General features: G+C 34.6%; 62 protein-coding genes, 3 pseudogenes and 2 riboswitches (1 of these 67 only partly in view). Of the genes and pseudogenes, 42 read left to right on the top strand and 23 right to left on the bottom strand.

Translation table 11 applies throughout. The features are described from left to right. Positions 1-904, bottom strand: partial view of a carbon-nitrogen hydrolase family protein gene (locus tag ACOQFO_RS06580; RefSeq protein ID WP_421688898.1) — the 5' portion only. 20 nt of this gene lie to the left of the window's left edge; 904 of the gene's 924 nt are visible here — the first part of the coding sequence; its start codon is at positions 902-904; its stop codon lies beyond the left edge, outside the window. A gap of 137 nt (positions 905-1,041) precedes the next feature. On the opposite strand from ACOQFO_RS06580, the gene ACOQFO_RS06575 reads away from it, so the two are divergent. Further along, positions 1,042-1,923, top strand: coding sequence for a LysR family transcriptional regulator (locus ACOQFO_RS06575; RefSeq protein WP_421688897.1), 882 nt, complete (start codon positions 1,042-1,044; stop codon positions 1,921-1,923). Positions 1,924-1,959: 36 nt separating this feature from the next. Here ACOQFO_RS06575 and ACOQFO_RS06570 read toward each other — a convergent pair whose 3' ends face one another. Then, positions 1,960-2,922, bottom strand: coding sequence for a rhodanese-related sulfurtransferase (locus ACOQFO_RS06570; protein WP_421688896.1), 963 nt, complete (start codon positions 2,920-2,922; stop codon positions 1,960-1,962). 417 nt (positions 2,923-3,339) lie between these two features. On the opposite strand from ACOQFO_RS06570, the gene ACOQFO_RS06565 reads away from it, so the two are divergent. Further along, positions 3,340-5,463, top strand: coding sequence for a sensor domain-containing protein (locus tag ACOQFO_RS06565; protein ID WP_421688895.1), 2,124 nt, complete (start codon positions 3,340-3,342; stop codon positions 5,461-5,463). A gap of 66 nt (positions 5,464-5,529) precedes the next feature. Here the strand turns inward: ACOQFO_RS06565 and ACOQFO_RS06560 are convergent, their stop codons facing one another. The 5 genes from ACOQFO_RS06560 to ACOQFO_RS06540 are packed head-to-tail and all read right to left on the bottom strand — an operon-like array spanning position 5,530 to position 9,101. Further along, positions 5,530-6,300 carry a TatD family hydrolase gene (locus ACOQFO_RS06560; protein ID WP_421688894.1) on the bottom strand — a complete coding sequence of 257 codons (771 nt, stop codon included), beginning with the start codon at positions 6,298-6,300 and terminating at the stop codon, positions 5,530-5,532. Then, positions 6,297-7,034 carry an ABC transporter ATP-binding protein gene (locus tag ACOQFO_RS06555; RefSeq protein ID WP_421688893.1) on the bottom strand — a complete coding sequence of 246 codons (738 nt, stop codon included), beginning with the start codon at positions 7,032-7,034 and terminating at the stop codon, positions 6,297-6,299. Before ACOQFO_RS06555 ends, ACOQFO_RS06560 begins: the two co-directional genes overlap by 4 nt. Position 7,035: 1 nt before the next feature. Then, positions 7,036-7,794 (bottom strand): ABC transporter permease, encoded by a 759-nt coding sequence (locus tag ACOQFO_RS06550; protein WP_421688892.1) that lies wholly within the window; start codon positions 7,792-7,794, stop codon positions 7,036-7,038. 1 nt (position 7,795) lies between these two features. Beyond that, positions 7,796-8,086 (bottom strand): thiamine-binding protein, encoded by a 291-nt coding sequence (locus tag ACOQFO_RS06545; protein ID WP_421688891.1) that lies wholly within the window; start codon positions 8,084-8,086, stop codon positions 7,796-7,798. Positions 8,087-8,099: 13 nt separating this feature from the next. Beyond that, complete coding sequence (locus tag ACOQFO_RS06540; RefSeq protein ID WP_421688890.1) at positions 8,100-9,101, bottom strand: ABC transporter substrate-binding protein; 1,002 nt, start codon at positions 9,099-9,101, stop codon at positions 8,100-8,102. A 109-nt stretch (positions 9,102-9,210) separates the two neighbouring features. Then, a riboswitch (TPP riboswitch) is annotated at positions 9,211-9,320 on the bottom strand. A 179-nt stretch (positions 9,321-9,499) separates the two neighbouring features. Between ACOQFO_RS06540 and ACOQFO_RS06535 the strand changes: the two genes are divergently transcribed. From ACOQFO_RS06535 to ACOQFO_RS06520, 4 genes are all read left to right on the top strand, one after another. Further along, positions 9,500-9,988: a copper resistance CopC family protein gene (locus tag ACOQFO_RS06535; protein ID WP_421688889.1), complete on the top strand. Its 489-nt coding sequence runs from the start codon at positions 9,500-9,502 to the stop codon at positions 9,986-9,988. Positions 9,989-10,403: 415 nt separating this feature from the next. Continuing rightward, positions 10,404-10,610 carry a zinc ribbon domain-containing protein gene (locus ACOQFO_RS06530; protein ID WP_421688888.1) on the top strand — a complete coding sequence of 69 codons (207 nt, stop codon included), beginning with the start codon at positions 10,404-10,406 and terminating at the stop codon, positions 10,608-10,610. A 145-nt stretch (positions 10,611-10,755) separates the two neighbouring features. After that, complete coding sequence (locus ACOQFO_RS06525; protein ID WP_421688887.1) at positions 10,756-11,079, top strand: YnfA family protein; 324 nt, start codon at positions 10,756-10,758, stop codon at positions 11,077-11,079. A 64-nt stretch (positions 11,080-11,143) separates the two neighbouring features. After that, positions 11,144-11,518, top strand: coding sequence for a DUF423 domain-containing protein (locus tag ACOQFO_RS06520; protein WP_421688886.1), 375 nt, complete (start codon positions 11,144-11,146; stop codon positions 11,516-11,518). Between the two features lie 88 nt (positions 11,519-11,606). Here the strand turns inward: ACOQFO_RS06520 and ACOQFO_RS06515 are convergent, their stop codons facing one another. Further along, positions 11,607-11,786, bottom strand: coding sequence for a small acid-soluble spore protein H (locus ACOQFO_RS06515; protein ID WP_421688885.1), 180 nt, complete (start codon positions 11,784-11,786; stop codon positions 11,607-11,609). A 166-nt stretch (positions 11,787-11,952) separates the two neighbouring features. Between ACOQFO_RS06515 and ACOQFO_RS06510 the strand changes: the two genes are divergently transcribed. The 4 genes from ACOQFO_RS06510 (at position 11,953) to ACOQFO_RS06495 (ending at position 14,639) form a co-directional block, all read left to right on the top strand. Continuing rightward, the gene (locus tag ACOQFO_RS06510) at positions 11,953-12,705 is read left to right on the top strand and encodes a YqjF family protein (protein ID WP_421688884.1); all 753 of its coding nucleotides are present in this window, start codon (positions 11,953-11,955) and stop codon (positions 12,703-12,705) included. 149 nt (positions 12,706-12,854) lie between these two features. Beyond that, the gene (locus ACOQFO_RS06505; protein ID WP_421688883.1) at positions 12,855-13,127 is read left to right on the top strand and encodes a hypothetical protein; all 273 of its coding nucleotides are present in this window, start codon (positions 12,855-12,857) and stop codon (positions 13,125-13,127) included. Positions 13,128-13,268: 141 nt separating this feature from the next. Next, positions 13,269-14,273, top strand: a complete 1,005-nt coding sequence (locus ACOQFO_RS06500; protein ID WP_421688882.1) for a spore germination protein — start codon at positions 13,269-13,271, stop codon at positions 14,271-14,273. 120 nt (positions 14,274-14,393) lie between these two features. After that, positions 14,394-14,639 (top strand): hypothetical protein, encoded by a 246-nt coding sequence (locus ACOQFO_RS06495; protein WP_421688881.1) that lies wholly within the window; start codon positions 14,394-14,396, stop codon positions 14,637-14,639. A 71-nt stretch (positions 14,640-14,710) separates the two neighbouring features. On the opposite strand, the gene ACOQFO_RS06490 is transcribed toward ACOQFO_RS06495, so the two are convergent. After that, positions 14,711-14,866: a hypothetical protein gene (locus ACOQFO_RS06490; RefSeq protein ID WP_421688880.1), complete on the bottom strand. Its 156-nt coding sequence runs from the start codon at positions 14,864-14,866 to the stop codon at positions 14,711-14,713. A gap of 145 nt (positions 14,867-15,011) precedes the next feature. Beyond that, positions 15,012-15,167 (bottom strand): hypothetical protein, encoded by a 156-nt coding sequence (locus tag ACOQFO_RS06485; protein ID WP_421688879.1) that lies wholly within the window; start codon positions 15,165-15,167, stop codon positions 15,012-15,014. Between the two features lie 133 nt (positions 15,168-15,300). On the opposite strand from ACOQFO_RS06485, the gene ACOQFO_RS06480 reads away from it, so the two are divergent. The 4 genes from ACOQFO_RS06480 to ACOQFO_RS06465 all read left to right on the top strand — a co-directional run bounded on the left by ACOQFO_RS06480 (position 15,301) and on the right by ACOQFO_RS06465 (position 19,070). Beyond that, positions 15,301-16,539 (top strand): serpin family protein, encoded by a 1,239-nt coding sequence (locus ACOQFO_RS06480; RefSeq protein ID WP_421688878.1) that lies wholly within the window; start codon positions 15,301-15,303, stop codon positions 16,537-16,539. 108 nt (positions 16,540-16,647) lie between these two features. Next, positions 16,648-16,914 carry a DUF1292 domain-containing protein gene (locus ACOQFO_RS06475; RefSeq protein ID WP_421688877.1) on the top strand — a complete coding sequence of 89 codons (267 nt, stop codon included), beginning with the start codon at positions 16,648-16,650 and terminating at the stop codon, positions 16,912-16,914. A 163-nt stretch (positions 16,915-17,077) separates the two neighbouring features. Next, positions 17,078-17,620, top strand: a complete 543-nt coding sequence (locus ACOQFO_RS06470) for a D-glycero-alpha-D-manno-heptose-1,7-bisphosphate 7-phosphatase (protein WP_421688876.1) — start codon at positions 17,078-17,080, stop codon at positions 17,618-17,620. Beyond that, on the top strand, positions 17,613-19,070 hold the full coding sequence (locus ACOQFO_RS06465; RefSeq protein WP_421688875.1) for a protein adenylyltransferase SelO: 1,458 nt from the start codon (positions 17,613-17,615) through the stop codon (positions 19,068-19,070). The genes ACOQFO_RS06470 and ACOQFO_RS06465 overlap by 8 nt, the downstream gene beginning before the upstream one ends. On the opposite strand, the pseudogene ACOQFO_RS06460 reads toward ACOQFO_RS06465, so the two are convergent. Continuing rightward, positions 19,055-19,240, bottom strand: a pseudogene (locus ACOQFO_RS06460) (Rrf2 family transcriptional regulator); the annotation flags it as partial. The gene ACOQFO_RS06465 and the pseudogene ACOQFO_RS06460 sit on opposite strands and share 16 nt — an antisense overlap. An 11-nt stretch (positions 19,241-19,251) precedes the next feature. Between ACOQFO_RS06460 and ACOQFO_RS06455 the strand changes: the two are divergent. From ACOQFO_RS06455 to dut, 8 genes and pseudogenes are all read left to right on the top strand, one after another. Further along, positions 19,252-19,389: pseudogene (locus tag ACOQFO_RS06455) on the top strand (NAD(P)-dependent oxidoreductase); the annotation flags it as partial. Positions 19,390-19,486: 97 nt separating this feature from the next. Further along, positions 19,487-20,419, top strand: a complete 933-nt coding sequence (locus tag ACOQFO_RS06450; RefSeq protein WP_421688874.1) for a cupin domain-containing protein — start codon at positions 19,487-19,489, stop codon at positions 20,417-20,419. 239 nt (positions 20,420-20,658) lie between these two features. Further along, on the top strand, positions 20,659-22,626 hold the full coding sequence (locus tag ACOQFO_RS06445; RefSeq protein ID WP_421688873.1) for a methyl-accepting chemotaxis protein: 1,968 nt from the start codon (positions 20,659-20,661) through the stop codon (positions 22,624-22,626). A 209-nt stretch (positions 22,627-22,835) separates the two neighbouring features. Continuing rightward, a riboswitch (cobalamin riboswitch) is annotated at positions 22,836-23,017 on the top strand. 271 nt (positions 23,018-23,288) lie between these two features. After that, entirely contained in the window at positions 23,289-23,513 is a 225-nt protein-coding gene (locus tag ACOQFO_RS06440; RefSeq protein WP_421688872.1) for a glutaredoxin family protein, read from the top strand. Further along, positions 23,510-23,890, top strand: coding sequence for a class Ib ribonucleoside-diphosphate reductase assembly flavoprotein NrdI (nrdI, locus tag ACOQFO_RS06435; RefSeq protein WP_421688871.1), 381 nt, complete (start codon positions 23,510-23,512; stop codon positions 23,888-23,890). The genes ACOQFO_RS06440 and nrdI overlap by 4 nt, the downstream gene beginning before the upstream one ends. Further along, a complete protein-coding gene (gene nrdE, locus ACOQFO_RS06430) occupies positions 23,865-25,958 on the top strand; it encodes a class 1b ribonucleoside-diphosphate reductase subunit alpha (protein ID WP_421688870.1) in 2,094 nt (697 codons plus the stop codon). Before nrdI ends, nrdE begins: the two co-directional genes overlap by 26 nt. Beyond that, positions 25,946-26,914, top strand: coding sequence for a class 1b ribonucleoside-diphosphate reductase subunit beta (gene nrdF / locus ACOQFO_RS06425; RefSeq protein ID WP_421688869.1), 969 nt, complete (start codon positions 25,946-25,948; stop codon positions 26,912-26,914). The genes nrdE and nrdF overlap by 13 nt, the downstream gene beginning before the upstream one ends. A gap of 11 nt (positions 26,915-26,925) precedes the next feature. Further along, positions 26,926-27,363 carry a dUTP diphosphatase gene (dut, locus tag ACOQFO_RS06420; RefSeq protein WP_421688868.1) on the top strand — a complete coding sequence of 146 codons (438 nt, stop codon included), beginning with the start codon at positions 26,926-26,928 and terminating at the stop codon, positions 27,361-27,363. A gap of 50 nt (positions 27,364-27,413) precedes the next feature. Here the strand turns inward: dut and ACOQFO_RS06415 are convergent, their stop codons facing one another. Further along, on the bottom strand, positions 27,414-27,599 hold the full coding sequence (locus ACOQFO_RS06415; RefSeq protein ID WP_421688867.1) for a hypothetical protein: 186 nt from the start codon (positions 27,597-27,599) through the stop codon (positions 27,414-27,416). Between the two features lie 82 nt (positions 27,600-27,681). Between ACOQFO_RS06415 and ACOQFO_RS06410 the strand changes: the two genes are divergently transcribed. Both ACOQFO_RS06410 and ACOQFO_RS06405 read left to right on the top strand, forming a co-directional pair. Next, positions 27,682-28,422, top strand: coding sequence for an AAA family ATPase (locus ACOQFO_RS06410; protein WP_421688866.1), 741 nt, complete (start codon positions 27,682-27,684; stop codon positions 28,420-28,422). 77 nt (positions 28,423-28,499) lie between these two features. Beyond that, the gene (locus ACOQFO_RS06405) at positions 28,500-29,306 is read left to right on the top strand and encodes an alpha/beta hydrolase family protein (protein WP_421688865.1); all 807 of its coding nucleotides are present in this window, start codon (positions 28,500-28,502) and stop codon (positions 29,304-29,306) included. Between the two features lie 54 nt (positions 29,307-29,360). On the opposite strand, the gene ACOQFO_RS06400 is transcribed toward ACOQFO_RS06405, so the two are convergent. Then, complete coding sequence (locus ACOQFO_RS06400) at positions 29,361-29,576, bottom strand: hypothetical protein (RefSeq protein WP_421688864.1); 216 nt, start codon at positions 29,574-29,576, stop codon at positions 29,361-29,363. A 266-nt stretch (positions 29,577-29,842) separates the two neighbouring features. On the opposite strand from ACOQFO_RS06400, the gene ACOQFO_RS06395 reads away from it, so the two are divergent. From ACOQFO_RS06395 to cyoE, 3 genes are all read left to right on the top strand, one after another. Beyond that, positions 29,843-30,001, top strand: a complete 159-nt coding sequence (locus ACOQFO_RS06395) for an AbrB family transcriptional regulator (RefSeq protein WP_421688902.1) — start codon at positions 29,843-29,845, stop codon at positions 29,999-30,001. A 147-nt stretch (positions 30,002-30,148) separates the two neighbouring features. Beyond that, the gene (locus ACOQFO_RS06390; RefSeq protein WP_421688863.1) at positions 30,149-30,367 is read left to right on the top strand and encodes a hypothetical protein; all 219 of its coding nucleotides are present in this window, start codon (positions 30,149-30,151) and stop codon (positions 30,365-30,367) included. A 165-nt stretch (positions 30,368-30,532) separates the two neighbouring features. After that, the gene (cyoE, locus tag ACOQFO_RS06385; protein WP_421688862.1) at positions 30,533-31,417 is read left to right on the top strand and encodes a heme o synthase; all 885 of its coding nucleotides are present in this window, start codon (positions 30,533-30,535) and stop codon (positions 31,415-31,417) included. 528 nt (positions 31,418-31,945) lie between these two features. On the opposite strand, the gene ACOQFO_RS06380 is transcribed toward cyoE, so the two are convergent. Then, on the bottom strand, positions 31,946-33,328 hold the full coding sequence (locus ACOQFO_RS06380; protein WP_421688861.1) for a dipeptidase: 1,383 nt from the start codon (positions 33,326-33,328) through the stop codon (positions 31,946-31,948). A gap of 265 nt (positions 33,329-33,593) precedes the next feature. Between ACOQFO_RS06380 and ACOQFO_RS06375 the strand changes: the two genes are divergently transcribed. Further along, the gene (locus tag ACOQFO_RS06375) at positions 33,594-34,142 is read left to right on the top strand and encodes an RNA polymerase sigma factor (RefSeq protein WP_421688860.1); all 549 of its coding nucleotides are present in this window, start codon (positions 33,594-33,596) and stop codon (positions 34,140-34,142) included. 108 nt (positions 34,143-34,250) lie between these two features. Here the strand turns inward: ACOQFO_RS06375 and ACOQFO_RS06370 are convergent, their stop codons facing one another. The 5 genes from ACOQFO_RS06370 to ACOQFO_RS06350 all read right to left on the bottom strand — a co-directional run bounded on the left by ACOQFO_RS06370 (position 34,251) and on the right by ACOQFO_RS06350 (position 38,571). Beyond that, entirely contained in the window at positions 34,251-34,676 is a 426-nt protein-coding gene (locus ACOQFO_RS06370) for a MarR family winged helix-turn-helix transcriptional regulator (protein WP_421688859.1), read from the bottom strand. A 75-nt stretch (positions 34,677-34,751) separates the two neighbouring features. After that, positions 34,752-35,156, bottom strand: coding sequence for a transcriptional regulator SpxA (spxA, locus tag ACOQFO_RS06365; protein ID WP_421688858.1), 405 nt, complete (start codon positions 35,154-35,156; stop codon positions 34,752-34,754). Positions 35,157-35,459: 303 nt separating this feature from the next. Next, entirely contained in the window at positions 35,460-37,031 is a 1,572-nt protein-coding gene (locus tag ACOQFO_RS06360) for an ABC-F family ATP-binding cassette domain-containing protein (protein ID WP_421688857.1), read from the bottom strand. 74 nt (positions 37,032-37,105) lie between these two features. Further along, positions 37,106-37,294, bottom strand: coding sequence for an SE1832 family protein (locus ACOQFO_RS06355; RefSeq protein WP_421688856.1), 189 nt, complete (start codon positions 37,292-37,294; stop codon positions 37,106-37,108). A 227-nt stretch (positions 37,295-37,521) separates the two neighbouring features. Continuing rightward, complete coding sequence (locus ACOQFO_RS06350; protein WP_421688855.1) at positions 37,522-38,571, bottom strand: PseG/SpsG family protein; 1,050 nt, start codon at positions 38,569-38,571, stop codon at positions 37,522-37,524. Between the two features lie 303 nt (positions 38,572-38,874). On the opposite strand from ACOQFO_RS06350, the gene ACOQFO_RS06345 reads away from it, so the two are divergent. The 3 genes from ACOQFO_RS06345 to ACOQFO_RS06335 all read left to right on the top strand — a co-directional run bounded on the left by ACOQFO_RS06345 (position 38,875) and on the right by ACOQFO_RS06335 (position 40,723). Beyond that, positions 38,875-39,114 (top strand): hypothetical protein, encoded by a 240-nt coding sequence (locus tag ACOQFO_RS06345; protein ID WP_421688854.1) that lies wholly within the window; start codon positions 38,875-38,877, stop codon positions 39,112-39,114. Between the two features lie 95 nt (positions 39,115-39,209). Beyond that, positions 39,210-39,764 carry an NADPH-dependent FMN reductase gene (locus ACOQFO_RS06340; RefSeq protein ID WP_421688853.1) on the top strand — a complete coding sequence of 185 codons (555 nt, stop codon included), beginning with the start codon at positions 39,210-39,212 and terminating at the stop codon, positions 39,762-39,764. A 122-nt stretch (positions 39,765-39,886) separates the two neighbouring features. Continuing rightward, positions 39,887-40,723, top strand: a complete 837-nt coding sequence (locus ACOQFO_RS06335; RefSeq protein WP_421688852.1) for a hypothetical protein — start codon at positions 39,887-39,889, stop codon at positions 40,721-40,723. Positions 40,724-41,348: 625 nt separating this feature from the next. Here the strand turns inward: ACOQFO_RS06335 and ACOQFO_RS06330 are convergent. Beyond that, the gene (locus ACOQFO_RS06330) at positions 41,349-42,725 is read right to left on the bottom strand and encodes an MATE family efflux transporter (RefSeq protein WP_421688851.1); all 1,377 of its coding nucleotides are present in this window, start codon (positions 42,723-42,725) and stop codon (positions 41,349-41,351) included. A 243-nt stretch (positions 42,726-42,968) separates the two neighbouring features. On the opposite strand from ACOQFO_RS06330, the gene ACOQFO_RS06325 reads away from it, so the two are divergent. After that, a complete protein-coding gene (locus ACOQFO_RS06325; protein WP_421688850.1) occupies positions 42,969-44,444 on the top strand; it encodes a UDP-N-acetylmuramoyl-L-alanyl-D-glutamate--2,6-diaminopimelate ligase in 1,476 nt (491 codons plus the stop codon). A 55-nt stretch (positions 44,445-44,499) separates the two neighbouring features. Here ACOQFO_RS06325 and ACOQFO_RS06320 read toward each other — a convergent pair whose 3' ends face one another. Further along, positions 44,500-45,315, bottom strand: a complete 816-nt coding sequence (locus tag ACOQFO_RS06320) for a ZIP family metal transporter (RefSeq protein WP_421688849.1) — start codon at positions 45,313-45,315, stop codon at positions 44,500-44,502. A gap of 304 nt (positions 45,316-45,619) precedes the next feature. Between ACOQFO_RS06320 and ACOQFO_RS06315 the strand changes: the two genes are divergently transcribed. Beyond that, entirely contained in the window at positions 45,620-46,159 is a 540-nt protein-coding gene (locus ACOQFO_RS06315; protein WP_421688848.1) for an NADPH-dependent FMN reductase, read from the top strand. A 241-nt stretch (positions 46,160-46,400) separates the two neighbouring features. After that, a complete protein-coding gene (locus ACOQFO_RS06310; protein WP_421688847.1) occupies positions 46,401-46,937 on the top strand; it encodes a CueP family metal-binding protein in 537 nt (178 codons plus the stop codon). A gap of 60 nt (positions 46,938-46,997) precedes the next feature. On the opposite strand, the gene hpaB is transcribed toward ACOQFO_RS06310, so the two are convergent. Continuing rightward, on the bottom strand, positions 46,998-48,437 hold the full coding sequence (gene hpaB, locus ACOQFO_RS06305) for a 4-hydroxyphenylacetate 3-monooxygenase, oxygenase component (RefSeq protein WP_421688846.1): 1,440 nt from the start codon (positions 48,435-48,437) through the stop codon (positions 46,998-47,000). A 183-nt stretch (positions 48,438-48,620) separates the two neighbouring features. Here hpaB and ACOQFO_RS06300 point away from each other — a divergent pair, with 183 nt between their 5' ends. The 7 genes from ACOQFO_RS06300 (at position 48,621) to ACOQFO_RS06270 (ending at position 55,171) form a co-directional block, all read left to right on the top strand. Beyond that, on the top strand, positions 48,621-49,376 hold the full coding sequence (locus ACOQFO_RS06300) for a GTP cyclohydrolase II (RefSeq protein WP_421688845.1): 756 nt from the start codon (positions 48,621-48,623) through the stop codon (positions 49,374-49,376). Between the two features lie 145 nt (positions 49,377-49,521). Further along, positions 49,522-49,845, top strand: a complete 324-nt coding sequence (locus tag ACOQFO_RS06295; protein WP_421688901.1) for a metal-sensitive transcriptional regulator — start codon at positions 49,522-49,524, stop codon at positions 49,843-49,845. A gap of 12 nt (positions 49,846-49,857) precedes the next feature. Continuing rightward, the gene (locus ACOQFO_RS06290; RefSeq protein ID WP_421688844.1) at positions 49,858-50,070 is read left to right on the top strand and encodes a copper ion binding protein; all 213 of its coding nucleotides are present in this window, start codon (positions 49,858-49,860) and stop codon (positions 50,068-50,070) included. Positions 50,071-50,141: 71 nt separating this feature from the next. Continuing rightward, positions 50,142-50,348 carry a copper chaperone CopZ gene (copZ, locus tag ACOQFO_RS06285; RefSeq protein WP_421688843.1) on the top strand — a complete coding sequence of 69 codons (207 nt, stop codon included), beginning with the start codon at positions 50,142-50,144 and terminating at the stop codon, positions 50,346-50,348. 135 nt (positions 50,349-50,483) lie between these two features. After that, positions 50,484-52,919, top strand: a complete 2,436-nt coding sequence (locus tag ACOQFO_RS06280; protein WP_421688842.1) for a heavy metal translocating P-type ATPase — start codon at positions 50,484-50,486, stop codon at positions 52,917-52,919. A 170-nt stretch (positions 52,920-53,089) separates the two neighbouring features. After that, complete coding sequence (locus ACOQFO_RS06275; protein WP_421688841.1) at positions 53,090-53,695, top strand: DUF1541 domain-containing protein; 606 nt, start codon at positions 53,090-53,092, stop codon at positions 53,693-53,695. Positions 53,696-53,977: 282 nt separating this feature from the next. Next, positions 53,978-55,171 carry a PLP-dependent aminotransferase family protein gene (locus ACOQFO_RS06270; RefSeq protein ID WP_421688840.1) on the top strand — a complete coding sequence of 398 codons (1,194 nt, stop codon included), beginning with the start codon at positions 53,978-53,980 and terminating at the stop codon, positions 55,169-55,171. Positions 55,172-55,252: 81 nt separating this feature from the next. On the opposite strand, the gene ACOQFO_RS06265 is transcribed toward ACOQFO_RS06270, so the two are convergent. Continuing rightward, on the bottom strand, positions 55,253-55,522 hold the full coding sequence (locus ACOQFO_RS06265) for a hypothetical protein (RefSeq protein WP_421688839.1): 270 nt from the start codon (positions 55,520-55,522) through the stop codon (positions 55,253-55,255). 287 nt (positions 55,523-55,809) lie between these two features. Here ACOQFO_RS06265 and ACOQFO_RS06260 point away from each other — a divergent pair. Then, positions 55,810-56,907: pseudogene (locus tag ACOQFO_RS06260) on the top strand (DNA topoisomerase); the annotation flags it as partial. Between the last annotated feature and the right edge of the window lie 129 nt (positions 56,908-57,036).

Below are 57,036 nucleotides of genomic sequence, written 5' to 3'. Positions count from 1 at the left end.
CAATTAGCTTGAAAATGTCTCTACGATTATAATGACCTACAACATCAAAATCAAAATGACCGCGTGTAATATCATTTAGATCTAAGTCCGCATATAATATTTCTTCTTTTCCAAAGACTGGTTCCACTAAAAATTCTCCCAGTGGGTTAATGATACAGCTACCACCACGCGTCAGTTCAAATGGCGCTTTTTGCATATCTTCTGATTCCAACAAATCATTTTCGTGCATATCCTTTGTACTATATTGGTTACATGATAATACAAAGCATCTGCCTTCTAAAGCAATATGGCGCATCGTTGCAAACCATGAATCTCGATGATCAGCAGTTGGAGCAATATAAATTTGGATGCCTTTCTCATACATAGCGGTACGTAGAAGGGGCATGTAGTTTTCCCAACAAATGACTGCACCAATTTTTCCATACGGTGTATCAAATACAGGAAGTGTACTGCCATCTCCTTCACCCCAAATGAGACGTTCACTTCCAGTTGGTTTCAACTTTCGATGTTTCCCTAGCAAAGTTCCATCAGGACCGATGAAAATAGCTGTGCAATAAAGTGTCCCACCGCTAAATTCTGAATCACGTTCGATTACTCCCATAACTACATAAGCCCCAACTTTTTTTGCAATTTCACCTAATCGATCTGTTTCTGGTCCCGGAACGGTAATAGCGTTAGTTGAATAGCGTAAAAACTCATTACGTCCTTCTGCTGTTCGACTACCAACAACCGCACCAAAACTCATCCCACGAGGGTATGCTGGAATGTAAGCTTCAGGAAATACAATAATGTTTGCCCCTTGATCTCCAGCCTCTTGAATTAAGTTAATTGCTTTATCGATACATTTCTCTTTATTCATGACAATCGAACCAGCTTGTACAACAGCTACTTTACAAGACGTCATACTATATCCCCTTTGTTTGAAATGAATTTAATCTAATCCTAACCCCTTTACAGAAAGTGTAAAATTGATTGATTATAATGTAAAATACATAAATAACATAATCAGTATGCGAAATTAGAATAATGGGAGGGTTCTTGGTGAATTTACGAGATTTAGAGGCGTTTAAAACCGTTGTAGAATGCGGAAGTTTTTCGAAGGCTAGTGAAGAACTATACATAGCACAACCATCCCTTTCAAAGACAATACAAAAGTTAGAAAAAATGCTTGGTTATACATTAATAGACCGTACAAATCGAATTCTTCGTTTAACAGACGAGGGAAAATTGCTTTACGAAAAATCGTTAGTAATTCTTCAGGAAATGAAAGATTTAGAGCTAGAACTGGGAGAATCACGTAATCAAATAAAAGGACATTTAAAAATTGGATTACCTCAAATTATCGGTACTTTTTTCTTTCCAAAGGTAGCAAAGCAGTTCAAGAGTAAATTTCCAGATGTAACGCTGGAAATAGTAGAAGACGGTGGGTTAGAAGTAACGAAGCTTGTAGAAAAAGGGGAATTAGATGTTGCATTTGTTGTACTTCCAACGAAAAGCAATGAAATAGAGGAAAGTTTAATATATGAAGGACACTTTGTTGCATGTTTGCCGGAAAATCATAGATTAAAAGATGCCAATGAAATAAGGCTTGAACAATTAAAAGATGAAGAATGGATCTTGTATGATTTAACATTTGCGCTTCGCCAGATCGTTCTTGATAGTTGTAGGCAAGAGGGATTTGTCCCGAATATTGTTTATAGTACTGCTCAATGGGATTTATTAATGTCTTTAGTACATGAAGGCTTAGGAGTTGCACTCGTACCAAACCCTTTAATAAAAATGTTTGGTAAAAGCATTAGTACTAAAGAAATTAGTAGTCAATATATCCCTTGGAAAATAGGCGTTGTTGTAAAAAAAGAACGCTACAAAACTAATGCCTTACATGCTCTTTTGGATACTGTAAAGGAAGTATATAAAATATAAAAAGGGAGCTCCTTAATCGGAGTTCCCTTTAACTTCTTATTTTACAAGTTGTTGTTCTGCTTCTAATTTCGCAACAACTTCAGCAACAAATTCTTCTGATAAGTTATGTTTTGCAACATAACGGTTACGTGGATCTTTTGTACATTCGATTGTACAACCACCAAGGTGTTTTGCTTCGTTCTCCTCTGATGCAAGAATTTGCTTATTGCATTCAGGGCTTGCACAATTAACATAACGTTCACATGGTGTACCATCGTAATGATCACGACCAACTACAACGTGTTCTACTTGGTTAATTGGAACAGTTAAACGCTCGTCAAACACGTACATTTGTCCATCCCAAAGTTGCCCTTTAACGACAGGATCTTTACCGTAAGTAGCGATACCACCGTGTAATTGACCTACTTCTTCACCAATACCTTCACGTTTTAACCAGCCAGAGAATTTTTCACAACGAATACCACCTGTGCAATATGTTAATACGCGTTTACCTTCGAATAATTCTTTGTTATCGCGTACCCATTGTGGTGTATCACGGAATGTTTCTACCTCTGGGCGAATTGCACCACGGAAGTGACCTACATCATATTCATAAGTGTTACGCACATCTAATACAACCGTGTCTTCACGTTGCATTTCCTCAAAGAACTCTTGAGGTGTTAGGTAACGACCTGTAATCTCATGCGGATTAACATCGTCTTCTAAGCTTAAGTTAACAAGCTCTGGACGTGGACGACAATGCATTTTTTTAAATGCATGACCTTCCGCTTCATCGATTTTGAAGACAATGCCTTCAAATAATGGATGATTTTTCATATGCTCCATGTAAGCATTTGTATCTTCAACTGTACCTGAAACAGTACCATTGATACCTTCTTGTGCTACAAGAATTCGGCCTTTTAAATTGATTGATTTACAAAATGCTAAATGCTCTGCGGCAAAAGCAGCAGGGTCCTCAATTTGAGTATAATGATAATATAGTAAAACTCGATAATCCAATTTATTTCCACCTCTCAATATATTTGCAGGATATACCTGATCGGGGAACTTCTAACAAAATGTAAGAAATTCTTATTACTATTTTAATAAAATTAAAACAGCAACCTGACAATGATATCACAAATTTATTAGTTTGGGTATCGGTCATAGGTCTGAGACATCATTCTAATTTTCCTTAGATTTAAAATCTAAGAATATTAATGTACAAAAATTAAATGCTGAACGAGATTTTTATTCCTTTTCAAGGGACATGTAAATACTCACAAAGGAAAAGTAAATAATGAATGTATATATTAAGTTTCAAGTCAAGAAAAATTGTATACAAAATTGAAATGCGATATTATTAAGAAATAAATAAAAATACAGATTGGGTATTTCAATTTAGCATTCGTCCTACAAAAAAGGAGTATTTTTCACATGGAATATAATGATGTAAATAATGAAGTAATGGATATGACAATCTTACCTGAAGTTGTAAAACAGGAATTATATAGACTTCGCAAATTAGAATATGCATTAAATCAAACATCAATTTTGGCTGTTTCAAATTTGAAAGGTGAAATTGAGTATGTAAATGACTTATTATGCGAAGTGAGTCAGTACGATAGGGAAGAAATTATTGGTCAATATCATGCAATACTTTTTTCAGATACGTTTAAAGCAAATGAATTAAATGAAATGGTTTCAACATTAAGAGAAGGGCATGTTTGGAAGGGGCAAATATTAAACAAACGGAAAGATGGATCGAAATATTGGGTCTATACTATTATTGTTCCTATTAAAAATGAACATGGTGAAATTACGCAGTATTATTCCATTAGTTCTGAGATCACGAAAGCAAAACAATTTGAAGAAGAAGCAATGAGAAACAATGAAAATTACAGATTAATTGCTGAAAACACCATTAATTTGTTAGCTCTTATTGAACCAAATGGAGAATTTAAATATGTTTCGCCAACATTTAATAGTCTCTTGAAATATGATTTGAATAAATTAAAGACTAGAAACTTTTTTGACTTAATTCACCATGAGGATCTTGAAGGTGTAAAACACGATGCACAAACTTACTGTAGAAAACGTAAAGAACCACTATTGATGGAATTTCGCATTCTAAATAATTTAGGGGAATACGTCGATGTTGAAGCAACAATTCGGGCTGTTAGTACACCTACTTATTCTGAAAATGATTTATTGTTAGTTGTGATGAGAGATATTCGTGGTCGTAAAGAGGTAGAGAAGAAAATATACCATATGGCGTACCATGACTCTTTAACGAATTTTCCAAACCGACGCTCTTTTTTGAGTCAGCTTCGTGAAGAAATGTCTTATAGAATAAAGAATAAGGCAAAATTAGCCATTCTATTTATAGATTTAGATAACTTTAAAAATATCAATGATCAATGGGGCCATGATACGGGAGATCTTGTCTTACAAGAAACAGCTAAATTAATTAAATCAACAATTCATCCAAAAGATGTTGCAGCTAGACTAGGTGGCGACGAATTTATGGTGATGTTAAAAGATGTTAAGGGTGAAGATGATGCCATTACTATTGTGAAAAGGCTTCTGGAAAAGTTTAATACTCCAATTAACTTAAATGGTATTGAACATACAATTACATGTAGTGTTGGAGTATCTATTTATCCAGATCACGGAACAAATCCAGATGAGTTAATTAAAAATGCAGATGATGCACTTTACACTGTGAAGGGGAAAGGGAAAAATGGTTTCAGAGTGTTTAATGAAGCTATTGAGCACCAATCCTTTGAACGTAGAATACTTGAAAATGCTTTGAGAAATGGTATTAAAGAAAAACAATTTTACTTAGAATATCAACCAAAACTGAACATTTCTACAAATGAGCTTATAGGAATGGAAGCATTGGTTAGATGGAAACATCCTGATTTAGGAGTAATCCCACCGATGAAATTCATCTCCCTGGCTGAATCAACAGGGCTAATTATGCCATTAGGTGAATGGATATTAAGAGAAAGCTGTAAACAAACGAAAGAATGGCAAGATACTGGATTAGGGAATCTTTCTGTTTCTGTTAACATATCCGTTCGCCAATTAGAAGACCCCTACTTTTTAGATAAAGTCCAACAAATATTAAAGGATACAGGATTGGATCCAAAATGGCTAGAGTTTGAAGTGACAGAAAGCATTTTTGCCGATCTAAAAAATACGGTAGACATCTTACAAGAAATCCGAAAGCTTGGTATTCAGATTTCTGTTGATGATTTTGGTACAGGATATAGTTCATTGAGCTATATTAAACATCTCCCGATTGACACATTAAAAGTCGATCAATCCTTTGTAAAAGACATTCATGTCAATCAAGAAAGCCAAGCGATTGTCCTAGCTGTATTAAATTTAGCGAAATCTATTGGACTCAATGTCATTGCAGAGGGAATTGAATTAAAAGAACATGTTGATCAGTTATGTGAAGACGGCTTAATATTTGGACAAGGTTATTATTATAGTAAACCTTTAAATAAGGAAGCGTTTGAGGAATTTGTTAACAATAGTGCAACAGTTTAGTTTGCGAAATATGAAAAGCATGAGTTCAAATTATGGACTCATGCTTTCTTTGTTAGGTGGTGGTAATTAAATCTCGTAAAACTTTTTAGTATTTTCATAGAGAACACGTTCTGTTTCTACAACATCTAACCCTTTTAGCTCGGCAATTTTTTCGATTGAGTAGTGAATCATTTTCGGGTCAGTCATTTGACCTGAAAATGGTCCTTCAAATGGCCAAGGACCGTCAGTTTCAACCATCATTAACTCAATCGGATACTCTTGAACAAGCTTTTGAATTTCATCCTCGTATAATACATCCGGTGTAATGGAGATGAAATAACCATTTTGAATCATACGCCTTACAACATCTTCATCACCTTTAAACCAGTGAAAATGCGCTTTTCTTACACTATGTTTTTCAAGTAAATTACACGCTAATGCAGCGTCTTCATATACCGCATGAAGTACAATGGGCTTATCCCACTTTGATGAAAATTCTATAAATCTTTCAAGTAATTCCATGTAAGGTGCATAATCAAAAGGGATCTCGCTTTCTATCTTTTTATAGTAAGGTAGACCGACTTCACCGACAGCTACCATCTCATCGACATGCTGTTCCATCCACGAAAAAAGTTGATTTAAAGTATCCTGCGAAGAGATTTCTTGCTCTGGATGAAAACCGAAAGCTGGCTTCACACGTGAATCACCTAACGACAATTGATAATTCCTCAAGCAAGATTCCATATCAAAAGAAACTGCAATTAAAGCCTGTACATCATTTTTCTCTAATGAAGACAAAATCATGTTTTGTTCTTTTTCTTCATAATGATCCAAATGAATATGTGCATCGATAATCATTCAATTTCCTCCTTAATGTATTGGAAGATTTCTTGCTTTAGTGTGAAAAATTCATTTGTTTCAAGTAATCTTTCGTCCCGAGGTCGTGAGAAGGGGACTTTGATCTCAGCTTTAATCTGCGCAGGTCTTTTCGATAAAATATAAATACGGTCTGATAGAAATAGAGCTTCCTCAATACTATGGGTAATGAATAATACCGATTTTCGATTTTCTTCCCAAACTGAAAGAAGCCATTTTTGCATTTTCAATCTTGTAAATTCATCTAAAGCTGAAAAGGGCTCATCTAAACAAAGTAGGTTTTGTTTACTTAATAAAGCGCGGATAAAAGATACTCGTTGCTTCATCCCACCGGATAATTCAATTGGATAGGAATTTTCAAACTCTGCGAGTCCAACCTTACGAAGCCACTGTTTTGCACTTTCATAGTCCGGTTTTCCTTGTAACTCAGAGGCGAGCACCATATTTTCTAAAACCGTACGCCAAGGAAATAGGGAAGGTTGCTGTGGCATGTAACTGATAAAACCTTTCTTTCCATTAATCAGTTCATCATTCAAAAGAATTTCACCTTGATCGGGAAATTGATTTCCACCTATTAATTGGAAAAGAGTACTTTTTCCGCTTCCGGATGGGCCGAGGATCGCAACGAATTCTCCTTCTGCAACATGTAAATGAATATCTTTTAAGACGTGAAGGTCCCCGAATGTTTTATTCAATTGTTTAATCTTTAATAACAAATTAAGAACCTTCCTTTCTTCCCTTTACAACAAGTTTTTCGATTGAGCGAATCACTCCAAACAAAATGACACTCAAGAACATAATGAAGAAAATCGCTAAGAAAACTCGGTCAATTCTAAATGATGATTGGGCAAGGGTCATATATACACCAATACCTGTTTTTGCGCCAAGCCACTCTGAAATTACAGCCCCCATGACACTGTAAGTTGCAGCTATTTTCAGCCCTGAAAAGATCGAAGGAAGTGAGTGTGGAAACTCAAGCTTCCAAAAGATTTGATTTCGCGTTGCACCAACCATTTGCATGTAATGCTTTAATTCTGGTGCTGTTTGTCTAAATCCGTCCATACTAGATACTACGATTGGGAAGAAACATACAAGGCTAATAACTATTAGCTTTGGCAACATTCCAAACCCGAACCAAATAATTAGTAGGGGAGCAAGGACAATCGTCGGTATATTTTGTGACAGTATTAAAAGTGGGTATAACAATTCGTTTACTTTAGGTAAACGATAAAGAATAATAGCAATCAAAAGACCAACGCTACAACCAATTAATAAACCGAGCAATGTTAAATATATCGTTGAAAAAATATGACCATAGAAAGTGTTAAATCCAACAATCGCTTCATGAATAATATCGGATGGTGCTGGTAATAACCATTTTGGTGTTTCAGTTACCCGAACTAGTACTTCCCAAAGGATGAATAAAAAAAGGAGGAAGAGAAAAGACCTTCCTCCACGGATCCATAATTTTTTCATATTAACGATATTTCTCCGTTAATTGGTCCATAGAAACACCATTTGGGTTGTAAGATATTTTGATTTGGGAGAGCACACCTGGACAACCTAGTTCAATCATTTTATGATTCATTTTCTCAACGATAGAAAGTAATTCAGAAAGTTCACCTTCCATTGTAGTTTCAAGTGGATTCACTTGATATTTTACACCTGAAGCATCGATTACTGAGATTGCCTCATCAACGTATGGAATTACACTTTCGCCATTATTTGTTTTCGGAATGATTTGTATACTTAATAATGCGTTTGCCATAAATACCATCTCCTTATTCCGGTAAGAACTCGTTTGTAAATGCTTTTTCTGGATCAAATTCGTCTTCTAATACACCGTGTTCTGTCATCCAATCAGCGTAGTTTTTCCATACTTCTAGTTTTTGTTCACCCCAACGTGGAGCGTCGTCCTGGTATTTAGAGCTTAGCCATTTTTGACTTTCTAAAACTAGTTCTGAATCTAGTTCTGGTACTGCTACTGATAAGATGTTTGCAGCTTCTTCAGGGTTTTCTATTGCGAATTGGTATCCTTGTGCTGCAGCAGTTACAAATGCTTTTACAGTATCCGGATTGTTAGAAATCATATCTTCATTTGTTGCAAGAACCGGTGTGTAGTAATCTAGTTTTTCAGTATAATCCGTTAAGTAAATCATATTAATCTTTTCGCCGCGTAATTCAGCTTCAATACCTGTCCAAGCATAATAAATCCACGCAAAATCTATTCCTTGATTTTTCATAGTGAAGAAGTCTGCATTACCTGCGTTAACAATATCTAATTTATTGATATCTGCTTGATCTACTGTCATAAGAGTTTGCAATACGGCTTGCTCAATAGGGGAGCCCCAGCCACCATATGTTTTCCCCTCAAAATCTTTAGGAGAAGTAATATTTAAATCTGCAGGTGAGGCGAACCCAGATGTATTGTGTTGAATGATAGCAGCGAGCGATACAATCGGTACACCTTGAGTACGTGCTAAGGTAATTCCTTCTTGATAACTAACACCAAAGTCTGCGTTGCCAGATGCAACAAGTTGGTCAGCACCTGCATCTCCAGGCATGATAATTTCAACATCTAACCCTTGTTCTTCAAAAAATCCTTTTTCTTTTGCTACATATAATCCTGTGTGGTTTGTATTCGGAGTCCAATCTAAGACTACTGATACTTTTTTCAATTCTTTGTTTGTATCATTTGCTGAAGTGTCTGAATCATTTGACTTTGATTGGCAGCCTACAAGTGCGAAAACAGTCAGCATCAACAACGATAATAATTTTTTCATGTTAAATCCTCCATCCATATGAATTGTCAATCCATATTCTTCGAAGAAATAAAAAACGCCTAGGAATATTCCCAGACGTCATAAAAACATATTCATTCAAATGATAAAAAAATTTGAAGTCAATGTTCCCTACGCTGGTATTAACCAAATCAGGTTCAAAGGGTTAGTGTCTAAAGGACACAATCTCAGCTGGCAACACCAGCTCCCCTACATTCTTCTCGATATGAACTTGCACTATTCATTTTAGCAATAATTGGTGCTGATTTACAATAGCCTAACATTAATTCTTTTTTTGAACTATATGACAATAAAATGTAACCGACATCATTCGATTAAATAAGTCTAATTTTGGGACTACAACAATATAATACTACCAATCAATATTGAAGGAGTATGATATGAAAAAAATCATTTTTGGTACGTTGATTCTTTTATTTACATTTGCACAGGCAACATTTGCACATACCTATTTAAAAGCATCAAATCCAACTGATGGACAAATTATTGATAGTTCTTTAAGTGAAATTACTTTGCAATTTGAAACAGCTATTAACGAAAATAGTTTAGTCACATTAACAAACGAGGAGGGTAAGGAAATCCCTGTCTCAAACTCTGTAGATAATGATAAATTAAAAGCAAAATTCACATCTCCATTAGAAGATGGTACATACACAGTTACTTATAATATTATTGGAGAAGATGGACATCCAATGAGTGGTAGTTATTTATTTATGGTTAGTAGCGAGGAATCTGCAGAAGGGGACACACAAGCGGAAAGTGGGGAAGGATCCCCATTTAACTGGGTTATGTTAATCGTTGGTGTGGTAGTCATTATTATCATATTATCGTTATTTACAAAACCAAATAAAAGAAGACGTAGATATTAACCAATAGGGATAGAAGACGCGAAAATGAAAAAGCATGGATATATTTCATCCTTGCTTTTTCTTATTCTTATTACGGTTATTGATTGTTTGGAAAATTAGAGTAATAGCAATAATTAAACAAATGAAAGATAAAATTCCATTTAATATAACTTCAAACATAGACCCTGTGAAAAAATTTGAAATCGTCCCACTAGCAAATAAAAGAGATAGAATAATCCAAAATGGCAACTTGTACCGTTGATATAGAATCCCCATTCGTTACACCACACTAATCGAAAGTTTATTAATTAAAGAAAAATTACATACTAAATATTTTATTTGGTTTATTGCTGTATGTAAATTATCGATTGAATACTCTGAAATTTGAAACTTACCTTGCCTTTATTCGTAAAAATATTAAGGGGAGGGATTATAGATGGATAATAAAGGTTGTATAAAATGTGGAAGCACAAATGCTGAGAAGAAAGAGGTAGCGATGACAGGGACGGGTTTATCTAGAATGTTTGATATTCAGCATAATCAATTCATCGTTGTATATTGTAAAAACTGTGGTTATTCAGAATTCTATAATAAAAATTCGTCAACTGGAATGAATATTTTGGATTTATTTTTCGGGGGTTAAACATTCAATTATGGAACTAGTAAAAAACGCTATTCATATTGAATGGCGTTTTTCTGCATTAAAAACTGATGTTTAAATTTCACCTTTTCAATAATAAATGGAATAATGAAGAAAGTTGAAAGCGAAGTAAGAGGTGAAAGTATTAGTGAAAGCAATTGTTCTTTTTGTATTAGCGGGTATTGCTGAAATCGGTGGGGGCTATTTAATTTGGCAATGGTTACGAGAAGATAAATCCGCGTTATTAGGTTTACTCGGAGGAATAGCTTTAGTATTATATGGTATTATCGCCACATGGCAAGTGTTTCCTTCATTTGGACGAGTGTACGCTGCTTACGGAGGAGTCTTTATTGTACTATCCGTACTTTGGGGATGGGGGATCGATAAGAAGACACCTGATATCTACGATTGGATAGGGGCCACTATTTGTCTAGTTGGTGTTTCGGTAATGTTGTTAGCGCCTAGATCATAACAATAGAAACTGTTTTCGACTTGCAAGAAAATGAATTCATACATAGTTGGAGGAGTATTACATTATGAACATAAGTTTATTTTTAGGAGCTGCTTTAGCATTTTTAGGAGTCATGCTTGGTGCTTTTGGTGCACATGCGTTAAAGAATAAATTCCCAGAACCAAAACATGAGCAATATTGGAATACAGCTGTCCAATACCATATGTATCATGCATTAGGTTTATTAGTAATTGGAATTTTGTCTATGGATTCATTAATAGGTGACTCTACTTTACTATCGTGGGCTAGTTATTTAATGTTTGCGGGTGTCATCTTCTTTAGTGGAAGTTTATACATTTTAGCGATAACTGGTGTGAAAAGACTAGGGGCTATTACTCCAATTGGAGGATTATTATTTCTAGTGGCTTGGGCTTTAGTAGCCGTACAGGTATTAAGTTAACTTTTGGTTAGGTTTTCATAAATATAACTAATAAAAAGTGAGAGCGATTACAAATGTAGTCGTTCTCACTTTATTTTTTACGAAAAGTTTAATTTTCCTTCAAACTTGATAAAGGTACCTCTTGTTCTTTTTGTGGGTCATCTAAAGGATAAATTCTTGCTGTTTCTTTTTGTTCATCCACATGTTGGATAAAAATACGCTCTCCATTATAAAAAACTTTTGCTAAATGGCCAGATTCAGCTATTTCTTGGGCTCTCTGAATATTCAACTCCAAATCCTCCTCTGTTCAGTAAAATAAATACCACTCAATTTCATTATTAGCATATTAACATTCAAAATATTCTACCAAATTGTAATCTGTATACTGTCTAAATTTGGGCTATGTAGCTAAAAATGAGGGTAAATAAATCCTTCATATACTAGGGGTGAGGAACTTGAAAGAGAAATGGAGTCTAAATTCTTATGAACATAAGCGCTTAAACCATCCTCTATACGTACCATGGATCATGAAACAGACGTGGTTAGATACATTATTTATACATTATCCGGTGAAGAAGGAGAAATTGTCTAAACTGGTACCTCCTGTGCTACCTATTGATACATATGACAATTACGGTTGGGTTTCAATCGTACCTTATTTAACGACTCAAGTGAGAGTACGTGGCATGCTACCGATTCCTGGTATGAATCAATTTGCAGGCTTCAATGTCCGTACATATGTCAACTTAAATGGAAAGCCAGGTATTTACTTCTTTAGGTTAGCTGCATCCAACTGGTTGAATGTAAAGCTGGCAAAAGTATTTTTTAAATTACCATATATTTGTTTAGATATGAACTTTGATAAGAAAGGTAACGATATCTATTTTGAAAGTGAATCCATTACAAAAAATGACGAGGAAATTAAGTGGATTTTTCGACCGAAAACAGAAAAGAGGTTAGCGGTAAAGGGGTCTCTAGAGGAATGGTTAGTAGAACGATATTGCCTTTACACAGTCAATAAAAATGGCGAACCATTTAGAAGCGATATAATACATCGATCTTGGCTATTACAAGATGTAGATGTGGAATTCCAACACAATTCCATTTTGACAGCACTTAACATCGTGCCTGAAAGTAAGGAAGCAATTTTCCAATATGCAAAAAAAGTCAAAGTTAAGATATGGCCAATTAATGATTTTTTTAGTTAGTGCACTATACAATGGAAAGAAAATGAAGTGCTTTTTGTTTTTACTAGTAGAGGTAAGTATTAAGTATCTATATTACTTTTACCTTTGTAGTATATATATACAAATTTATCGCACAATAAATAACAAATCCTATAATGGGAGTTATTAGCATGGATTATGTATTTACTGGTAAAAATAAACAACCTAAAAATAGCAATTCAAACAGCAATAATAGTCCAAATAATCAAGGGGAATTTAACAATTCTATCGAAAAGGATTTGTCTAAAAACCTTGAAACAATCAAAACAATGCTTGGCAATCCAGATGATTTAGTTGTTAGGGAAACTCTTGTTGGTAATACAAATAGTAAATGTGCCATTGTTTATATGAATGGTTTAACAAATACTGATTTAGTAAACAACAATATTTTAAAAGCTGTTTAGTCTAGCAACATCCAATCAGGTAATGACAAGGATCAATCCAATAACAATAGCAATAACATTAACAACCAATCAGGTAATTCGCAAAATAACAATCAATCAAATAAACAGCAGTCTAATAATTCCCAAACACGCAATAATCAATTGTTTAGTATCCAATCAACAGAAATTAGTCAGCCAAGTAATAACCAGTCACAAAGTAATCAGTCAAATAATCAATCAGGAAATACTCAATCTAATATAACTTTATTAGAACAAATTTACTCGGAAGTAATATCTATTACTGATAGTAAGAAAGTAATTACATTAGATGAAGTTTCTCTCGCATTATTATCAGGAAACTCTCTTTTTATTTTAGATGGTGAGAAAACAATATTAGTAATGGATACTGTTGGTGGGGAAAAGCGAGCAATTCAAGAACCACAATCAGAAACTGTCATTAGAGGATCTCGTATTGGCTTTGTTGAAAATATTGCAACGAATATTGCGATAATCCGTAGAGAAATAAAGGATCCAAATTTGCGATTTGACGTTCACGAGGTTGGACGACGATCTAAACAGAAGCTTGCAGTCTGTTATATTGCAGGTATTGCAAATCAAGAAATATTAGATGAAATGAATCGCAGACTAAAAAGTATAGACATAGATTTTGCTCCTGATTCGGGTTCTATTGAACAATGGATAGAGGACAGTTCACTCTCTCCGTTTCCACAAATTCTTGATACTGAAAGACCGGATCGATTTACTTATAATTTGCTCCAAGGAAAAGTTGGGATATTGGTAGAAGGAAGTCCTTTTGCTATTATTGCACCTATTACTTTTGGAGATGCATTAATAACAGTTGAAGACTACAATGCTCGATATCAGAGAATTTATGTAAGTGTGGATCCACCTTGGAAGAAACAAGATCTACAAAGTACTTCTGGCAATCTAAATGCGAGTAGTAATCAGAATGCCAACGGGAATCTAAATGCCCAAGGGAATCAGAACGCCAACGGGAACCAAAACTCTCAAGGCAATCAAGATTCTCAGGATAATCAAAACTCACAAAATAGCCAAAATGCTAAAGATAAGCAAAATTCAGAAGGAAATGGACAATCAATATTCAAAAAGGTTCAATCAAAACTTACAAAAGATCAAAACAATTAGCTTGAGCATTTCGAATAATCACGAAATGCTCAATTTTTATTTTTAGTACTGAAAGCTTCAAATTGTAGAAATACTATGTATTGTAGTACATAAAAACTATAGGGAAATGGAGTTAATAATATGGCGGTATGTCCTTTGTGTAACTCTTTGAAAGAACTAAAAGTTTATTGTTCGAATTGCAATATTCAAATGGAAGATTCGGGGAAAGTATCGGACTTTTTAGACCCATATGGACATTATAATGATGAAGAGACAGTCAAAATGGGAGACGGGTACCCTAATACTGCACGTGATCAAATCTGTCCACATTTGTTTGTCTGTAAAGATTGCGGTTATGACGTAGTAAAATTTATTGAAGAAGAATAAAGTAAATAAACCAAAACGATTTAATGTAAAAGGCAGCAAACACTATTAGGTGCATGTTGCCTACATTCATACTAATGTAATTTATCGTTGGATTTCTTTTGAGAATTTGTTTGTTGTTCTTTCGGTTTTTCGTGTTGTTTAATAATATCTTGATTCATTTGCAATGTTGAAGCCCCAAGATTATTATTCATTGCAGCTTCTTCATTTACTTTTATTTGTTTGTTCATAAAAATCTCCCTTCATTAACTTCCTTTTAATAATCTTTTTTCCAATGTATATTTTCATGAATTTTTGAAGAATAATTTTTTACAACTTAATAAAGGCCATTAAAGTAGGCAATACTTTAGAGGCCTTTGTTTATTATTTATTTATTTATTTATATTTATTATTTTTCTTTTGTTGGTTATATTCTCGTGCCATTTTACGAACCTCATCTACATTTAACTCTTGTGCAATTTCTTCGTTCGTATCAATGATGTTTAAGTTTTTCTTTTTATTGTTGATGTTTGCCTTGCTTTTCTTAGCCATGACTTTCACCTCCATGTCTTATGGTGTACAGTTCAGATGGGGTTATTCAGAAATTTTATGGTTTAATCGTCATTATATTGATTTGTAACTTTTTTCAATTTTAGATAGTCAATTTATATTAGGTGGTGACATGATGAAAAAGGTTTTAATCTTGATAGTTTCAATTAGTATGTTGTTGGTTGGATGTGGAACAGGTTCAACACCTAATCATTCCTTAAAAATCCAAGAACACGTTGAATTTGGAGAAATGGATTATGAAAAGCTGGTTGCTTCAAATAATGCATTAGGATTTGATTTACTATCTAAAGCACCAAGTGATGGAGAAGGTAATATCTTTATTTCGCCAACAAGTTTACTCATGGCCATTTCCATGGTTTATAACGGTGCTGATGGAGAAACGAAAGAGGAAATTGAAAAGGTACTTCATGCAGAAGGAATTACACCTGAAGATTTGAACAAAGCTAACGCATCATTCATAACATTACTTGACCGAAACTCAGACAAAATACAATTAAACATAGCCAATTCTATCTGGTTAAATAATAAGTACAGTTTTCAAGAAAAATTTGAGGCAACAAACAAGGATTACTATAACGCAGAAATAAATGAAATAAACGTTCAAGACCCACAATCTCCTAAAAAGATAAATGAATGGGTAAAAAGTAAAACTAATGGTAATATAGATAAAATAGTTGGTGATGAGTTAAATCCACAGCTAGTATCAATGCTGATTAATGCAATTTATTTTAAAGGAATTTGGACACACCCATTTGATGCGACGCTAACAAAAGAAAAGAATTTTACATTAGATAATGGTTCGACTATTAATATCCCTTTAATGGAGTTAAAAGAAGAGTTGTTCTATACTAAAAACAATAAATTCCAAGCGGTTTCTCTTCCTTATGGTAAAGAAAATATCTCGATGAAAGTATTTTTACCAAATGAAGATATGAGCTTGAAAGAATTTGAAGAATTTCTGACATTAGAACAATGGCAAGAATTACAAAGTAGCTTTTATAAACTAAAGGGCACCATTCTATTACCAAAATTCACTTTAGAGTATGAAGTTGAGTTAAAAGAAACATTAGAAGCACTTGGTATGACTTCTGCATTTGAAAATGCAAACTTTTCAAAAATGGTTGAAGGAAATTCGAATCTAGCTATCACGAGTGTAAAACAAAAGACATTTATTACCGTCAATGAAGAAGGTACAGAAGCTACTGCTGTCACTTCTGTTGAAATGGGGGAAACTGCTATGGAACCGATTGATGAGCCTTTCTATATGGAAGTAAATCGACCTTTCTTTATAGTAATTGTAGAAGAAACATCAGGAGCTATTCTTTTTATGGGTTCTATTTCTAATCCTCAATAAATTCATATTTCTGTTGGATCGTATCAAACTAAAATTAGAACCGCATAAATATCTAAAGATATGGAAACACAAGTATCTGTAAACTTAATAAAGAGAGGGATAATATTCATGGAAGAAATTAAAGTTGGGGAAATTTTTACAATAGGTGAAGAAGACGATGAAGAGCAAGAAGTAGAAGTTCTTGCTTCGATTAATATTGAAGGAACACAATATGTGGCAGTTGGATTTGTAGAAGATTTAGCTGAAGAGACAGATGAAGAAATCGATATTTTCTTCTTAAGAGTAGATGAAGAAGGTGACTTCGAAGCAATTGAAAGCGACGAAGAATTCGATAAAGTATCCAGTGCTTTTGATGAAATTTTAGAAGATGAATAAATTAACTAAAGTTGGCTCTACATATGTAGCTGCCAACTTTTTCTTTATATTAGAGCAAATGATAAGTATCTGTTATTGTATGAATACGAATATAAATTCATTGGAAACATAATATGAACGCATTTTTCTACTTTAGTACGTGCAAACTAAGGAGAGTTGATCTATGAAAACAGCTGTTTTTCTAGACCGTGATGGAGTGATCAATGAGGTATTGACGAATCGGGTGAAATTTGTCAATAAACCACGTGATTTATATTTCTTACCTGGTGTTCCTGTCGCAATTAAAAACTTAAATGAGTTCTTTGATTATATTTTTGTTGTGACCAATCAAGGTGGAGTCGGTTTAGGGTATATGAAGGAAGAACAACTTCAAAAAATCCATGAATATATGATTAATGAGCTGAAAAAAGAAGGGGCAATTATTCATGAGGCTGTCTATTGTCCTCATAAACCAAAAGAAGGTTGTGACTGCCGTAAACCTAATGCAAAGCTAATTCAAGATTTAGCTGAACGATATGATGTGGATTTGGCCAATTCGTACATGGTTGGAGATACCGATACGGATATCATTGCAGGAAAGAAGGCAGGAACAAGAACAGTATTTATTGGAGGTAGTGATCCATTAGCTGATGCGGTATTTCCAGATTTATACGCAGCTAGTGAATGGATTATTGGTGAAGTGAAAAAGGAGGATGGGAATGACTGAAAACAAAGGATGGAATTTTGATAATAGTTATACACGACTACCGGACTCTTTTTATAAAAAAACTACACCAACACCTGTTAGCTCACCAAAATTAGTTGTTTTAAATGAATCCTTAGCAAAATCACTTGGATTAAATCCACAAAGATTAAATAGTGAAGAAGGTACTGAGATTTTTGGTGGAAATAAACTACCAGAAGGTTCTGAACCCATTGCACAGGCCTATGCAGGTCATCAATTCGGTCACTTTACAATGTTGGGGGATGGGCGTGCAGTATTACTTGGCGAACATTTAACTCCTGAAGGAAATCGATTTGATATTCAGTTAAAAGGGGCAGGCAGAACCCACTACTCAAGAGGTGGAGATGGGCGTGCAGCGCTTGGACCAATGCTACGCGAATATATCATTAGTGAAGCAATGGACGCTTTAGGAATTCCAACAACAAGAAGTTTAGCTGTTGTTACAACCGGAGAATCGATTATCCGTGAGACAGATTTAACTGGTGCAATTCTCACACGTGTTGCAGCTAGCCATTTACGAGTAGGCACATTTCAATACGCTGCTGCTCTTCAAAACATTGAAGAACTTCAAACCCTGGCTGAATATGCAATAGTAAGACATTATCCGGAAATTGAAAATGATGAAATGCGTTATGGAAATTTCCTTTACGAAGTCGTGAATAGACAAGCAGACCTTATAACTAAATGGATGCTAGTAGGTTTTATTCATGGAGTTATGAATACAGATAATATGACGATTAGTGGAGAAACAATCGATTATGGTCCATGCGCATTTATGGACACTTACGATACAAAAACTGTCTTCAGTTCAATTGATACTCACGGTCGATATGCATATGAAAATCAACCGCGCATTGGGATGTGGAACTTAGCGCGATTTGCTGAATCCTTACTCCCATTAATTAACCAAGATGAAGAAAAAGCAGTAGAAATTGCACAAAATATATTAGAGGAATTTCCTAAACGATATGAGGCCAACTGGTTAGCTGGTATGCGTGCGAAACTTGGTCTATTTAATGAAGAAGATGAAGACAGGGAATTAATTAACAATCTTCTTGATCTTTTGTATCAACATAAAGCGGACTACACGAATACGTTTCGTTCATTAACAATGAATAGGCTTGAAAATGGTGGCTTATTTGAAACAAAGCCGTTCCAAGAGTGGAATAAAAAATGGCAAGCTAGGTTGGATCGACAAGAACAGTCTAGAGAAGAATCACTGGAGTTAATGAAAATAAGTAATCCTGCTGTTATACCAAGGAATCATCGTGTGGAAGAAGCATTAACAGCAGCGAAAAATGGGGATTTGACTGTAATGCATAGTCTGTTAAATGCATTAGCAGATCCATATGATTATGATTCAATCCAAGAAGAATATTGCTCCTTACCTGAGCCATCTAATATTCCATATAGAACATTTTGCGGAACATAAAATGCGAAAGAGGGGCAACCTTGAACAACTTGTACGGCTTTATAAACATCATAAAATGTGATTTCGGATAATTTCCTAGCTAATTTCGCACCTGCAAAGCCGGGCCGAACTTCAATTAAACCAGCTTTTTTTAGCATACCAATAATTTTTCTTATAACAGCTGGATTTGTATAACGCTGCTGGTAAAGATAACCTGATAGTTAATTCACAAGGTGAAAGCTATATTAGTTACGCTGATTATGCAATTGCTGTAGTGGATGAATTAGAAAAAACAGAACATGTAAACGAAAGATTTACTGTTGTTGGTGAAAAAGAATAACAATCACTGAGCCAAGTTTCTAAAAAGTAGAGCTTGGCTTTTTTTAATGAATAATAACAATTATCTAATTTTGGGCATAGACTAGTATGACTTTTTTATGAAGGGAATGTTTCCACTGAATAATCGATATCCATATTTTAATGCTAGCCCCAACCAATACTCCCCAATGTATGCTGAAGATGGTCTATTCCAAACGCTGTTAAACGCAATGGAAGGGGAAGCGGCAGCAGTAGATTTCTATAGTAGATTAGCTGAATTAGCACCAAATCCGAAAGATCAAACAGAAATATTGAAAATTGCTGAAGATGAAAGACAACACCTACAAAATTTTGTTAATTTATTTTACTCTTTAACAAATCGACACCCCCAATATGAAGTAGAAAGGGTAGCCTTTAATACATTTGAAGAGGGCTTACGACAAGCCTTTGAAGATGAATTAGCGGATTACGAAACTTATCGAAATCAATATTTGAAAACGAGAAATCAAGCTGTTCGTGATGTGTTTTTCCGTGCGTTCACTGATGAATTGAAACACGCAACAAGATTTAGTGATATAAAATCCCAACTAGGAGAAAATTTAAGAAACACTGATATTCCTCCACTAAAAATAGAATTAAAAGACTACGGTCCTGAACCATTTGTTGTAGATATTAATGAAATAACAAAGCGTAATGATACATTCCGTACAGCGTTATGGACAGGAGAGCACTTACAACTTACGTTGATGAGTATTCCGGTTGGTGGAGAAATTGGTATTGAAGTACATCCAGAGGCAGACCAGTTCTTTCGAATTGAAGAAGGCGAAGGCTTCGTAAGAATGGGGAGAAATGAAACGCAATATGATTTCGAGGAAGAAGTGTTTGACGACTATGTAGTTATAGTACCTGCAGGAAAATGGCATAACATCATCAACACTGGTGACAAACCACTAAAACTCTATTCCATTTATGCACCACCTCAACATCCACATGGTACGGTTCATAAAACACGCGAAGAGGCTATGGCTGCTGAAGAACATGAAGAAGAATGATCCTTTCAAAAGCATTTCTTTCTGAAATAGAAGAAAGAAATGCTTTTTTATATGGTTAAGCGATAAATGATAGATTTTATTTCTAGTAAAAATAATGGAAAATAATATAAATATTTAAGGAATAGTGTTTTTATATCATTTTTTTATAGTAAAATAGTTTAGTAGGGTAGATTATATATGCTCCACTATATTTTGTATTATTTAACACAAATATAGTGTTTTATTTCGGGGGAAAAGGCATGACTAAACAGAAGCGTAAAAAGAATATTTCAGTGAAAGCTCGCTTAATTGTTGCATTTATCATTATTTTATTATTTCCTAGTGTAACAATTGGATCAATTTCATACATAAACGCAAGTAAGGAATTACAATCTGAGCTTAAAAATAGTGCATTACAACAAGTTGAACAATTAGATCAGCTCATAACAAGAGAAATTCGACCGATTATCGACCAAGCGAAGTATTACAGCACTATTATTAATAGTAATTGGAACGAGAAATCGATTATACAAGAAATAGAAAGATTCAACAAAATTGAAGACAGTGTAGAGTCTGTAACAATTGCACAACCAGGACGTGATTTGATAAGAAATCCATATTTCCATTTTGATGAGGATTTTGATCCATATTCAACGTCATGGTATACAAGTGCAATGGATAATACTGGTAGACCAGTTATTATTAATCCGTATACATCTTCTGAGAATAATACACTTATCTCGTCTGTAGCTTCTACATTAAATGATGGCTCAGGTGTTATATCTATTGATATTGACTTAGAAACGATTATTAGCTTAACAAAATCCATTAAAGTAGGGGAGACTGGTTTTGCTTCTATAATGGATGTGAACCAAACGTATTTAGCAGACGCAGTCATTGAAAATGGAACAAATGCTGGAGAGCAGTATAAAAGGAATATGTCAGGTAAAGAGAGTGGAAGTTTTGTAATCCATGAAAACGGTGAAGCAAAACAGATTTTCTTTAAACAAAATGAATTAACAGGTTGGTATATCGTTGGGACATTAATGTTGGATGATATAGCAGCTTCGACAAATGGAATATTGAAAGTGACACTCTTTGTTCTTTTAGGCTCGCTCATTGTTGGGGTATTGATTGGATATCCAATTATTCGTTCGATTCTTAGACCTTTAAGATTATTAGGTGAAGCGGCAGAAAGAATAGGTGAAGGAGATTTACGCGAAAAGATTGATATAAAAAGCAAAGATGAATTTGGAAAACTCGCAGAAATCTTTAATAAGATGGTGGATTCTTTACAAAATGTTATTCGCCAAGTAAGTGATCAATCGACTTCTTTAGCAGCTTCATCTGATGAACTAACTGCAAGTACCGAAGAAAATAAAAAAGCGACAGGACAAATTGTAGAGTCTATTCAACAATTTGCAAGTGGCGCTGAACAACAATCGGATGCGGTAGAAAAAAGTTCGAAAGTAACTGAGGAAATGCAAAAGAATATTAATGTAATTGCTGAAAAAGCAGGTAATGCAAGTGATAAAGCAAAACAAGCGTTACAAGAAGTACAATTGGGTAACGAAACTATCCAACAAGCAGTTGAACAAATGCAATCAATTAATCGAACAGTGAAGTCAATTGAGGGGGCTGTTTCTAATTTAGGTAAACGCTCAATCGATATTGGTAATATAGTTCAAACAATCAAACAAATTGCGGATCAAACGAATTTATTATCCTTAAATGCTGCCATTGAAGCTGCGAGAGCTGGTGAGGCTGGAAAAGGATTTGCTGTAGTGGCCGATGAAGTACGGAAGCTTGCAGATGAATCTGCAAAAGCAACAACACAAATTGCTGACATTATTGGACATATTCAATTAGAAACAGAAGAAGTCGTAAATACTATGACTGCCGGTACAGAAGAAGTGGCGAAAGGAATTTCTGTCATGAGTGAAGCCGGTCAGAAGTTTTCAAGTATTCGTGCGAATGTGCTAGATGTGTCAAATGAAGTGGAAGAGGTTTCTTTAGCAACAGAGGAAATGTCTCAACAATCTAATCTCGTAGCAAGTTCTACATTAACTGTACAAGAATTGACGCAATCTAACTTTACTAGTGTACAAAATATTTCTGCTTCAACTGAGGAACAATTAGCTTCAATGGAGGAAATCTCATCCTCAGCAGAAGAACTTGCAGTAATGGCGGAACAACTAAAACAAACAATACAACAATTTAAATATTAATGAATTAAAAGGGTGGTCAGAAATGGCTACCCCATTTTTATTTGCATTGCTAATAATCTATTATGATATTCGGTATTTCTACACAATTATTAGCGGTTTAGTCAACAAATAACTTTCATTTCTATTTCAAAAGTACCTAAAATAGATTCATAGGTTTACTCAATTACTAGTATGTGGTACACTTACCAATGTAACGAAACAACAACATATTGTATTAGTTTTATCTAGGTACTACCATATGTAGTTTAATAGGGAAGTTCGGTGCGAAACCGACGCTGTCCCCGCAACTGTAATGCTGACGATGATTCAATCCACTTTGTGTATATACACATGGGAAGGGAATCGGAGGGTGAGGCAAAGCCAGGAGACCTGCCTAATAAAACCAATCGAACATTTCTTCGGGGATTGAGGAATGGAGACGCAGATGTTTTCATTTATCAATTTCTGAACGTTTCCAAACTACCTCTTTTTGAAGAGGTAGTTTTTTTGCGTTTTATAAGACTTTGAATGGATTGATGAAGGACAGATCAAAGTGAAAACTAGCAGGAAGTGTCCTTCATAAGTTCAATGAAGGTCACATTGGGAAGAAAATCCATATGAACTGTCCTAAAACAAGAGGTTCAATTAACACTTAAGACAATAGTAAGAAAGAGGGATTATCAATGAAACTTTACACGAAAACAATTTGCCCAAAATGCATGTGGGTAAAATCAGAATTACAACAAGCAGGACTTGAGGTAGAAGTAATTAATATTGACCATAACGAAGAAGCGAAACAAAAGATTTTAAATGAAGGATTTCTCTCTGTTCCAGTTCTTGAGATTGACGGTGAACTTATAGGAGATGTAAAGGAGATCATTTCAAAAATTGAATTGGTTGCACAATGATTGCTTATGCAAGTCGGACGGGTAATGTGAGATATATCGTTTCCAAATTGCAAGCTCAGGCCATTGAGATTACTGAGAATTTAATAATAGATAAGCCATACCTCTTAATTACATACACAGATAAATTAGGTGAAGTTCCAACTAGAGTTTCGCAGTTTCTAGAAACCAATGGTCAACTCTGCAGAGGAGTTGTAGCCAGCGGAAATAGCAACTTTGGCAACAATTTGTTTGCTGCAGCAGGAGATAAAATAGCAATGGCTTATCAAATTCCACTAGTTCGCAAACTAGAGTTAAGAGGCTTTCAAACAGATTACGAGGCAATACAACAGTTTTACGAAACGAGGGTAAAGGATGAATACTTACTTAAAGTTGAATAACGAAGTATTAAACCGGTATAGTACAACAGGACAATTAGAGCTAGAAAAAGACCGTGAAGCAACACGACGCTATTTTTTAGAACATGTAAATGTTCGTTTACGCTACTTTATTGATATCGAGGAAAAAATCAGATATCTAGTTAATGAAGGGTATTATGAAAAGGAATTTCTCGAGAAGTATGATATGGACTTCATTAAACAAATGTACAAAAAAGCATATGATTATCATTTCCGTTTTCCGTCTTTTATGAGTGCAAGTAAGTTCTATGATAGCTATGCAATGAAAAGTCGAGATGGGCAAGAGATACTAGAAAAATATGAAGATCGTATTGTCATAATTGCTTTGTACTTGGCGCAAGGAGATCAAGAACTTGCCGAGCGTGCAGTTGAGTCAATCATGGAAGCGTACCAACCTGCAACACCGACCGCTTTAAATAGCGGGAAGAAGGCGCGTGGGGAATTAGTTAGTTGCTTCAAATTATCGATGGATGATTCAATGAATAGTATTGCTGAAAATATCGGGTATTGTTTGGAATTATCAAGACTTGGTGGGGGAGTTGGAGTTAACTTAACTGACCTCAGACCATTAGGAGATCCGATTAAAGGGATACAGAATCGTGCAAGTGGGGTAATGCCTGTTGCGAAATTACTAGAGAATTCATTCTCCTATTCAAATCAGCTTGGACAGCGAAATGGTTCAGGTGTGACGTATCTGAATATCTTCCACGCGGATATCGAGAACTTTATTTCTAGTAAAAAACCAAACGCTGACGATAAAATCCGACTAGCAACGTTATCAACTGGCATTATTATTCCAAACATATTCTTTGAACTTATGAGAAGAGATAAAGATATTGTGCTATTTAGCCCTTACGATATTTATAAAGAATATGGAAAAAGAATGTCTGAGATTTCTATCTCTGAAATGTACTATGAGCTATTGGATAATCCAAATATTCGTAAGATCAAACGTCTCAATGCGCGGAAGCTCTATACAGAAGTGAAAAAAGCGCAATTTGAATCGGGATATCCATTTGAGATTTTCGATGACAATGTGAATGAAGTACATCCACTTAAAGGAATTGGTCGAGTGAAGATGTCGAACTTATGCACAGAAATCTTGCAAGTACAAGAAACTAGCAATATTACAGACCAAGATCAAGAAAATGAATATGGATTAGATGTGTCATGTAACTTAGGTTCTATTGATATACATGCGGCAAGTAAAGTGAAAGATTTTGGGGAGTTAGTCGATACATCAATGCGCCTCTTAACAAACGTTTCGCTCATGACTAACATTAAAAATGTTCCTTCAGTTGCGAAAGCAAATCAATTAATGCATTCCGTAGGGCTTGGTGCTATGAATTTACACGGTCACCTTGTGACACAAGGGATTCTTTATGGATCGAAAGAATCTATCGATTTTATTGATTGCTTTATGGAGGCGATGAACTACTATTCTCTGAAATCATCGATGGAGATTGCAAAAGAGCGCAGAGAAACTTTCTATCGTTATGAAGATAGTGATTATGCTTCAGGTGTTTATTTCAAACAGTATGTGGAGAAAGAGGAGAAGGAAGTGTCTCCTATTGTTTTAAAAGCACTTGGCAATATTCCAATTATCACGAAACAAATGTGGGAAGATTTAAAAGAAGATGTCATGCGGTATGGTGTGTTTAATGGATATCGGCTTGCTACCGCTCCAACGGGCTCCATATCTTATATAAGATCTTGCACAGCCTCCATTGCACCTTGTACAGAGCGCGTGGAAATTCGTGATTATGCGGATAGCCGTACGATTTACCCAATGCCACATTTATCAAATGAAAATGTACATTTATATGTAGAGGCATATGATGTGAATCCTTATGACATGATTGATTTATATGCTGCTGCACAAAAACATGTGGACCAAGGAATTTCGATGACACTATATGTAACGGATCAATGGACAACTGAACAACTCGCTAAAATTTATATTTACGCTTGGACTAAGGGCATTAAATCTGTTTACTATGTACGTCAACGATTACAAACACTTGAGGAGTGTGTAGCATGTCAAATTTAATCTATGAAGCTGTCAATTGGAATAAACCAACGAGTGATCTAGCGCAAGTTTTTTGGGACCAACAATGGAAACAAATTTGGTTTCCTGAAGAAATCGCTGTATCCAAAGACGTCAAACAATGGCAAGATTTTGAACATCAAGAAACTTATAAAAAGGTATTTGCAGGGCTAACTTTATTGGATACAGTTCAAACAAATATCGGAATGAATAAAATCGCAGCACATGTGACGGATATGCAGGAAAAAGCTGTTTTGACTGTATTTGGTTCCTTTGAAGCGATCCATGCAAAATCTTATTCTTATATTTTTACAACACTTTGTACGAACTCAGAAATTGATGAACTCTTTGAGTGGGTGAAGAAAAATGAGTTCCTGCAATACAAAGCCAATAAAATCAGTGAAATTTACAACGCCATTGAAGAGGGTAATCCTGAAAGTTTATGGAAAGCAATGTATGCGTCCGTAATGCTAGAGTCGTTTTTATTCTACTCCGGATTTTTCTATCCACTATATCTAGGTGGACAAGGCGTACTGCGAAACAGTGCGGAAGTAATATCACTTATACTTCGTGACGAATCAATTCACGGTGTAGCTGTAGGCTTTTTCGCACAAAACCTATTCAAACAATTCCCTCAAGAAAAACAAGACGAGTTAAAAGTTTGGGGCTATGACCTACTACTTGATTTATATCAAAATGAAATGAATTATACGGATGATTTATATGCGGAAACAGGTTTATCGCCTGAAGTAAAAGTTTATATACGTTATAATGCAAATAAGGCATTAATGAACGTAGGTTTTGATGCGATGTTTCCTGAAGAAGAAGTAAATCCGATTGTGATGAATGGTATTCGAAATGAAGGATCCACATACGACTTCTTCTCACAAAAAGGATCTAGTTACGCGAAAGCTAAAGTCGCACCAATTACAGACGAAACTTTCCAATTTAATCGATAAGGATGACAACAATGAACTACGAAGTAAAAATTAAAAGAATTCACGAAGAGGCACAAATTCCATTACAAGCAAACCCAGGGGATGCAGGTATGGATCTTTATTCGATTGAATCTGTAGAAATACCACCAGGTGAAGCAAGATTAATTAAAACAGGAATCCAACTGGAGTTACCAAAAGGGACTGAAGCACAAGTTCGCCCTAGAAGTGGACTTGCTCTTAAACATAGTATTACTGTTCTAAACAGCCCCGGTACAATCGATGAAGGGTATCGTGGCGAAATAGGTGTAATTCTCATTAATCATGGAAAAGCAACCTTCCATGTTGAAAAAGCAATGCGCATTGCTCAAATGGTGATTCAAACCGTTCCGCAAGTTCATTTAGTTGAGGTAGAGGCTTTATCCGAAACTGAAAGAGGAGAATCGGGATTCGGCTCGAGCGGGACAAAGTAGTAAAATACAGAGATTCCCATAAGTAAGTTAAATACCTATGGGAATCTTTCTTACTTCTCAAGTTTCTTTGTCATTTTATCAACCCAGTCGCTAAATGACTCTTTGTTTTTATTATTGGATTTTGTAAAATTATCCTCCGAACCATATTCCTCATCTGATTGGCGAAGATTTTTCTTCCGTAACGGAATTTTGTCATTAAAATTGGAATAGATATCAAAATCATTACGCTCTGTCATATCTTCATCTCCTTTCATCTGTTAATATGATAATAATTACTTATGTTTATGTACCTAAGATCATATAAAAGCTGGTGATACTATGTTTTTGAAAAGAATTGAATTACTCCGCAATGAAATCCCCTCTTATAAAAATTACCCATTATCTATACCAGCAATACGTAACCTTCATCAACTTGATATTCATCATAATGTCACATTTTTTGTAGGGGAAAATGGGACAGGGAAATCGACTCTACTTGAAGCAATAGCAGATAAATGTGGATTTAATACAGCAGGTGGTGGAAGAAATAATGAGTATTATGTCCATGCTTCCGAATCTTCCTTATCAGAATATATAAGGCTTGCTTGGTTACCGAAAGTATCGAACGGTTTCTTTCTAAGAGCAGAGTCTTTTAATCAATTTGCTTCTCATATCGATGAAATCGCAAGTGAATATCCAAGTATATACGATGCTTATGGTGGGAATTCTTTACATGAGCAATCCCATGGGGAATCATTTTTATCATTATTTTCAAACCGGTTTAGAGGTAAAGCGATTTATTTACTAGATGAACCTGAGGCTGCACTTTCCCCTCAAATGCAGTTGTCATTTATGAAAATTATTCATGATTTAACTTCAACAAATAATTGTCAATTTATTATTGTGACGCATTCACCTATTCTTTTAGGGTACCCTGGTGCAACCATATATTCTTTTGATTATGGAAAAATTCAGGAGATTGAATATGAAATGACGGATCATTATCAAATTACGAAGTATTTTCTTCAAAATCGAGAAAAAATGTTAAAAGCAATTTTTGAGGAGCCTGATGAAATTTAGAAATTTTATATTGCTATATCTTATTGCTTCCACTTATAATTAATCCATAGTATTCTAATAGGAAATGAGGGTTTTAAATGTTTCCAGTAAAAGAACCGGGTTCAAGTAAGCTTTCACTTTTAAAAATTCCAAGTGGTGAAGACTTTATTGTTGGTAGAATGTATGTTGCTGAGGGAGAAAATCTAAAAGCAACTATTTTATTACTACATGGTTTTCCAGGTGCACTATTGAATCTTGACATTGCTGCTAAATTACAAGCAAAGGGATGGAATGTCTTAGCTATTAATTACCGAGGATCTTGGGGAAGTCAGGGGAACTACTCATTTGGAAATGCGATAGAAGATGTACAAGCTGCATTGAAATATATTAAGCAACCTGATGTAGCAAAAGAAAATCGTATTGATGTACATCGCATTGGTCTAGTTGGTCATAGCTTTGGTGGTTTTTTAGCATTAAAAACTGCTTCACTTGATTCATCTATCAAAGTCATCGCCTCCTTATCGGGTGCAAACTTTTCATTATTTATTAATATGATCGAACAAAATCCATCTTTAGAAAGACAAATTTTAAATATGCTTGATAAAGCAGCATTTTTCTTACATGAATCTTCAGGGGAAAAATTATTACAAGAAGTTCGTGATCATGAAGATGAGTGGAATACGTTTTTATTTACACCAACATTAGTAGATAGAAAACTTTTAATTACTGCTGTCAGCCATGATGAGGAATTGCCAAAAGAGTATTTTCATGATCCACTCGAACAAATTCTTGAAAGTGCTGGGGCTGATTTCGAAACAGTGTTATTTGATTCCGACCATAATTACTTAGATAAAAGAGAAGAATTAATAAGTACTATACATGATTGGCTTCAAAAAAATCTATAAGAGATATAAAGTATTATCTTTAAAAGCCCCTCGGATAACCGAAGGGCTTTATTTTTATTTACTATGCTTTTTATTCGACTTTGAATTTTTATCGTGGTTTGTTGCATTATTATTGTTTTTCAGTTTAGAGTCAAATTCCTCAGAAAATTCAGCTGTGTTATCTTCTGGATTATCTTGATGACTTGTCTTATTCGTATGCAAATGTTTATAAGTTTCAAAAGGATTATGATTTCTAACATTTAACGTTCTTCGATTGTTTTTGTTGCCCATGGTTCAATCACCTCCTAGAGTAATTTTAATGTGCGTAAGAGGAGGTGATTTTATTCTATACGGTTGGCTTTACACAAAGTTGTAATGATTCGGTAAAAAACAAAAGTTTAGGCTATAAGGTCTAAATTCTTATATTAACCCAAAAGTAAATTTACAATTATGTGAATAACTGTTACATATTTTTGACATTGCTTATAAATATCTCAGTTTTCAAAATTTCTACTTTTGTTCAAGTTTTTAGAAGTTTAAGTCTACCTATTCCATGGATGTTAGGACCTTTAGTAGCTGTATTAATAAGTCAGTTTTTTATACGAAAAATCGAGTTAATTTGGCCAGTAGAATTTCGAAATTTTGGACTAGTTGTAGTTGGAATGGCAATAGGGCAAGCATTTCAATTTGAATATTTACTGGAATGGGCTGTATGATTGTCTTCATGTTTGTTCTAAATATATCTATAACAATGCAAATGGAGTTATTAAAATACTTGGACAAACATTTTATGTGGAATTAGATAATTTTCATCATAACAATATAGAGAAAGAGACTTATCGCTTGCAAAGAAAATTAGTAAAGTGACAGGTTACCGTGTAATGCAACCACCTGGAAATACCGGTTCTGGTGCTTCTGCAGATTGGTTTATAATGACCTATAAAATGCCTGGAATTACAGTAGAAATTACACCACAAATTAAAAAATCGTTCGTTCCATTAAAATATTGGGATGAGATATGGAAACGAAATAAAACTGTCGGATTAGTAGCTGCTGAAGAAGTATTAAATAGAAAACAATAAATCGTGTAATTTATTGAAAGTCAAAGTAAATTCTACTAATAAATCAATAAAGTTTCAAAATCTACTTGAAACTGTAGATTGTTGTATATCCCTAATCAATGTTATGATAGTAACATGTGCTATTTTGACGTATAGTGTCTTTTATTGAAGGGAATATGATAGATTATGCAAAATTATATCGATTTATGGGCAAAGACTGTTAAGACAGGAATTATTAAATCGAATTTAATTCCGATGATTGCTGCCTTAATGCTTGCTATATATACTTATGATTTAGACTTTGTAGAGAACATCCCGAATATAATCTTTGCATTTATTGGTAGTGCATTTATTATCGGTGCTGCAGGAGCATTTAATAATCTTTATGATCGTGATATTGACTTAATCATGCAGCGTACAAAGAATCGTCCAACTGTAACAGGTGAGTTAAGTACCAAAACCGTATTAACAGTGGCTATATTATTATTACTTGTTGGATTAATTCTACTTTCGTTGACAACTTGGTTAGCAGCGCTATTAGGATTACTAGGTGTCTTTTTTTATGTTGTCCCATATACGATGTGGACAAAAAGAAGAACAATTTGGAATACAGAAGTAGGGAGTATTTCTGGTGCAATACCTCCGTTAATTGGGTGGGCTGCAGTAGCTCCAGACATTTGGCATCCAGCAGCATGGGCGTTATTCTTTATCATGGTAATTTGGCAAATGCCACATTTTTATGCAATTGCCATTCGTAAAAAAGATGACTATTCAGCGGCGGGAATTCCCATGCTACCGGTAGTAAAAGGAATACGAAGAACATATATTCAAACGAATGTTTATTTAGTTATTTTAACGTTAACAAGTTTCTTATTTGTTCCAATTAGTTGGGGCTTAACGCTTGTTTCCTTAATTTTAGCAATTATTTGGTTATGGTTAAGCTTCGTAGGTTACCACAGAATGGAAGGGAAAACATGGTCAACAAAGATGTTTGTGTATTCCTTACTGTTTATGACCATTGAATTTGCAACAGTTATTATTTATTCAATTGTAGCCATTATTTTTAGTTAGATTATTAGAGTATAATACGTGAAAGCGTTTTATACTCTTTTTTTTTGCTAAAGGAGGAGGGGGGAAATCAAATAAGTGAAGGCGATAACTGACAGATTAGTCAAAAAAATATAATAAAAGATAGTCGTTAGTTTCAGTATTGTAACAGTTAGTTTGAAGGATTTTATGGAGCGATGCGTATTTTTACGCTTTAATTACGAATTTTACGGTTTTTAGATTTGTGTTATAGAACAATATATTTCGAAAATGTGAACAAGAATGTGATAAAAATGTGACATGTATATAATTTGTATACAAAGTGTACTTCATTGGTGGTAAACTAAAGTCATCATAAAGCGAACAAAAGTTTCTTATGATAAATCGCTCTTTAGTAAAAGTGATTAGTTAGCTCATATCAACCTTTGTAAAGCTTGTTCGACAAGATATATAACCTCCCCTATAATTATATATTGCTTTAAAAAAGGTTAGTCAAAAAGTCGTCCTTGGATATCCAGGGACGACTTTTTCCTATTGATCGCAATAATTAAATTATAAATCTAAATTTGAAACTTCATGTAAGTAATCTCCAAGTACGCGTAGACCTTTATCGAAGTTTTCTAAATGGAAATGTTCATTTGGCGCATGGAAGTTCTCACTATTGAGTCCGAATCCCATTAATACTACAGGTAGCTGTAATATTTGATCGAATGAGGCAACGATCGGAATCGAACCTCCTCCTCGAGTAAATGCAGTTGGGACATTATAAACTTTTTCATAAGAGCGTCCTGCTGCTTGAATAACCGGATGATCAAAAGGTGTAAGATAAGGAGCACCTTTATCAAATTCAGAAACCGTAATTTCAACACCTGCAGGTTTATGTTGTTCAATATGTTTACGAAGTAATGCAACGATTTCTTCAGGATCTTGGTTAGGAACTAGACGGCAAGTAATTTTAGCTCCGGCTTCTGCAGGTAGTACAGTTTTTATCCCTTCACCTGAAAATCCACCATAAACACCATTAATCTCTAAAGTAGGACGAGCCCAAGTTCGCTCTAAGTATGAGAAACCTGCTTCTCCAAATAATTCATTAACACCAATTTCTTCTTTTAATGCTTCTTCATCAAAGTTTAAATCTTTATAAGCTTGGCGTTCTTCATCAGAAAGAGGGATCACTTGATCATAAAATCCTTCAACTAAAATTTTGCCATCTTCATTTCTGAAAGAAGCTAATATTTCTGCTAAAGCATGAATTGCGTTTTGTACACCGCCACCATAAAGACCTGAATGTAGGTCACCTTTTGCACCACGAACGTCAATTTGTACGCCAGTTAAGCCACGTAAACCATAACAAACTGCTGGTTTTCCAGGTGCGTATAAACCAGTATCAGAAATTAAGATTAAATCTGCGGCAAGCTTTTCTTTATTTGCTTCAACATATGCAGGTAGGTTAGGGCTACCAATTTCTTCTTCACCTTCGTAGATAAATTTCACATTCACAGGAAGGGTACCTTCTGTTGCAAAAAGTGCTTCAATCATTTTTAAGTGCATGAACACTTGTCCTTTATCATCTGAAGAACCACGAGCAAATAACTTATTATCTCTTATTTCAGGATTGAAAGGTTCTGAATCCCAAAGGTTTAGTGGGTCCACTGGTTGCACATCATAGTGCCCGTAAAATAAAATCGTTGGTTTTCCTTCTGCATGTAGCCATTCACCATAAACAACAGGATGACCCTTTGTTTCATCGATTGATACGTTTTCAATTGATAATTTCTTAAGAGCTTCTGCTAACCAGTTTGCAGCTTTTAACATATCTGGTTTATGCTCCGATAATGCACTGATACTAGGGATTCGTAAAAACTCTTTCAATTCTTCTAAATGTTTCTCACGATTTTGTGAAAAATATTGATCTAACGTTTCTAAATGACTCATCATATATCCCTCATTTCCAATATTTCCATAAGTAAAAACAGTATAACAGATTCACCATTTAAATGGGTGGATGGTACTCAGAAATTGTATATTATTCGGAGTTTTCAGTTTATTTGTAACATTAATTTCCTCTTCGAAATAGAAATCTTACATCAATGTAATGGAAATGAAAGCTAATGCGATGGGTTGTAATACAAATATTTGGCAAAATAGAAACTGTAGAAAGGTATATAACTTATGTCTTTTTAAAATGGAGGTAAAACAAATGACTAATCAATTAGCTGGGGTATATGAAGAATATAACCGATATATATATCATTTATGTTTAAAATTAACACGTAACACTTTAGAAGCTGAAGATTTAATGCAAGAAGTTTGGGTGAAAGTTGTTCGCAATGAAGAACAAGTTTCCCAAGTCGAACATGTAAAAGCATGGCTTACAACTATTACTATGAATACTTTCCGTGATCGCTATCGCAAAAATGTTCGTCGTAGTAAGTACGTAATGTATCAACCTGAAACATTAGACGTTCCAATATTAGATTTGGTTCCTAATAATGAATTATCAACTGAAGAACAAGTTGAAAAAGTTGCTGTGACGAAAATAGTTCAAGAAAAAATGAAAATGCTTGATGGAATTTATCAAAAAACACTTTGGTATTTCTACGTGGACCAATATTCATTAGTTGAAATTTCAAATCTAATGAAAGTATCTATTGGAACAGTAAAATCACGTTTATTCCGTGCGAAAGCAAGACTAAAAGAAATTTTATTAGCAGATGATGCTGTTGTTGACGGTGTATTAACTGCATAATTGTAATATGAAAGAATTGTTCTTTATGGAGCAATTCTTTTTTTATTTTCATTTGTGATATGAGGGGAGTCAGTACAATAAAATAGCACCTTAATAAAAGGTGCCATCTTATTTACTATTCAATTTTTCAAAAATCTTCTGTAATGTTGAGATTTCTTCATTTGTAAGCATTCCAAACATGGAGTTTACCATCTCTTTTACTTGAGATCTTGATTCTTCAAGAATTTTTTTACCTTCTGCTGTGATGGCAACTTGGGAAGAACGTCTGTCTGCATTGTTTTGCGTTTTTTCGATAAAACCGCTGTTAATAAGTTTGGTTGTTAAAACGGTAACGCCTCCTGTTGTAACATTCAGACGTTCAGCAATAACAGATGGACGCTTTGGGCCTTCCTTAGCCAGTAACTCTAATAGTAATATATGAGATTTAGAAAAGCCTAACTGATTTTTTTGGTTCCATTCGTTTGCCCATTTTCGCTCTAATGAAGAGACTACTTCAAAAAGAGAAGAGAGACGTTCAAATCTCTGATTATCCATTCTGCGCGAGCCTCCATCTATTGGATTAGCCTTGTAAAAGAAGTATGAAACTCTTTTACAAGGCTTAACCATTCGTTACATTTGACTAGCAAGCTTTTGCATAGCAACTAATTCATAAGCACGCACTTTACGTGGAATAAAGCGGCGAATGTCCATTTCATTATAGCCAACTTGGATTCGTTTTTCATCCAACAAAATGGGACTACGTAACATACGGGGATGTTTTTGAATTAGGTCATATAGCTCCTGAATTGAAAGCTGGTCAATATCAATATTAAGATTTTTAAAATCGTTTGAATTCGTTGCAATAATTTCGTCTGTACCATCTTCAGTCATGCGTAAAATATTTTTAAATTCGTTTAAGGATAGTGGTTGAGAAGTAATTCTTTTCTCAACAAAATCAATTTGGTTTTCTTTTAACCATTTAATTGCTTTACGTGATGATGAACAGCTTGATTGTGTGTAAATAGTAACTGTCATTGTAACTCCTCGCTTTCATAAATTTATAAAAGCTTACCAGTAAAATAAATATATTATATAAATATCTTACTGGTAAGATAAATGTAAGTCAATAGTTTTCACGAAATATACATAATTTACTTCATACTATTTTTATAACCTTTTCTATAAGAATATATACGATTCGTTTTAAAAAAAGTTTCAAAAATTAGTAAAAAGTTAGCAATTTGTGTCTGATTTATACCAGAGTGTAAGAATAATAGATAAATTCAACAAAAAAACCGCAGTAGGCAATTAAATTGCACTACTACGGTCCGAATCATTTTATTTTAAATCTGTTTTTCCAGTCGTGAACCAATCTTGAACATTCCACACTTTTGTAGCTAGACCTTCATAAAATTCAGGTTCGTGTGATACTAACACGATTGTACCTTTATATTCTTGCATTGCACGTTTCAGTTCAGACTTAGCATCAACATCCAAGTGGTTCGTAGGTTCGTCAAATACAAGCCAGTTGGATTCTTCCATCATTAGTTTACATAGACGGACCTTTGCTTGCTCTCCACCTGATAATGAATTTAATGGGCGAGAGATGTGTTCGTTTTTCAAACCAGCACGGGCTAGGGCAGCACGAACTTGGTGTTGGTCCATGCTAGGGAATGCGTTCCATACATCATCGATTGGCGTAATGTTGCCGGCTTTTACTTCTTGTTCAAAGTATGAAGGAATAAGGAAATCACCTCTACCAACTTTTCCTCCTAATGCGTCAATTTTGCCTAACATCGTTTTTAATAATGTAGACTTACCGACACCGTTCATCCCGATTAACGCTATTTTTTCTCCACGTTCAATCGTGAAAGAAAGAGGTGGTAATAGAGGTTTTGATGGATCATAACCAATTAGTAAATTATCAGCTTCTACTACGAATCGGCTAGATGCTCTTGCTTCTTTAAATCCAAACTCAGGCTTAACTGCTGTTTCTGGACGATCAATTCGTTCTAATCGTTCTAATTGTTTCGCGCGTGATTTTGCACGACCTGTTGTTGAATAACGTGCTTTGTTTTTTGCGATGAATTCCTCTTGTTTTTTAATAAACTCTTGTTGCTTTTCGTACGCATCAATATGTTGACGTTTATTAATCTCAGCTAATTCTAAAAACTTTTCATAAGTTGCAGTATAGCGAGTCATTTTTGCAAACTCTAAATGGAAAATTACATCAACGACATCATTCATAAATTCCGTATCATGCGAAATTAATAAAAATGCATGAGGATAGTTTTTCAAGTAGTTTGAAAGCCAAGTAATGTGTTCTTCATCTAAATAGTTCGTAGGCTCATCTAGTAATAACACTTTCGGTTTTTCTAGTAATAATTTAGCTAGAAGTACTTTCGTACGTTGACCACCCGATAGTGCCGCAACATCACGTTCAAGGCCAATTGCGTCTAAACCTAACCCGCGAGCAACTTCTTCAATTTTAATATCTAATGTATAAAAATCCCCAGCATCTAAAGCATCTTGTATGTCAGCCATTTGTTCTAATAATGTTTCCAACTCTTCTGGTGTTGCTTCTCCCATTTTAGAAGTGATTTCATTTAATTCTTCTTCTTTTTTATATAGGGGAAGGAAAGCATCACGTAAAACATCGCGCATTGAGCGACCAGCAGTTAGTACAGTGTGTTGATCTAAATAACCATAATGAGTACCTGGTAACCATTCAACTTTCCCTGTGTCATGAATCGATTGACCTGTAATGATTCTCATTAAAGTAGATTTCCCAACACCATTTGCACCAACTAATCCAATATGATCGCCTTCAACAAGACGAAATGAAACATCTTTAAATAGGGTACGATCCCCAAAGGAATGGCCTAAGTTTTCAACTGTTAATATTGCCATATCTAGTTCCTCCAAAATTTAGTATATATCTCAAAATTGATTAATTTTTAATAAAGTCCATAAAAAAACGCGGGTTATGACAACGCCGCGAGCTGTTTATTCAGTTCAGCAAGTTGCTTTTCCATTTTTTCAAGGCGCTCTTGTGCTTGTGCAACAGAACCAGCATGACCTGTTTGTTCAAGCTTTTCCATATCACCTTGTAAATTGATGTAGTCCATTTTCAATTCAGCAATTTGTTGTTCTAGTTCTTTTTTAGTAAGCATTTGGACTGCTCCTTTTATCAAATTCCACTAATTCATTTCCACGAAAAATTCTCATCCATCATTGTAACATAGGAGGGGAGGGGATTTCATTAGTCAAATTCTTCTTGCTGATTGTTTGATTCAAATAATTTATATTATAAAAGCTCTGTATGAGGATTTTCTCACACAGAGCTTAAAGTTTGATGTTATTAGATTCATCAGATAATCGGTTGAGATAAAATAAAAGATTATAATGACACCATATTATGACGTTCATAAGCGAAGTCTAATAACAGACTTTTTAATACTTCATTATTTTCAATGATTTCTAGTTCTAATTGTTTTCGTACTGCACGCTCTCTTCTTGCCTCATGCAATAGCAATTCCATTACAGCATTTTGTATATTAGATTGCTTCATTTTTCTACCTAAACCTAAATGAATGAAACCATGATGCTCTCTTGGGAAAGCATTGTTCAATTCTACTTCATTTTGAGCGGCTGTGATACAAGGAACACCTACAGCTGCAACTTTGTAAGGGGTGTAACTTGCATTACAAATGACAATATCCGCTTCTGTTAATGACTGTTCAAGTGCTCTTTCATGTTTGAAGATTTTTGTATTTCGACGAGTTAGCACCATCATTTGTAAATCTTCAACGGAATGTTTATATTCACGATCGATAGCAACCGTTATTTTTAACGGAATGTTTAATTGAGTTAAATGACGTAATGTTCTATAAGTTAAATTGTTTTCATCCCCATCTTCATAAGCTACGACGATATGAGGGGGACTAGACAGTTCGTTTGAAGCACGAGACTCTGCGATTTGGCGAATTGTATCTGTAATTGCAAATGCATAAGGTCCTGCAAGTATATTCTGAGCAGCATTTTCCTTCGTTTCTTCAAATAGAGCAACGATATTGCAATCAGCAAACTGTGCACCATCACCAAAGTCATCAAAATGTACGAGTGTCTTACAATAAGGTTTTAATTGCTCAACATGCTCGATTAAAGTATCTTTTCCATCTTGAACAATCAAATCAGGTTGAAGATTGCGAATATGCTTCGTTAATTCATTATAGTGATTAAATAATATAGGCGAAATTTGCTCATTTGCAAAAATTTGAACTGCTTCGTTACTAGCTGATTTTAAGAATATCCAAATGGATTCTTCTTTTTCTAATAATTTTGCCATTGTTGCAACTCGTTCAAGAGGATAAAGACCTTTCGTTTGGCTATGTTCTACAATAAAAGCAATTTTCTTTTTTTCTTTTATACTCACTAATTCATTGTTCAAGAGAATCCCATCCTTTCCAATCCATACTAAGTTATGGTTAAAAACGCTAGAGTATGAGTAGAAAATAGTAAATTATCAAAATAGATTAGTATTAGATTTAAAAAAATGTATGCGATTACTCAGGAAAAAATGAAAAATATAAGTGATATCAATGAAAAATTCCATCTTAACCATATCTACAAAATTGGAAGAGTCATTCTAATAGTGGAAACAAGTTCATGCAATGAATAGAATCGTGGGAAAAGGCTATTTCAATCTGAATACGATATTCATACATTAAACCGACATGTTGAAAAAGGTTATATGATTCGTAAAACTGTTCTAACCGAACAATATACATTTGAACAATTTGAAGAAGATAATATACATGAAACAATTCAACTATTTTCAGTAGATACTGAAAATAATATCCACTTTTTTACCAATGGAAATAAGAATTTTATTGAAGCAGGCTCAACTATCGTTAGTCTAACATCACCAGCACAAAAAATTGATAAGGCAATAGAGAAGGCAAGTAACACAAAATCTCAGACAAAAGACTGAATTATTTTTCTAATCAAATCTGTTTCCTATGACTCTCTTGTTGCATCTGTTAAAATAACAAAATGGAATAGAAGAGATGATGGAGGATATGCAACATGAAGATTCTACTTGTAGATGGCACAGTATTTGGTACGAAAACAGGTGCAACACTACGACAAGTCGAACAATATATAAAAGAATATGATCATGAACTACAACTTGAAATATTATACTTTTCAAAATTGAAGCACCAGATATTAGATGGATCTCCACTTAATGAAGATATGCAAATGATGATTCAAAAAATAGAAGAGGCGGATGGATATGTTTTTGCAACGCCAATTTACCAAGCATCCATTCCTGGTGTACTAAAGAATGCACTAGATATGATATCACCTAAAGCAATGCGTTATAAACCTGCATCCATTGTGGCGACAGGTGGCACATATCAGCATCATCTAGTTGTAGAAAACCAATTCAAACCAATACTTGATTATTTCCGCAGTTTAGTTACGCCAAATTATGTTTATTTGCATACATCTCATTTTGATGAGAATGATCAAATTATTGATGAAGATATTCAAAATCGACTACGGGAATTAGCGAGAGTATTCGTTCAATATTGCAAACTTAGTAATACGTTACCAAAACAACCTGTTGATAATCATTAATTTATAGAGCATGCACAATTGTGTGGTGCTCTTTTTTTATCTGTAAATATGATTTAGCTTTCTGGTGTGCCCATTCCCAGACATACTGCATAGTATAGAAAGAGAAACAGGGGGTGTTTGAAATGGGATTGTTTATCAACAAAAAACAGCACCCAGAAGTGTATAAAAACAAAGGGGCATTAATTGAGCCAAATCAAGTTGAATATTGTATTAATGCATTTACTGAATTTGTGAAAGATCAAAAAGCCTCTAATAAGAACATAAAAAAGGCAATCGAAGATATAAATAAAAATCAGGATAAATATCAGCTGCAACAAAATAGGCAATGGAGAGAATTGGAGCATAGAGTGTTAGAACTAAAACGCCTCCATCAACAACACGAAAAAGTGGAGAAACAATTTGTATCATGGTTACAAAGGCTAGAAAATAAACAAGATGGTCTGCAAGAAATGATTCAAGTTGATCAACAACAAAATAAAGAAGTGCTTACGCAACTCCAAAACTTGTCTACATCGCAACGAGAATTATTTAACCAATTGAGTCGATTAGATGAAGCAAAAATGCTGATTAATCAACAATTAGAATTAATCACTTCTTTTAGAAATGAAGTAATAGATCAGATGCAGCATGTTAATGTTTCAAATGATCTAATATTAACTAGGATTGATGAACAAATAGTCCTGCAAAATGAAATAGCTGATAAAGTGACAAAACTTGAAGAGACTCAACAAGAAGTAGTGAACAGAGTTGATGGTCAAGAAGGGATTATTGATAAGATTGTTCACCAGATCGATCATGTGCGGTTTATTTTGTTTGAGCGTACGAATTTTTTAGAAGAGAGAATGGAGAAACTATATCAACAGGCCGTATCGTACTTTCAAAAACTTAAAAATACGATCAAACAACCCGCAACAGTCGAAGTAAGCAGTATTGAACATGAGGAAAATAAAGAATTATAACCCTTTAAACCGTTGCAATGGTTTAAAGGGTTTTTGTTTTAGTTAGTAGAGTTGAAACGGGGATTTTATGAACATGTCGCAGGGGGAAGTTCTGTAAAATGTCTCAAAGCTGGCGAATTCGAGACATTTGGGAGAGGAGATTATGCGATACGTGCGGGTTTCGCCGGTTTATGTGCGAGTTTTCCCACGATATGTGCGGGTTTCGTGAATTTATGTGCGACTTGGGTCACTAGCTGAAATATCTCCATGCCGATGAATATGAGACATTTTGGGAAGGGAACGCAGGTGAAATGTCTCAAAACCGGAAGAAATGAGACATTTTGGCCAAGAATCCCCAGTGAAATGTCTCAAAACCGGAAGAAATGAGACATTTTGGTCAAGAATCCCCAGTGAAATGTCTCGAAACTGGGGGAAATGAGACATTTTGGTCAAGAATCCCCAGTGAAATGTCTCAGAACCGAAGGAAATGAGACATTTCGTCAAGGGAACCACAAACAAAAGTCTCAAAACCAGCGAAAACGAGACATTTTGCCTTAGTCCCCCACAAAATATCCCAAAACAGAAAACAAGAGGCAATCTAGGCCAGAAATCTAACCTAAATCGCCTCACATTCTTTATTAACTAGTTAACTTGCTATCTCTTCCTCAGCCTTAGGAGTAACTAGTGCATAACGCTCCCATTTTCGACTCTTCCATCTAAAGAACACGATGATTGCGCGGCACCATTCATCTGCTGCAATCGCTAGCCAAACACCAACTAATCCCATATCAAAGACGAAGACAAGTAAATAGCCAAGAGGTAAGCTCATACAAATCATTGAAAAAAATCCGATTATTACAGGGAAACGGGCATCTCCTGTAGCACGAAGCGTATTGATAATCGTGATGTTCATCGTACGTCCAGTTTCAAGCAAAATACTTAATAAAAGGACTGAAACACCTATTTCAATAACCTTAGGATTATCAGTAAATACATCCATTAACGGCTCTCTAAACACCATTACAATGGCTACCATTACAAGGGTAAATATCATGGCAGCACGAACACTTGCCATAAGCTGTTTATATGCGGCATCTTGATTGCCTGCACCTACATAACGGCCGACAATAATGGCAGTCCCCATACCGATAGCCATCGCAAATAAGTAAGTAAACATTGAAATGTTTACGGCATATTGTCGAGCAGCAATGTATTCCGCTCCTAAATAAGTTACATAATATAAGAACACTATTTGACAGATTTGATACAAAATTTGTTCCAATGCACTTGGAATACCAATGGATAAAATTTTTCGTACATAATCTTTCGAGAAAGTAAAGAAAGTGCGGAGCTTCACCTTCACTTCTAACACTTGATAGAATAGCCACATAAAGACAAATACTGCAAGGAAGCGACTAATTACAGTTGAAATTGCCGCACCTTGAACACCAAGTTCAGGAGCACCGAAATTACCGAATATTAAAATGTAGTTACCTACTACGTGAATAATGTTCATGCCAAGTGATACATACATTGTTTGTTTCGTCCATCCGTGAACACGGATTATTGCAGCAAGCGACGTCATGATGGCTTGTAAGAAAATACATCCCCCAACGATAATTAAATAGTGCCATGCATATTCAAGAACATCACCTTGCAAGTTCATCATCGTCATTAATTGATGTGACGATAATATAAACACAACTGAAATAATGAAACCAACACAAAGGTTAAGTGTAACCGCTAGTGCAGATATTTTTGTAGCTTCTAGAAATTGTCTAGATCCTAGATATTGGGATACGACAATGGAAGCCCCATTCCCTACAACCCCTAAAATCAAAATAGCAATTTGTATATACTGGTTGGCAGTTCCCACACCCGATACCGCATCGTCTGAAACCGATGCAAGCATGAATGTGTCCGCAACACCCATTAACATAAATAAGAAAATCTCTAAGAAAATTGGCCAAGTTAAAGAAAATAAACTTAGTTTTTCCTTAGGCTTTTGAATTGTATCTGACATGGTTTTCCTCTTTCTTAAAATTGTTCGATCATGTTAAAAATAAAATTTATCTTACCATACAACAGGTGAAAAAGGACGTATTTTTAAAAACTTTTTTATAACACTAAAAGTATCTGAAAAAGTATGCACTATCTTGGAAAGAATGAGTAGGAAAATGTACAACTATGCCTTTTTTAATCGATACTCAGATTTAATAGTGAGGTTCGATTAATTTTTGATTGCATCGTAGGAGTGAACACTAAAGTGAATTTAGCGAATTTATTAGAACCAATAAAGAAAATCAATCATGCTCTACATTATCTAAAAATTGAAGATATATCGATTAATTCAAAAAAGGTAATGCCAAATACACTTTTCGTTGCTATAGCAGGAGCAACTGCTGATGGACATGATTATATTGAAGAAGCAATTCGTAATGGAGCAACTGCCATTATTGGTGAAAAGGACATTGAAGAATTAGCTATACAAAGTTTAGAGGACGAAAAGTATGTGGAAGGGATGGTTGAAAATAGGGAATTATCTATCCCATACATCCAAGTCGAAAATAGTAGGAAAGTTCTTGCAAACATTGCTTGTCAATTTTATGGTCATCCATCAAAAAAGAAAACAGTGATTGGTATAACTGGGACTAATGGTAAAACAACCACATCATTTATGTTGAAGAAGATACTCGAGGATGCAGGGTACAAGTGTACAATATTTAGCTCAATCTGTAATGAAGTTAATGGAAAAGTCAAAGCCTCTATTAATACAACTCCTGACTCCCTTGAGTTACAGAAAAATATGGCAAGATCCAATGATGATTTTATTATTATCGAAGTATCATCACATGGAATTTCTCAATACAGGATTGAAGGAATTGAATTTGATTATTGTTTATTTACCAACTTAGATCATGATCATCTTGATTATCATCGAGATATGGAAGAATATTTTAATGTTAAAACTCTTCTTTTTCAGCAATTAAAACCGACAGGAAAAGCCATTATTAATGTACTAGATAGCTGGGGAAAGAATTTATCTGAACAACTTATTGCAAATGGTAAACAAATAGTACAGTTGGGCAAAGATGTTAAATTAACTGAGCACACATCAAGTTCCGCTATATTAAGTTTTAACCGTAATCAGGAAGAAGTGCTTCATTTAAAAATACTAGGAAAACATAATATTTTTAATGCTTGTATGGCTTTATTAACTGCACAACAATTAGCAATTCCAACTAAGAAAATACTCCAATCGCTAAGTGAATTTTCTGGCGTTCCAGGTAGATTTGAAATGGTTTCACATCCGAAAGGAGCAAAAATTGTTATAGATTATGCCCATACTCAAGGTGCATTTTCACATTGTTTGCAAACAATTAGAGAACAAGGAGCGAAACGTATATTTCATATCTTTGGCTTTAGGGGAAATCGAGATCAAAGAAAAAGGCAGCCAATGTTGGAAATATCCAAGGATCTTTGTGATGTGACACTCTTAACTTTGGATGATTTAAACGGTATTCCAAAAGAGTCCATGGAGCAAACCCTTTATGATTTACATGACAAAGTAGAATTAGATCGTACTTTAGCAATTAAACAAGTGTTGGAAAAGGTAGAAGAGGGAGACTGGGTTTGTATTACAGGGAAAGGTCATGAGGAGTACAAAGAACAGTTTTACTATCCTACATCAACAGATATAGAGACGGTAAATTTCTTTACTAAACAGGGTACTAAAAATTAAAGATTAAGGGGTGTATAAAATGAAACCATTTTTATACACCCCTATTATTATTTTATTATCCTAAAGCAACATCTAAAATCATCATTATCGTAAAACCAAGCATTAAACTAATAACTGCAAGATCTTGGTTGCCGTTTTCTTGTGAACTAGGGATTACTTCTTCTGCAACAACGAAGATCATTGCTCCAGCCGCAAACGCTAATGCAAAAGGTAATAATGGAGCAATAAAGGCTACCGCTAAAAATCCTATGATAGCCGAGATAGGTTCGACCATTCCAGAAAATTGACCGAACATAAAACTTTTCCTTTTCGACATTCCATCGCGTAATAATGGCATGGATACAGCGACACCTTCTGGAATATTTTGAATGCCAATACCAATTGCCAATGCTAGCGCTCCTGCTAGTGAGGCAGATGGAGAACCAATGGCAACTGCTCCAAAGGATACCCCTATGGCTAACCCTTCAGGAATATTATGTAGCGTAATAGCAAGAACAAGTAGTGTACTTCGCTTTCTTTTTTTCGGTAAAATGCCTTCCGCACGTTTCATGGGTGTATTTGGATGAAGGTGTGGTAACAATTTATCAACCGAAAATAAGAACATACCACCTAATAAGAAACCAATTGCTACAGGTACCCAGGCAGGAAATCTACCACCTTCTGCCATCTCAAGGGCAGGGGATAAAAGAGACCAAAAGCTTGCGGCAATCATAACTCCACCAGCAAATCCAAGCATAAAATCCAAATATTTTTGGTTGAATTTTTTAGTTGTAAAAACTAACGAAGCACCTAAAGCTGTCATACCCCAAGTAAAGAGTGTAGCTAGAATAACTTGTTGTATTAAATTTAAGTCATAAAAGAAATCCAACATTTATCTACACCTCGATTGTACACACTAATAATAAGTAACATTCCCTCTTTTAGGAAAATAGTAAGCTTCCTTTATTGAGAAGTCAAAAGTTATTTGTTAATAACCAAAACCACATATTTAAAGTTTATGAATTATGTTATGAAAAAGTGAAAATGGGTGAAATCAAAATTATTGACCTAATTTGGACAAGATGATACTATTATCTCGAATTCAATATATTAGAATTAAATATATCGGAATTCAAATTAACTGTTTCTTACCAAAACAGTGCTCACAAATACGACAACATTAGGAGGAACATAAATTGGTTAAAATCGGTATTATTTTAGGTTCAACACGTGAAGGACGCGTAAGTCCACAAGTTGGTGCATGGGTTAAAGAAATCGCTGACAAACGCGGAGATGCAGAATACGAAATCATTGATATCGCTGATTTCAAATTACCATTCTTAGGTGAAACTGGTGGAGATACTTCAGGTATCGCAGCTTGGTCTCAAGCAGTTGCAAAACAAGACGGTTTCGTTTTCATCACTCAAGAATACAATCACTCAATTACTGGTGCTCTTAAAAACGCATTAGACTTACTTCGTGAAGAGTGGAACAACAAAGCTGCAGGTATCGTATCTTACGGTTCAGTAGGTGGAGCTCGTGCTGCAGAACACTTACGTGGAATTTTAGGTGAATTATTAGTTGCTGACGTACGTGTACACCCAGCATTATCTTTATTCACTGACTTTGTAAATGGTAATGAGTTCAAACCATCTGAACACCAAGTTCAATCAGTTAACGATATGTTAGACCAAGTTATTCCTTGGGCAACAGCATTAAAAACAATTCGTAACTAAGGAATTGTATAAAAAGTCCTTTTTTGAAGCGAAATTTTTGTATAGAAAAATTATGTAATGCAGTAATAAAGTGTGTATAAAAAGTCCTTTTCATTGGTCAGATTGATCATGAAAAGGATTTTTTTGTTCCGTATTTATTTACCTTAACAAATATTTGAAATTATTGTGACAACTTGGATAGGGGAATAGATTAAAAACTTTTGAATGATATACTTTTGACGAAGGGATAGGTGATTATAAGATGAAATTAAAACTATTAGCTATTACTTTACTTGCAGCGACAACATTATTTGCATGTAATAGTGAAAATTCAAATAATGTCGAAACTACTACAGTAGATAATAATGAAGATATTAAAGAATTAGTTAATGACTACAGTCTTCGTAAAATAAAAGATGTGAATGCTTCGATTACTTCTACACAGTTAATCACAACAGATAGTAATGGGAAAGAAGAGATAATCGATCTTCCAGAGGATGAATTTTTTGTTTCCATCGCACCTTATATCAATAAAACCCATCCATGTACAAACCATAGTTTAACTGGTTGCCAAGGGGAAATGGTCAATAAAGAGTTTGATATTAAAATCACTGATACTGAAGGTAATGTTATTGTAGATAAAAAAATGCAAACTTTAGAAAATGGATTTATTGATTTATGGTTACCACGTAATCAAACATATGAAATTACAATTGAGCATGAAGGTAAGAAAGTTAACTCAACATTTTCAACCTTTGAAAATGATGGCACTTGTATTACAACTCTTCAATTAATATAAAAATTAAAGGACTTTTAGAAACCGAAAGCTTCTAGAAGTCCTTTTTACATTTATAACAGTTTATTTTTTTAGAAACTCATTTACTTTATTTACATAATCTACTTTTGGATAGGTCTTATATAAATCATTTGCAACACGAATAGGATCTCCGAAAAAGTATCGTTCATATTGTGTTTGTCGTGTACCAAAAGAACTCATTGTTAAATCCCAAGCTAAACGAAAAAGCTTAACACGTTCTTCAGCTGACTTATTTGCACCTTGAAGATATAAGTTTAAATCTTTAACAATCTCAGACCGAAATGCTCTTTCAGTAGGTAATGTAATGATTCCACTTGCACTAAGTAGTTGAATAATTTCCGTAAAGCGCGGATAAATCTTAGGGAAAACATTACTTGCCACTTTAAGAGGCACAATACTCGGACGCATAAAACCCCATTCATCTAATGTTGCGTCATTTTCTGCTTTTTCTAACAATGCTTTCATTGTTTCTAAACCGATAATTATTTCAGAGACTTTTTCTTGTACGTGCTGATATTCACTAATATTAATTGTGTCGATTAAAAGTTCAGCAATCCCTAAAATAAATTCAGTTTTTATTATTTGCCTAGTAAGGACTTGGTGTTTTGCGTAATGATGAAAGGCACTTTGGAACACAAATTCTTCAGCTACTTCACCATTGTTATAATAAAACACTCGATTCCAGGGAACTAATACATTATCAAATACTACGATAGAATCCATTTCTTCATATCGGGAACTTAGTGGGTGATCAAAATGCGACTCTCCGCCAATAAATGAATCCCTACAAATAAACTTTAACCCTTTTGTGTTGGAAGGTATCGAGAATGCAAAAGCTTCATCCTCATTAAAAAGGAATCGACCAATACTAAATACTAAAACTTCATCGGTTAATCCACCTTGAGTAGCTAATAGACGAGCACCTTTTACGATGATACCTTGTTCATTTTCATCAACTACTTTTGCAGCAATTGGTTCCGGTGAATTTTCAATATAGACTTGAGAACGATTCACTTGAGGACTGATGAAAGTATGGGTAAAAGATAAATCATTTTCTCTTGCATACTCAAAAAAGGTTCTTAAGTTGTTTGGAAAGCAGTTTTCTTTACCTTCTAAATGCCCAGCACATGATGCAAAACTCATTAAAACAGAATTCAAATAGTCTGGAGTTCTTCCCATCAAACCAAAAGAAAGTCTCGCCCAATGTTCCATCATTTTTCGTCTTTTCTTTAAATCTTCTTTTGTTTTTGGTTGTAGAAAAGAAAGTCCAACTGCTTCACCAGTAAGTGGCGAAGGAAAAGTCATCTCATCTTTTAACTGTGGATCATGTTGTAAATCATATAGATCTGCCTTTGACTGAATGATTCCTTTAAATGCGCGGTGTTCAGAAAGTAGTCCTTCGACTCTATTTCCGTCAAACCAAATTTCAGGATTAAGTTGATTGACTCTGTTAATCAATTCTTTTCCGGTAATCGCTCCCATTATCAACACCCCAATTGTTAACTCGAAAACATATTCTATTGTATTAATAAATAATTTAATGCGTTCTTGTTATTATGAATTAAATAATAGTGCTACCACATTCCTTTTTCTTTGTTTCATCGATTGACAATGAAACATAAAATGAGTAGTACGAACCAAACTAAAGTGAAGGAGGAATATTCATTGAAAAACACCAAATTAGATCAAAAAGTCCTGTCACTATTAGAGAAAAAAATTACATTAATTCGAACGAATGAGGGCGGCATCTATTTAGTTGGTCCAGTCAACTTACCAGTCAAGTTATACGGAGAAACAGTTAAGTTTCAATGGTATTGCTGGTTAAATTGTAAGGAAGTCACGGATGACTTTGAAAAGGTAATAGAAAAGCTAACAGATTTGAATTTGGCTGAAATGCAGCAATCGAGTGTACTCGTCTACGGTGACTTTGAGCATGGAGATGATGCTCTAATAAGAATGCATTCAATTTGTCATACTGGGGATATTTTTGGAAGTAAACGCTGCGACTGTGGGTATCAATTAAAAGAATCGATGAAATTAATTGTGGAACATGGAACTGGTGCACTTTTCTATTTAGCCAATCATGAAGGAAGAGGGATTGGACTATTTAGTAAGGCAATGGCATACATACTCCAAGAAAACGGATATGATACAGTGGATGCCAATTATGCACTAGGTTTTGTGAATGATTCTAGAAATTATAATGATGCAATCCATGTACTAAAAGCATTACGTTCTAAACCTGTTTCATTAGTAACGAATAATCCAAAAAAAGTAGAAGCTTTAAAAGAAGCAGGACTTGAACTTTCAGGAAGAAAACCTATTTGGGGTGATGTTTCTGAATATAACCGAAATTATTTAGAAACGAAGATTAACCGATCTGGACATCTAAATGAAGATGGTTCATGTTGTAATGATTAAATAAACAATTTTAAAGATGTTCAACGAAGACTTGAAGAAGATCATTGAACATCTATTTAATTGCTTTAAAAATATAAACTTTTTTGAGTTGACATACCCTAATGGGGTATCATATGATGTAGTTAAGAATTGGAGGTTGATTACTCTGGACAATAACACAGAAAAACATTGTCACACTGAATCTTCAAACCGAAAAAGTCATCATCCCGATCACATTAAAAAGGATTTAGAAAACAGATTAAATCGAATTGAAGGTCAAATTCGAGGAATCAAAGGGATGGTTGAACGTGATGTATATTGCGATGATATAATTACACAATTAGCCGCAACTCAATCAGCTTTAAATAGCGTTGCGAAAGTATTATTACAATGGCATCTAAAAGGATGTGTAGTAGACCGCTTATCTGAAGGTGATGAAGCAGTACTGGATGAGTTAGTCGTAACGATTCAAAAACTTATGAAAAAATAGGAGGGTATAGTGATGAGTGAGGTAGTAGCATTACAAGTTAAGGGAATGACATGTGGAGGGTGCAAGAAATCTGTAGAAAATGGTTTAGTAGCCCTTGATGGTGTAGAAAATGTTAATGTCGAATTAGAAACTGGCAAAGTAGAAGTTTCTTTTAATGAATCACAAGTAACTGTAGATCAAATTCGAACTGCAATCCAAAATAAAGGTTATTTTGTAGAAGAATAACATTAAATTTTTTCGGGAATTTATACCCCTATAGAGTATATAAAACACTTAATAAAAAGGAGAATGTTACTATGGAAAGCGTAACTTTGAATGTAAAAGGAATGTCATGTGGCCATTGTGTAAAAGCTGTTGAGGGAAGTGTTGGTGCACTAGCTGGTGTAGAAGAAGTAAAAGTTAAATTAGAAGCTGGTCAGGTTGATGTATCTTTCGATAATGAAAAAGTATCCCTTGAACAAATTAAAGAAACAATTGATGATCAAGGTTATGATGTTGAATAATTGTGTATTAATGTAGTATAAATGAGACTTGATAAGAGTGCTCCAAAAAGCACTCTATTTATCTCTTTGAAATATACCCCCATGTAGTATATTTCTGCTACAAGTAATGCACGAAAACAAATGAGGTGAACGTATATGAGTTCGGGACTCAATGAAAACAATACGATAAAAGAAACGAGTCTACAAATTACAGGTATGACTTGTGCTGCTTGTGCGAATCGTATTGAAAAAGGACTTAACAAATTAGAAGGTGTGGCAGAAGCAAATGTCAATCTGGCACTGGAAAAGTCTGTTATTAAATATGATCCAAACAAAGTTTCTGAACAAGAATTTGAAAAGAAAATTGTTGATCTTGGTTATGGTGTTGTCAAAGAGAAAAAGGAATTTACTATTACAGGTATGACATGTGCAGCTTGTGCCACTAGAATTGAAAAAGGTTTGAATAAATTGGAGGGTGTTTCAATGGCTAGTGTCAATCTTGCCCTTGAAAACGCTGTAGTTGAATTCAATCCTTCAAAAGTAACATTAGCAGATATTACTTCTCGAGTTGAAAAGTTAGGTTACGGTGCACATATTAAAGAAGATAACAAAGACGAGATTGACCATCGTGAATTAGCGATTAAAAGACAAACAAGAAAATTCATTATCTCCGCTATTTTATCATTACCACTGCTTTATACAATGGTAGGTCATTTTTCAATTACATCTTTTATGTATGTACCTGATTTTTTAATGAATCCATTGGTACAATTGGCTTTTGCTACACCTGTACAATTTATCATTGGTTGGTCATTTTATGTAAGTGCCTATAAAGCATTACGAAATGGTAGCGCCAATATGGATGTATTAGTTGTGATGGGTACTTCTGCCGCTTATTTTTACAGTCTATATCAGGCAATTATTACTTATGGTCATGGCCATCCACCAGATCTTTATTTTGAAACGAGTGCGGTTTTAATAACTTTAATCTTATTAGGTAAATTATTTGAAGCTAGAGCAAAAGGACGTTCATCTGAGGCAATTAAGAAGTTAATGGGATTACAAGCGAAAACTGCAGTTGTGGAAAGAAATGGTGAAGAATTAGAAATTCCATTAGAAGAAGTAGTCATCGGAGATACGATTTTAGTAAAACCAGGTGAAAAAATCCCAGTTGACGGGGAAGTGATAGAAGGTAATACCGCTGTAGATGAATCTATGCTAACGGGGGAAAGTATCCCAGTAGATAAAGAAATCGGCTCATCTTTATATGGCTCAACGATTAATAAAAATGGATTTATTAAGATGAAAGCAACAAAAGTTGGCCGAGACACTGCTTTAGCACAAATTATTAAAGTTGTTGAAGAGGCTCAAGGTTCGAAAGCGCCAATTCAACGACTTGCAGACAAAATTTCAGGAATCTTCGTTCCGATTGTTATTGGAATAGCAATAATTACATTTATTGTTTGGATTACCTTTGTTTTGCCAGGCAATTTTACACCAGCTTTAGAAGCTTTAATCGCAGTATTAGTAATTGCTTGTCCGTGTGCATTAGGTCTTGCTACACCAACATCCATCATGGCAGGTTCAGGTCGTTCTGCAGAATTGGGAATTCTCTTTAAAGGTGGAGAACATCTTGAGCAGACGCACCACATTAACACTGTTGTAGTCGATAAAACAGGTACAATAACAAACGGTAAACCTGTTTTGACTGATATTTTAGTTGCAAATGGGATGGATGAAAAGGAATTCCTCTCATTAATCGGATCTACTGAAAAGCAATCTGAACATCCACTTGCTGAAGCGATTGTTAAAGGAATCGTTGAAAGAGGGATTCAGCTTCAAGAAGTACAAAGTTTTGAAGCAATTCCCGGGTTTGGTGTAAAAGCAATTGTAAATAATAAAGAAATCCTTGTTGGTACACGCCGATTAATGATTCAAAACAATATCGATATATCAAATGTTTTAAGTGTAATGGAAGAACTTGAAGCTGGCGGAAAAACTGCGATGTTAGCAAGTATTAATCAACAATATGCGGGATTAGTAGCTGTGGCAGACACAGTGAAAGAAACTTCAAAACGAGCTATTAGACGTCTTCAAGATATGGGAATAGAAGTCATCATGATGACAGGTGATAATACTCGTACGGCCAATGCAATTGGTGCTGAGGTGGGTATAAAACATGTCATTGCTGAAGTACTTCCAGAAGGTAAAGCAGATGAAGTGAAAAAGCTTCAAGAACAAGGTAAAAAAGTAGCTATGGTTGGTGACGGAATCAATGATGCTCCTGCACTAGCAATTGCTGATATTGGGATGGCAATTGGTACTGGAACCGATGTCGCAATGGAAGCTGCTGATATTACTTTAATCCGTGGCGATTTAAACGGTATTGCAGATGCTATTATTATGAGTCACAAAACAATACGTAATATTAAACAAAACTTATTCTGGGCATTTGGATATAATATATTAGGTATTCCAATTGCAGCAGCAGGATTCCTCGCTCCATGGGTTGCTGGAGCAGCTATGGCATTTAGTTCCGTTTCAGTAGTATTAAACGCATTACGTCTACAAAGAGTAAAACTAGATAAATAAATCATTTGAAAAGATGAGTATCTTGTTGAGATGCTCATCATTTTATTTTAAAAAAAGTCGGTTGTGATGATTCCTAAAAATGAAATCAATCCATATGCATAGAAAGTGCATGATTGTTCAATCCTTTAACTATCAAAAGAATTATTTAACTATAGTTTAGGAGGATGAAAATGGGAATTAGGTTCATTTTAGCAGTTATTACATTTCTATTCATAACTGTACTTACTGCATGTGGAGCGGATAATGCGAGTGACGGTAATATAGATAACAATAATACTACAGAGCAATTAGGAGCAGATGTTGTTACAGATGGAGAGGATGAGACAAATCCATTAGCGTCTGATGAAATAACAAGTGATGGAACACCTTCTGAAATTCCAGAAGGAATTAAAGAAGCAGTAAACCCTAAATTTAAAGTAGGCGATCAAGTAATCATTAATGCAGAGCATGAAGAAGGAATGAAAGGTGCAGAAGGAACAGTGGTAGGTGCATATGACACAATTGTTTATTCTGTATCCTATACACCTACCCATGGTGACCATCGGGAGGAAAATCATAAATGGATCGTTCACGAAGAGTTGCAAGGAATAGATGAGCAAATGTTAGTACCAGGTTCTGAAGTCATTATTGAGTCAGATCAGGAAGAAGGAATGCTTGGTGCTGAAGGAGAAATAGATACCGCTGAAAAAACGATTGCTTACATGGTAGAGTATGAGGCAACAGATGGTAAGCTATTTAAGAAGTGGTTTAAAGAAAGTGAATTAACAGCAAAATAAAAATTATCGTCCAGTTGAGTGGTTACATTCAATTGGACTTTTTTATTATTTTATAGGTTAAAGACAAAAGATAGCAGAAAATCGGCTTAACACGGAATGAAGTCATATCGGACGAGCAGATTAATACTTAGAGCATAAAGTGAAAAGCAAAAAAATACATGGTTTTCGTTAAAACGACTAAATATTGTTTTGAAGTTTTTTAAATAGTCTGATAAAATCATATAACACTGATTCGGATGTCAAGTTCCTTTCAGCGAACACTAGGCAAAAGAGGGAAAAGTAATGATGTACTCACAAAGAATTTTAAACACACCGTCCTCATTTATTCGCAATATTTTAAAGGTCACAAGTGCAGAGGATGTTATATCATTTGCAGGGGGATTACCTAATCCGATTTCGTTTCCAATTAATGCGCTGCAAGAAACGATTAATAAAGCTATTGAAGCTCATGGTCCAAAAATGTTCCAGTATTCAACAACAGAAGGTTATTTACCACTTCGACAATATATCGCTGACAAATATAATAATAATTTTGGATTAACGATTGAACCCGAAGATATTTTAATAACAACAGGCTCACAACAGGCATTGGAAATGATTTCACAAGTTCTTATTAATAAAGGAGAGGGAATCGTTGTAGAGGAACCGGGTTACTTAGGTGCTTTACAAGCCTTCAGTTTAACAGAACCAACCTTCTACCCTGTTGAGTTATCTGAAGAGGGGCTCAATGTAGAACAATTAGCTCAAACACTACAAAATAACCCAAGTATTAAATTTATTTATACTGTACCAAATTTCCAAAATCCAACTGGTACTACATATACAGCTGAAAACCGTGAAGCAATCTATGAAGTAGTGAAGAATTATGATGTCGTATTAATCGAAGATGATCCTTATGGTGAACTTCGTTGGAATGGTGAAAAGTTACCGTATATTGGAGCAGGAAGATTAGAGAATTCAGTATTATTAGGTTCGTTTTCAAAAATTGTAACTCCAGGTTTTCGTATTGGATATATGATTACGAAAAATAAGGAGCTACTGAGCCACGTTAATACGGCGAAACAAGCAACTGATTTACATACTAATATTTTCTCTCAAATCGTTATTCACGAATATTTAACGAATAATGATTTAATTACCCATATTTCTAAAATTACTGATTTATATCATACACAAGCAAGTGCAATGCTTGAAGCGATAGAAAAATATTTCCCTAAAACAGTAAAATATACAAAACCTGATGGAGGAATGTTTATCTGGGTAACGTTAGAAGAAGGATTATCTGCTCTTGATTTATTCCATAAAGCAATGGAAGAAAAAGTTGCATTTGTTCCAGGTGACCCATTCTATACAAATAAATCGAACGTAAATACATTGCGACTAAACTATACAAACTCCTCACCAGAAATTATTGAAGAGGGCATTAAACGTTTAGGAAAAATTCTCTACGAAGTAACTGCAAAAGAATTAGTCTAATAGAAAAAGCTGATTTCTACATTTAAGTGTGAAATCAGCTTTTTCATATTTATTGACATGAATTTTCTTCGCTATTGTTTCTTATTTTTTCCCATTCAAATTTATTCTGACATGGATTAAATCCTTTACTAAAATCGTTACACCAGCAACGAGAACACCTTCAACAAATGAATGAATGATAAAACCGTAATATAAGAAACAGGAAATGATACTGATTCCCATTATGATCCATGCATGTGTCCAAGGTTCAAGGCGTGGCGTCTGTCGAAGGATTAGCCAAATAATATATAAAACAGGAATTAAAATATACGATCGCGGGTCAATAAGTGTTGCTAATACATCTACCTCCAACACGCTACCTCCTTTCTATCTTCTTACTTAATTTATTCATATAAAAGATAGAAGGTTGTATGGGGGCCTAGTTTTACTACAAAAGTATAGAAATGACTAAATATTGTTTAGAAGATTTATGATAGTGTACAAATTAGTAGGATTATCTGAATTTTGATTAATTGATTTTGAGTTCAACTTTTCTTGTGGTGGATTTTTGTATAGGTATTTCTCTAATGGGCACCTTTTCGTATTTGTCATCCTATATGTGCTATATTAAAATGTAGGATTACGAAAGGATGTTAATAATGGCAAAAAGCGTTGTAATAGCAGAAAAACCTTCAGTAGCACGTGATATTGCGAACGTGCTGAAGTGTCATAAAAAAGGAAATGGATTTTTAGAAGGCGATCAATTTATCGTGACTTGGGCGTTAGGTCATTTAGTTACTTTAGCAGACCCAGAAAGTTATGATGTGAAATATAAACAGTGGAATTTAGAAGACTTACCAATGCTACCAGAACGATTAAAGTTAACGGTTATCAAACAGTCTGGAAAGCAATTTAATACAGTGAAAGCACAACTAAATCGAAGTGATGTAAAGGATATTATTATTGCAACAGATGCCGGTCGAGAAGGGGAACTAGTTGCCCGTTGGATTATCGATAAAGCGAAGGTACATAAACCGATTAAACGTTTATGGATCTCTTCTGTAACGGACAAAGCAATAAAGGACGGTTTTGCGGATTTAAAGCCAGGAAAAGATTACGAAAATCTTTATCATGCGGCTGTCGCACGTAGTGAAGCTGATTGGTATATTGGTTTAAATGCAACTCGAGCCCTAACTACAAAATATAATGCCCAATTAAATTGTGGTAGAGTTCAGACACCAACATTGGCCATTATTGCCGCACGGGAAGATGAAATCAAAAGTTTCAAACCACAAACTTACTATGGAATCGAAGTACAAACAGATTTACTGAAGCTAACATGGCAAGATTCAAACGGTAATACGCGCAGCTTCAATAAGGAAAAAATTGATTCAATTGTTAAGTCACTAGGTTCCGATGATGTTAAAGTGACTGAGATTGACCGCAAGTCAAAGAAATCATTCTCACCTGCATTATATGATTTAACGGAATTGCAACGTGATGCAAATAAATTATTTGGTTATAGCGCTAAGGAAACGTTAAATATCATGCAGAAATTATACGAATCACACAAAGTGTTAACTTATCCTCGTACTGATTCGAGATATTTATCGTCTGACATTGTTAGTACATTACCAGAACGATTAAAAGCTTGTGGAATCGGAGAATATCGTACCCTAACAAATAAGATATTATCTAAACCAATTAAAGCGACAAAATCTTTTGTTGATGATAGTAAAGTTTCGGATCACCATGCAAGTGCGACACGTTAACCTGAAATTCTGATAGAAATATCAGTTGGGATGGTTTAGTAGAAAACTGAGGAATCCTTGAGGGGAATGAAAGCCGTCATGCTGAGCTGAAACCCTCACACTAATACTCCCCTA

It is taken from the genome of Ureibacillus sp. MALMAid1270, assembly GCF_049202975.1.
Classification (GTDB): Bacteria; Bacillota; Bacilli; order Bacillales_A; family Planococcaceae; genus Ureibacillus.
Note: the sequence above shows the minus strand (reverse complement) of the source record. Positions and strands in the feature narration are given on the sequence as shown.

What these genes read in the sequence shown, in the direction of transcription:
- ACOQFO_RS06565 (WP_421688895.1), top strand. Translation starts at nt 3,340, where the DNA reads ATGGAATATAATGATGTAAATAATGAAGTAATGGATATGACAATCTTA.
- ACOQFO_RS06560 (WP_421688894.1), bottom strand. Translation starts at nt 6,300, where the DNA reads ATGATTATCGATGCACATATTCATTTGGATCATTATGAAGAAAAAGAA.
- ACOQFO_RS06550 (WP_421688892.1), bottom strand. Translation starts at nt 7,794, where the DNA reads ATGAAAAAATTATGGATCCGTGGAGGAAGGTCTTTTCTCTTCCTCCTT.
- ACOQFO_RS06545 (WP_421688891.1), bottom strand. Translation starts at nt 8,086, where the DNA reads ATGGCAAACGCATTATTAAGTATACAAATCATTCCGAAAACAAATAAT.
- ACOQFO_RS06540 (WP_421688890.1), bottom strand. Translation starts at nt 9,101, where the DNA reads ATGAAAAAATTATTATCGTTGTTGATGCTGACTGTTTTCGCACTTGTA.
- ACOQFO_RS06535 (WP_421688889.1), top strand. Translation starts at nt 9,500, where the DNA reads ATGAAAAAAATCATTTTTGGTACGTTGATTCTTTTATTTACATTTGCA.
- ACOQFO_RS06530 (WP_421688888.1), top strand. Translation starts at nt 10,404, where the DNA reads ATGGATAATAAAGGTTGTATAAAATGTGGAAGCACAAATGCTGAGAAG.
- ACOQFO_RS06520 (WP_421688886.1), top strand. Translation starts at nt 11,144, where the DNA reads ATGAACATAAGTTTATTTTTAGGAGCTGCTTTAGCATTTTTAGGAGTC.
- ACOQFO_RS06505 (WP_421688883.1), top strand. Translation starts at nt 12,855, where the DNA reads ATGGATTATGTATTTACTGGTAAAAATAAACAACCTAAAAATAGCAAT.
- ACOQFO_RS06495 (WP_421688881.1), top strand. Translation starts at nt 14,394, where the DNA reads ATGGCGGTATGTCCTTTGTGTAACTCTTTGAAAGAACTAAAAGTTTAT.
- ACOQFO_RS06490 (WP_421688880.1), bottom strand. Translation starts at nt 14,866, where the DNA reads ATGAACAAACAAATAAAAGTAAATGAAGAAGCTGCAATGAATAATAAT.
- ACOQFO_RS06485 (WP_421688879.1), bottom strand. Translation starts at nt 15,167, where the DNA reads ATGGCTAAGAAAAGCAAGGCAAACATCAACAATAAAAAGAAAAACTTA.
- ACOQFO_RS06480 (WP_421688878.1), top strand. Translation starts at nt 15,301, where the DNA reads ATGAAAAAGGTTTTAATCTTGATAGTTTCAATTAGTATGTTGTTGGTT.
- ACOQFO_RS06475 (WP_421688877.1), top strand. Translation starts at nt 16,648, where the DNA reads ATGGAAGAAATTAAAGTTGGGGAAATTTTTACAATAGGTGAAGAAGAC.
- ACOQFO_RS06470 (WP_421688876.1), top strand. Translation starts at nt 17,078, where the DNA reads ATGAAAACAGCTGTTTTTCTAGACCGTGATGGAGTGATCAATGAGGTA.
- ACOQFO_RS06465 (WP_421688875.1), top strand. Translation starts at nt 17,613, where the DNA reads ATGACTGAAAACAAAGGATGGAATTTTGATAATAGTTATACACGACTA.
- ACOQFO_RS06450 (WP_421688874.1), top strand. Translation starts at nt 19,487, where the DNA reads ATGAAGGGAATGTTTCCACTGAATAATCGATATCCATATTTTAATGCT.
- ACOQFO_RS06445 (WP_421688873.1), top strand. Translation starts at nt 20,659, where the DNA reads ATGACTAAACAGAAGCGTAAAAAGAATATTTCAGTGAAAGCTCGCTTA.
- ACOQFO_RS06440 (WP_421688872.1), top strand. Translation starts at nt 23,289, where the DNA reads ATGAAACTTTACACGAAAACAATTTGCCCAAAATGCATGTGGGTAAAA.
- nrdI (WP_421688871.1), top strand. Translation starts at nt 23,510, where the DNA reads ATGATTGCTTATGCAAGTCGGACGGGTAATGTGAGATATATCGTTTCC.
- nrdE (WP_421688870.1), top strand. Translation starts at nt 23,865, where the DNA reads ATGAATACTTACTTAAAGTTGAATAACGAAGTATTAAACCGGTATAGT.
- nrdF (WP_421688869.1), top strand. Translation starts at nt 25,946, where the DNA reads ATGTCAAATTTAATCTATGAAGCTGTCAATTGGAATAAACCAACGAGT.
- dut (WP_421688868.1), top strand. Translation starts at nt 26,926, where the DNA reads ATGAACTACGAAGTAAAAATTAAAAGAATTCACGAAGAGGCACAAATT.
- ACOQFO_RS06415 (WP_421688867.1), bottom strand. Translation starts at nt 27,599, where the DNA reads ATGACAGAGCGTAATGATTTTGATATCTATTCCAATTTTAATGACAAA.
- ACOQFO_RS06410 (WP_421688866.1), top strand. Translation starts at nt 27,682, where the DNA reads ATGTTTTTGAAAAGAATTGAATTACTCCGCAATGAAATCCCCTCTTAT.
- ACOQFO_RS06405 (WP_421688865.1), top strand. Translation starts at nt 28,500, where the DNA reads ATGTTTCCAGTAAAAGAACCGGGTTCAAGTAAGCTTTCACTTTTAAAA.
- ACOQFO_RS06400 (WP_421688864.1), bottom strand. Translation starts at nt 29,576, where the DNA reads ATGGGCAACAAAAACAATCGAAGAACGTTAAATGTTAGAAATCATAAT.
- ACOQFO_RS06395 (WP_421688902.1), top strand. Translation starts at nt 29,843, where the DNA reads ATGTTAGGACCTTTAGTAGCTGTATTAATAAGTCAGTTTTTTATACGA.
- cyoE (WP_421688862.1), top strand. Translation starts at nt 30,533, where the DNA reads ATGCAAAATTATATCGATTTATGGGCAAAGACTGTTAAGACAGGAATT.
- ACOQFO_RS06380 (WP_421688861.1), bottom strand. Translation starts at nt 33,328, where the DNA reads ATGAGTCATTTAGAAACGTTAGATCAATATTTTTCACAAAATCGTGAG.
- ACOQFO_RS06375 (WP_421688860.1), top strand. Translation starts at nt 33,594, where the DNA reads ATGACTAATCAATTAGCTGGGGTATATGAAGAATATAACCGATATATA.
- ACOQFO_RS06370 (WP_421688859.1), bottom strand. Translation starts at nt 34,676, where the DNA reads ATGGATAATCAGAGATTTGAACGTCTCTCTTCTCTTTTTGAAGTAGTC.
- spxA (WP_421688858.1), bottom strand. Translation starts at nt 35,156, where the DNA reads ATGACAGTTACTATTTACACACAATCAAGCTGTTCATCATCACGTAAA.
- ACOQFO_RS06360 (WP_421688857.1), bottom strand. Translation starts at nt 37,031, where the DNA reads ATGGCAATATTAACAGTTGAAAACTTAGGCCATTCCTTTGGGGATCGT.
- ACOQFO_RS06355 (WP_421688856.1), bottom strand. Translation starts at nt 37,294, where the DNA reads ATGCTTACTAAAAAAGAACTAGAACAACAAATTGCTGAATTGAAAATG.
- ACOQFO_RS06345 (WP_421688854.1), top strand. Translation starts at nt 38,875, where the DNA reads ATGATTCGTAAAACTGTTCTAACCGAACAATATACATTTGAACAATTT.
- ACOQFO_RS06340 (WP_421688853.1), top strand. Translation starts at nt 39,210, where the DNA reads ATGAAGATTCTACTTGTAGATGGCACAGTATTTGGTACGAAAACAGGT.
- ACOQFO_RS06335 (WP_421688852.1), top strand. Translation starts at nt 39,887, where the DNA reads ATGGGATTGTTTATCAACAAAAAACAGCACCCAGAAGTGTATAAAAAC.
- ACOQFO_RS06330 (WP_421688851.1), bottom strand. Translation starts at nt 42,725, where the DNA reads ATGTCAGATACAATTCAAAAGCCTAAGGAAAAACTAAGTTTATTTTCT.
- ACOQFO_RS06320 (WP_421688849.1), bottom strand. Translation starts at nt 45,315, where the DNA reads ATGTTGGATTTCTTTTATGACTTAAATTTAATACAACAAGTTATTCTA.
- ACOQFO_RS06310 (WP_421688847.1), top strand. Translation starts at nt 46,401, where the DNA reads ATGAAATTAAAACTATTAGCTATTACTTTACTTGCAGCGACAACATTA.
- hpaB (WP_421688846.1), bottom strand. Translation starts at nt 48,437, where the DNA reads ATGGGAGCGATTACCGGAAAAGAATTGATTAACAGAGTCAATCAACTT.
- ACOQFO_RS06290 (WP_421688844.1), top strand. Translation starts at nt 49,858, where the DNA reads ATGAGTGAGGTAGTAGCATTACAAGTTAAGGGAATGACATGTGGAGGG.
- copZ (WP_421688843.1), top strand. Translation starts at nt 50,142, where the DNA reads ATGGAAAGCGTAACTTTGAATGTAAAAGGAATGTCATGTGGCCATTGT.
- ACOQFO_RS06280 (WP_421688842.1), top strand. Translation starts at nt 50,484, where the DNA reads ATGAGTTCGGGACTCAATGAAAACAATACGATAAAAGAAACGAGTCTA.
- ACOQFO_RS06275 (WP_421688841.1), top strand. Translation starts at nt 53,090, where the DNA reads ATGGGAATTAGGTTCATTTTAGCAGTTATTACATTTCTATTCATAACT.
- ACOQFO_RS06270 (WP_421688840.1), top strand. Translation starts at nt 53,978, where the DNA reads ATGATGTACTCACAAAGAATTTTAAACACACCGTCCTCATTTATTCGC.